The sequence below is a fragment of the Agrobacterium vitis genome (genome assembly GCF_013426735.1).
GTDB lineage: Bacteria > Pseudomonadota > Alphaproteobacteria > Rhizobiales > Rhizobiaceae > Allorhizobium > Allorhizobium vitis_D.
The window spans coordinates 57672-115342 of record NZ_AP023273.1; the positions used below are offsets into that span (position 1 = coordinate 57672).

A 57671-nucleotide genomic window follows, 5' to 3' on the forward strand; every position below is an offset into this window, starting at 1 on the left:
AATGGCGCGGGTGGTGCGAGGCCGCTTCCTGTCCTTGCGCACCGAGGATTTCGTCACCGCCGCAAGGCTGGACGGCGCCAGCGAAATGCGGGTGATCGGACGTCATATGATGCCTTCCTTCACCAGCCACATCATCGCCGCCGTGACACTGGCAATCCCGACGATGATCCTTGCCGAGACATCGCTAAGCTTCCTGGGCCTTGGCCTGCAACCGCCCATCGTCAGCTGGGGCGTGCTGCTTCAGGATGCCCAAAACCTGCGGGCGCTGACCCAGGCACCGTGGCTGCTGGCGCCCGGTGTGGCGGTGGTGGTCGCAGTCCTCAGCCTGAACTTCCTTGGCGACGGCCTGCGCGATGCAGCCGATCCCTATGCATGAGGTAACTCCATGACATCGAACGTAAAGCCCCTCTTGCAGGTCAAGAACCTCAGCGTCGAATTTCCCGTGCATCGCCAGGTGATCCAGGCCGTCCGCAATGTCTCCTTCGATGTCTATGAAGGCGAAACCCTTTGCGTGCTGGGCGAAAGCGGATCGGGCAAAAGCGTTACCGCTCGCGCCATTCTGAAGCTGCTGGCCGATCCGGGCCGGCTGACGTCAGGTGAGATCCTTCTCGCTGGTGAAAACGGCAAGGCTGACCGCGACATCGCCAAGCTCAAATCCTCCAGCCAGGACATGCAATCGATCCGAGGCGGCCAGATCGCCATGATCTTTCAGGAGCCGATGACCTCGCTGTCACCGGTGCACCGGATCGGCGAACAAATCACCGAAGCGATCCTGCTGCATGAGAAGATGGACAAGGCTGAGGCGCGCGTCCGCGCCATCGACCTGTTGCGCCAGGTGCGCATTCCCGATCCGGAAACGGCCATCGACCGCTATCCCTTCGAATATTCCGGCGGCATGCGCCAACGTGCCATGATCGCCATGGCGCTGTCGTGCAATCCACGCCTGCTGATTGCCGATGAGCCGACCACGGCGCTCGACGTCACCACCCAGGCCGAGATTCTCGACCTGATCGTCTCGCTTCAGCGTGAGCGCGGCATGGCCGTGCTGTTCATCACCCATGACATCGGCGTGGTAGCCGAGATCGCCGATCGGGTGATGGTGATGTATCGTGGGGAAAAGGTCGAGGAAGGGCTGGCCGAACAAGTTTTGCGCCGCCCGGCTGCCGCCTATACAGCAGCGCTTCTGGGTGCCGTGCTGAAGCTGGAAACGCCCCTTCCCAGGCGCACGCTGCCTGCCGCCGCCAAGCCGCTGATGGAGGTTTCCGACCTGCACTTGCAATTCGGCTCGCGCCGCCGCTGGGGGGTGAAGCAGACGTTCGGCGTCAAGGCTATCGACGGGGTCAGCCTGACCCTGGCACCCGGCGAAACCCTTGGGATCGTCGGAGAAAGCGGATCGGGCAAGACCACGCTTGGCCGCACCATGCTGCAAATCTACAAGCCCACAGCTGGCCATGTGCATTATGCCGATGCTCGGGGTCAGGACGTTGACATCGCCAAAGCATCGCGCAACACCATGCGTCATCTCTATACGGAAATGCGCATGGTGTTTCAGGACCCACATTCTTCGCTCAATCCGCGCATGACGGTGTTTGAAACCATCGCCGAGCCGATGCGGATGATGGGCCTGACCACCACCCAGATGCGGGAGCGGGTGGAATATCTGCTCGACCGCGTTGGCCTGCCAACCAATGCCATCAACCGCTATCCGCATGCCTTTTCGGGTGGCCAGCGTCAGCGTATTTCCATCGCCCGCGCTATCGCGCCCAATCCACGGCTGATTATCGCCGATGAGCCAACCTCGGCGCTGGACGTGTCGCTGCGCCATCAGGTGCTGGATCTGCTGGCGGAATTGCGCGCCGAGCTTGGCATCAGCTTCATCTTCATCAGCCATGACATTACCGTTGTGCGCTATTTCTGCGACCGGGTGGCGGTGATGCAAAAGGGCAAAATCGTCGAAATGGGCGATGCCGACGACATCTGCCTGCGGCCGCAGCATCCCTATACCCAAAAGCTGATCGCCTCAGTGCCGCAGCCCGATATGTCGAGACGGCGCAAACCGCTGATCATGCCGCAGGCGATGGGGGTGCAATGAGAGAATTTACCGCGCAACCGCTTGATATTCCAGCCGTCACCGTGGCAGAAAGCCCGCTATGGCATGGTGACGCGCTCTGGTATTGCGACATCGAGGCAGGCGGCCTGCTGCGCTTCGATCCGCAAGTTGCCAGCTTGAAACGCTGGGTGCTGGATGGCGCGCTTGCCTCCATCGCACCATGCGGTGATGGCTTTATTGCGGGAACCTCACGCGGGTTCGAATATCTCTCGCTGGATGGCGATCGACTGAACCGGGAACTGCTGCATTCTCCTTTCACGGCCTCGCCCGACACACGCATGCCCGGAACTCGTATGAATGACGGCATCGCCGATCCGGCTGGGCGCTTCTGGTGCGGCAGTATAGAGCCGCATCGTGCCCATCTCGGGCGGCTTTTCTGCATCGACAAAGGGCAGGTTCGCGTGGTGCGCGACGGCTTTCGCACCTTGAACGGTCTTGCCTTTTCGCCCGATGGCAAGCGTCTTTATGTGTCTGACAGCCATCCCACCCTTGCTAGCGTCTGGACCATTGAGCTTGACAGTGATGGCATGCCACTGGAGCCCCCACAGCTCTTCGCGGACCTGTCCGAGATCGGCGGGCGCCCGGATGGCGCAGCGGTGGACGAGGACGGTTTTTACTGGATCGCCGCCTCCGACAGCGGGCGCGTGCTGCGACTTGATCCCAAAGGCCGCCCCGATATGGTCATCCATGTGCCCACCACCAATCCGACCAATATCACCTTTGGCGGGCCGGATTTCAGAACGGCTTTCATCACCAGCCTGAAACCGGGGGGAGAAGGCAATGCGTTCGCGGGCCTGGTCTTTGCGGTCGATCTGCCGGTAGCTGGGCGCAAACCGGACGGCTATATCGCTTGAGCCCTGCCATTTGACCTAAAGCACTTTCCGCTTAATCGCTCTCATAGAATGTGCTTTAGGTTTTTGTTTATACGCATGTCTTTACCCCAAAACCGGAAACCACTTTTGGGAGACAGACTCTAGGCAAGGAGTGTTTGATGACCCGTCTCCTGATCACCGGTGCCGCCGGCAATATCGGCACCACGCTTGCACCGCGCCTATCCGCGCTTGGCTATGACCTGGTGTTGAGCGACCTGCATGACAATGCGGCCCGGGGCATCAAAGGTGCCGATCTCGGCAATTTCGATGCGATATGCACCGTCATGCAAGGTGTGGACGGCATCATCCATCTCGGCGGCATGGCCAATGAGGCGTCGTTCGAAACCGTGCTCAATGCCAATATTCGCGGCACCTATCACATATTCGAAGCCGCCCGACGCCTTGGCGTCCCGCGTATCGTGCTGGCCAGTTCCTACCATGTGGTCGGCTTACACCCGTTCGGGGCGCCAATCGATGAGACCGCGCCAATGCTGCCCGACAGTTTCTACGGCCTGTCCAAGGCCTATGGCGAGTTGCTGGCCCGCACCTATCACGACAAATGCGGCATTCAATCGGTATCCGTGCGAATCGGCTCCTGCTTCGATACGGTGCGCAGCCCCCGCATGCTCACCACATGGATCAGTGCCGATGACCTGACCCGTCTCGTCGATCGCGCCTTCAAGGTCGAGACGCTCGGCTGCCTGATGGTATACGGCGTCTCCGACAACGATCGCGGCTGCATGGTGAGTAGCGACGCCGATAAGCTCGGCTGGAAAGCGCAGGACCGGTCACAGGACGCGCCGATGGACCGGGGCCGCGAAAGCGAGATCATCGGTCCCCTGCTGGGCGGACCATTTGCCGAAGCCCCCCTGCCACAAAACTAAACGCAGCGCCTCTTTGTCTGACTTTTTTGGTGAAATCCGCTCTCATTAACGGCATAATGTCGTAGATAGACCATGACGAGGCATAGTGGCTTCGTCGTGATTGTCCTCACTATCCTCTTCACCTGAAGGTGAAGGATATCGAGATCATGTCTGCGAGGATCGTAAATGAAGACGATTTGGGCCGGCAACGGGCTGTTCGTATGAATGTCACGGCATTGCTGGTCGATCTCTGTCGCCAGGAATTGAAACGTGCTGTGTCGCCCGACGACAATCTGCTGGAAGACGGTCTGACCATCAACCGGGCCTTGCGCATCATTGACCGTTTCTGGCGGGAAACCTCAATAGAACTGGATGTCAACAGTTTCTATCTCTGGCCAAGTCCGCAGGCGCTTGCCCGTGCCATCGAGAATGGGGCCTATTTGAACCTGCCAAAGATTATCGAAATCAGGAAGGGTTCCACGGACAAGACATTGATCGTTTTTGCCGGAGGCTTGAGCTGTTTTCTGGAAATACAGGACTTCATTCAACGATTGCACTTTCCGGGCCGGATTCTTGGCATGTCCCTGACGCCCTTCGATAACACCAGTCGTGACCCGGCTGTTGTCGAGGATGAAATTCGCACCTGTCTCACAGCCGTTCGAGAGGCGAGCATTCCCGGTCCCTATTGTTTGATGGGCTATTCCTTCGGCGGAGTTTTGGCGCTTGAACTGGCGAGAGCATTGAAAGACAGTGGCCAGGATGTCGCCTTTCTTGGCCTGATCGACACACCCCAAAGCGAGTATATCTGGCCGCTAACCGTCTGGTCGCGGTTCATGCTGAAACGCTTGACGCGGCGGCTGAGGACCGCAAAGCCCCGGCTTGACCCGACCGCCATACCGCCTGACCGGCACACCAGACGTGATGGAGGTCTTCCCATCAGCACCCGATGGACAAAGATGGCCACCCGAGCCGCTGGCATTGCCGCCTATTTCCGCCCATTTCTGTTTCGCTTCCGCGATCCCCGTCACCCCGACTATCCGACGATGGCGCCGCAATGGATCGGTAATTACCCTCCCAGCTATGATCGAATGGCCCGTCAGCTTTTGAGAATGAAGGGGCTCTACCGGCCACGACTTTATACCGGTCGTTTGACATTCTATCGCGCCCTTGGTGGTTCACCGATTGATTGCGATCCGAAGACCATATGGGAGGCTTTCTTGCCGGGCGCCGAGTGGATCGACATGCGCGGCAATCACCAGAGTATCGTGATTGGCCGCAATGCCGAAACACTCGCTCGCGACCTGGATTGGCGGTTGGACGAATGCCTCAGATGTCCTTCAGATCAGTGCGCCAAGTAAGCTTGACCTTACACCGTCCAGCGACCTATAGTTCATCGCGCATTCCCCGTAATGCATTATTTATACATTACAATTTCCCCTTGAAATGGAAGAGGATCAGGCGGAAATTCTGCAATAATCCGGTGGTATCGATAGGAAGACGAGTGGTTCGTGCACCAAAAGCCCAACCCCTTCGTCCCCTTAAAGGCTGCCCGAACCCCAGGAGGAAAACCCAATGTCGTCGTCTCTTGATCATAAAAAGGTGCTGATAACAGCCGCTGGCCAGGGCATAGGCAGGGCCAGCGCCTTGGCCTTTGCCCGCGCCGGCGCCACGGTCGTCGCCACTGACATCAACGAGCAGGCGCTGGCCAGCCTGGAAGCGGAGGCTGGTATCACCACACGCCGGCTCAACGTTTTGAAGGACGACGAGGTCAAGGCGGTGATTGCCGAAACCGGTCCCTTCGACGTGCTGTTCAATTGCGCTGGTTTCGTTCATGCCGGCTCGGTCCTCGACATGAAGGACGACGAACTGGACTTTGCCTTCGACCTCAATGTGCATGCCATGGTGCGCACCATCCGTGCCGTGCTGCCTGCGATGATCGAAAAAGGCGATGGCGCGATCATCAATATGTCTTCGGTCGCCTCCAGCGTCAAAGGCGTTGCCAACCGCTGCGCCTATTCGATCACCAAGGCCGCCGTGATCGGCCTGACCAAATCCGTCTCCGCAGAATATGTCGCCAAGGGCATCCGCTGTAACGCCATTTGCCCCGGCACGGTGGAAAGCCCTTCGCTTCAGGACAGGCTGAAGGCGCAAGGCGATTATGAAGCGGCCCGCGCCGCCTTCATCGCCCGCCAGCCGATTGGGCGGATCGGCACGCCGGAAGAGATCGCCGATCTGGCCGTCTATCTGGCTGGCGCCACCTATACGACGGGACAGGCCTATGCCATCGACGGCGGCTGGTCGATTTAGGGCATTTCCAAGAAAATACTTCGAAACATGAAAGGAAACATCCGATGAAACTGATGCGCGTTGGCCCGATTGGCCAGGAAAAACCAGCCCTTCTCGATAGCGATGGCAAAATCCGCGATCTCTCCGCCCATGTCACCGATATCGGCGGCGCGGCGATTTCGCCGGAGGGGCTGTCGCAACTGGCAGCGCTCAATCCCGCAACGCTGCCGGAACTTGCGCCCGGCAGGATCGGCGCCTGCGTATCCGGCACCGGCAAGTTCATCTGCATCGGCCTCAACTATTCCGACCATGCCGCAGAGACAGGAGCAACCGTTCCGCCCGAACCGGTGATCTTCATGAAGGCGACTTCAGCGATTTGCGGTCCTAATGACGAGGTATTGATCCCCCGCGGTTCGGAAAAAACCGATTGGGAAGTCGAACTTGGCGTCGTCATCGGCAAGACGGCGAAATATGTGTCCGAGGCAGATGCCATGGACTATGTCGCAGGCTACTGCGTTTCCCATGACGTGTCCGAGCGCGCCTTCCAGACCGAACGGGCCGGTCAATGGACCAAGGGTAAATCCTGCGACACATTCGGCCCGATCGGCCCCTGGCTGGTCACCAAGGACGAGATTGCCGATCCACAGAACCTGAAAATGTGGCTGACCGTCAATGGCGAGACCATGCAGGACGGCTCCTCCAAGACCATGGTCTACGGCGTCGCCTTTCTCGTGTCCTATCTCAGCCAGTTCATGAGCCTGCATCCCGGCGATGTTATTTCCACCGGCACGCCGCCCGGCGTCGGCCTGGGCATGAAACCACCACGCTTCCTGAAGGCTGGCGATGTGGTTGAGCTGGGCATCGAAGGTCTCGGCACCCAGAAACAGGCATTCATCGCCGATATCTAGGGTTTTGTGGTCCTTGCAACCTCGTGGTTCGGTGCGAATCACCACAGGCTTGCCGTCAGCAGTATATCGGCCTCGGCAATAAAAATGCCGAGGCTCAAGATATCAGAGGTCGCTGCGGCTTACTGGATAATGACGCAAACCGGAATCGGTTGAAGGAACTATGCAGTATCGCTACTTCTGACCAGCCTGCGCTTCCGGTTGGATGTCCACTGTGGCCGTCAGGCCCGAGATCAGCCTTGTACCATCAGGCACATTTTCGAGATGAATGCGCACAGGCACGCGCTGCGCCAACCGGACCCAGTTGAATGTCGGGGTAATATTGACCAGCAGGCCGGAGCTTGAATCGCGCTCGCGGTCCTGGATGCCGGTCGCCATGCTTTCCACCCGGCCAGTCAGCACGGTTTTTTGTCCCATGATCCGTACGGAGGCCCGGTCGCCTTCACGAATGCGCTGCAATTTGCTTTCCTCGAAATAGGCCTCGACCCGCAAGGTATCGGTGTTAACGACAGCCACCGTAGCCGTGCCTCTATTGACGAAATCGCCGACCTGAAGAGAGAAATTGCTCACCGTGCCGTTAACGGTAGATTTGACTTCGGTGCGATCCAGATCCAGCTTGGCAACATCGCGGCTGGCAAGGGCCTTGTTATAGGAAGCCTGGGCCTGTTCCTGAGCAGAGACAGCCTTGTCGCGCGCCTGTGCCGAAGCGGAATCGCCAAGCCGCTCTTCACGTTGGCGTTCGCGGACAGCCTCATCCAGCGAGGATTTCGCCTGATCGAGATCGGCCTGCGCCTGCTCCAGCGCCAGTTCGAACCGTTTTGCATCGACCTTGAACAGAACATCGCCCTTACGCACGGTCCCGTTGTCCTTCGCCAGCACCTCGCTGACGGGGCCGGTGACATCAGGGGCAATCTCAGCGACATCGGCGCGAACCCGCCCGTCGCGCGTCCACGGCTCTTCCATATAATAGACCCAGAGGTGATAGCCGGCAAAAAGCGCGGCAACAACGACAACCAGGGTTACAACAACCCTACCGAGAGATTTCAACATCGTCATGAGACAAACCAGCGTGTTAGAAAGGAAAGACCTGCCGTCAGCAGGACAAAGAGTGCAACATCGAAAAGCCCACGATGCCAGATGAGCCCATAGGCGCCCATCCAGGCCAGCAGCTTGCGGATCACCATGCTGATCAGCAACGCGATCAGCATCACCACGAAAAGGCGCGGGATATAGACGCCATAAATATCGAATTCGGTCGGCATTGACGTTACTCTGCTGCGAAAGAAAGTTGGTGGGGGCCGGACTGCAAATCACCAGCCTGCGGGGAAAGGCTTGGCGGTGGCGATTGACCAAACAGCACGCGCCTGAGGCCGACCAACGCGTCGGTCACACGGCGCCCGACATCGCCCTCGTTGCGCATGACCGTCTCGAGCGCCCGGTCGATGGTGTCCTGCAATTGCGGCTGCGCCGACCCTGACCCACCAAGCTTCAACCGACGCCGATAATGGTCTGCAATGCCAGCCAGAACCTGTGAGATGAGCGTGCCGCTTTCCTGCCCAAGCGACGACCGCTGTTGTTGCAGCGTCACCACGTTGAACCCAAGCCGGACATCGGCAAAGCCATCGACATCGCCGAGATCGCGCACATTCAATGCCGCCAACCGCGGGACAAGCTGCCCAAGCCGGTCGAGACTGCGGCTGGAAAGGCGGTCAACATCTCCCGACCGTGATCCGGAAGCCGTTTCGGCAAGATCGCGCCATCCCGACTTCATCAGTCGGCGAGCCGCCAGTTCAGCCCCGAAAGGCTGTGCAACGGTGACCCAGAGCTGGGCGAAACCGAGGCCGAGCAAGGTCGCCAGCCCGCCATTGGCAAAGCTGGTCAGATCGGCGGAATACTGGTCCTGAATGGCGATCAGCGTGGCGCTGTTGACCGCCAGCAGCATGAAAAACATCCCCATTTGCGGATTGCTCATCTTCAAGCCTATGAACAGGAACATCGGCGCCAACGTCAGTACCAGCATTTCGAAGGACGTGACGACCGGAAGAATGGCAAAGAGATAGACAAAGGCCACCACAATCGACAGGGCCGTCCAGATCAGCATTTTGCGGATCATCGGCGCAGGCCGGTCCTGGGCTGCGAAAAACGAGCAGGAAACCGCGACCATGGAAACGAAACTCGCGCCCTGGCTCCAACCGCTGGCAATCCAGAATGCGCAGGCCAACAGAATGCCCACCACCACGACGGCCACTTTCATGGCCAGCAGTGCATGGTCGAAATGCCGTGAGCCTGCCAAGATACGTCGCGTGTGCAGGAGCGGCAAAGTCTCCGCCGCATGGCCACCGCTGGCGATGTGATCGCGCAGCGTCAGGCAATCCTGCCAGAGTTCGACGACATCCTTCAGCCGGGTCAGCAGGCTCGACATGACGAGGCCGTCCCAGCCATGCGGCTTATCTTGCGTCTGCAAGGCGTCGATCCGCCCCAGCAGGCTGGCACCCGCCTTTTCCGTTTCGACCCCACCGCCAAGCTTGAACCAATCGGCGACATCATGGAGAAGGGCGATGAGGGTGTCATCCAGACCGGATTGCTGTTTGATCGCGTGCAGGCGGTCTGCCAGCGAGGAAAACACTGGCAGTAGCATCAAAAGCCGGCCGCGAAGCTCCCGCGCCTGACCAACGACATCCTTTGTTCCCGGATCATAACTCAACTGACTGATCATCAGGTCAAGACTGGACACATCAGAGGCCAATTGCTGGCGTTTCAGCGGCGTGGACGGTGTCGCACCTTCGCCGCGTAAGATATCTTCGGCCCAGGCACCAGCATCGGCCAGCCAGACATTGATCCTGTCCCCAAACAAGCGACCGATGCTGGAGGGAAACACTACTTGATTGACAAGCGTGGCGCATAGAATGCCCAGGGTAATTTCCTCGGACCGCGCCAGCGCAACATCGAAAACGCCGCCGGGATCACTGACGCTGGGCAAGGCAATCAGCGGCAGCGTGTAACCGGCCAGCATGAAAACATAGGCACGCGCCGAACGGTCCAACATCGACAAAAACAACAGCGTTCCGGTCCAAAGCGCCACGACCAGAGATAAAAGCTCCGGCGCATTGACGAAAACCGGCACGAACAAAACCGCAGCGCTTGCACCCAGAAGCGTTCCAAGCACGCGGTATAGCGCCTTGGACTTGGTGGCACCCGCAAAAGGATTGGAAACAATATAGACAGCCGAAACAGCCCAATAGGGGCGCGACAGATCAAACATCAGGGCAAGATAAAGGGCCAGCATGGCAGCCGCAAAAGCCTTGCCGGAAAACACCCAGTCTCTCCAGGTTGGTGCGACCATCGACCTAGTCCTTCTTGTCCCGGCTCACCCGCAGATCGACGCAGCGCTGCTGGAACTCCATCAAAACGCGCAGAGTGGTTTCTAGATCCGCTTGGGAAATTCCTTCGAAGACCCCTGCCCTTTCCTCGTCCAGCACCGCTTCTATCCGTGCTGCCATGCGCGTGCCTTCCGGCGTCAGCCAAAGGCCCTTGGCCCGTCTGTCGGTGGGATCGTCCTTGCGCATGACCATTCCCGAGGATTCAAGCTGATCCAGCAGCCGCACCAGCGAAGGCCCTTCAATGCCGACATGTTCGGCAAGGCTGATCTGGCGAATACCGCCCCCCAGGCGTCCGATCCACACCAAAGGCGAAGCGCAAGCCTCGGAAATTCCATGCTCGGCCAGGATCACATCGATCGTCCGGCGCCAGAGGCGCGCGGCCGAAAACAGCTGACTGGTCAAACGTCTGCGGGTGTCGAGATCATTGTTCATGACCTCTAAATAGCACGGATATAATTAGTATTCAAACTATTTTGATAAAAATAATACCCACAACCCTGTGCTTTCCAAAAAGAGCCCGCGCCTCAAGCGTGGTCTTACTGGTTTCGCAACCGGCCCTGCATGAGATTGATGACGGCGCGGGCGGCCTCCAGCACGTTTGTTCCGGGACCGAAGACGGCTGCGACGCCGTGGTCGAGGAGGAATTGATAGTCCTGTCTTGGGATCACACCGCCAACCACGACGATGATGTTTTCCGCGCCTTTGGCCTTGAGTGCGGCAACCAGTTGTGGCGCAAGCGTTTTATGGCCTGCCGCCAGCGAGGACATGCCGACGACCTGCACCTTGTGGCTGACGGCCAAATCGGCGGCTTCTTCCGGCGTTTGGAACAGCGGACCGGCGATGACATCAAAGCCGATATCGCCAAACGCCGAGGAAATGACTTTGGCACCCCGGTCATGGCCATCCTGGCCAAGCTTGGCCACCATGATCTTTGGCTTGCCCCCCAGCACTGTGGCAAAATCCGATAACTGACCGACAAGCGTCTGATATTCGGGGTCGTCCTGATAGCGGTCGCCGTAAACCCTGGATACCACTTTGGGCACGGCGATGTGATCGCCAAACACAGACCGCATGGCATCCGATATTTCGCCCACGGTGGCGCGGGCGCGGGCGGCATCAACGGCGGCAGCCAAAAGATTGCCCTCTCCGGTTTTGGCAATGCGGGTCAGTTCCTGAAGGCTCGCCTCCACCGCTTTTGCATCCCGGCGGCGCTTGGTGTCTTCAAGACGCTTGATCTGGCCAAGACGGACAGTGGCATTGTCGATATCGAGAATGTCGATCTCGTCTTCGGTTTCCAGCCGGTATTTGTTGACGCCAACGATCACTTCCTCGCGGCGGTCCACAGCCGCCTGGCGGCGGGTGGCGGCCTCCTCGATCAGGCGTTTGGGCAGACCGTCAGCCACCGCCCTGGTCATGCCACCCAGACCTTCCACTTCTTCGATCAGCGCCCAGGCCGCATCCGCCAGTTCCTTGGTCAGGCTTTCGACATAGTAAGAGCCAGCCAGCGGATCGACCACCTTGGTCACGCCGGTTTCATGCTGCAAGATCAGTTGGGTATTGCGGGCAATGCGCGCGGAGAACTCGGTGGGAAGCGCAATGGCTTCATCAAAGGAATTGGTATGCAGCGATTGCGTACCACCCAGCACCGCCGACATCGCCTCAAATGCGGTACGGACAATGTTATTATACGGGTCCTGCTCGGCCAGCGACACGCCTGACGTTTGGCAATGGGTACGCAGCATCAGCGAGGCAGGTTTTTGGGGGTTAAACTCCTGCATGATCCGGGTCCACAGCAGCCGGGCGGCCCGCAGTTTTGCCGCTTCCATAAAGAAATTCATACCAATGGCAAAGAAGAACGACAGCCGGCCTGCGAAGGCATCGACATCCAGGCCCTTGGCCAGCGCTGCCCGCACATATTCGCGGCCATCAGCCAGCGTGAAGGCCAATTCCTGCACCAGCGTCGCGCCCGCCTCCTGCATGTGATAGCCGGAGATCGAGATGGAGTTGAACTTCGGCATCTCCCGGGCGGTGTAGTCGATAATGTCAGCAACAATCCGCATCGAAGGTTCCGGCGGATAGATATAGGTGTTGCGGACCATGAACTCCTTCAGGATATCGTTCTGAATGGTGCCCGACAATTTATCCCGCGACACACCCTGTTCTTCGCCCGCCACAATGAAGCTCGCCAATATCGGAATGACCGCGCCATTCATCGTCATCGACACCGACATCTGATCAAGCGGAATGCCGTCGAACAGGATTTTCATATCCTCGACACTATCGATCGCCACGCCCGCCTTGCCGACATCGCCCTCAACACGGGGATGGTCACTGTCATAACCGCGATGCGTGGCTAGATCGAAGGCGACGGAAAGCCCCTTCTGTCCAGCCGCCAGATTGCGCTTGTAAAAGGCATTGGAGGCTTCCGCCGTGGAAAACCCGGCATATTGGCGAATGGTCCAGGGCCGCCCGGCATACATCGTCGCGCGTGGCCCACGGGTGAAGGGTGCAAAGCCCGGCAGGCTATCGAGATGGTCCATGCCGGCAAGATCGTCTGCCGTATAAAGCGGCTTGACGGCAATGCCTTCCGGCGTCTGCCAAGTCAGGCTGTCCGTATTGGCCTTCAACTCCTTTTCGGCAAGCGACTGCCAATCTGCAACCGTCTTCTTCGACATCGATTAATCCCTCCACCCTTGCAGACGAAAGACGACATGAAAGCGCCTCTCCGTTCAGCTTGATTTTAATGCGACTGAGTAGTATTTTTAACAGCTAACTCCTGAGGAGCCTGTCCCCATGTCCGTGAAAGCCTCGGTTTCCATCTCCGACCAGCAAGACAAATTTGCCCGCAAGCTTGTGGAAGACGGGCGGTATTCAAGCCTGAGCGCCGTCGTGCAGCGAGGTCTTGAGCTGCTGCGGGAGGAAACAGAGATGAAAGAGGCGGAAGTTCAGGCATTGCGCGCGCTGATCGACGAGCGCAGCAAAGGTCCGTTCCTGAACGCCGAGGAAAGCAGCCGGACAATCCAGCAGATGATCGCTGCCAAAAAGTCTTTCTATGGCCTTTGATTTGGTGCGGTCTGCCGCCAGCAATCGAGATCTTGACCTGATCTTCGATCACCTTGTCGAAGCCTATTTGTCTTTCGGAGACGCGATACAGGAAGCCTTCGATCGCGCCTCGGCGCGTCTTCAAGCGATCGACGATGATTTGAAGGCGCTGGTCCATGCGCCCTTTCAGGGAACAGTGTTGCCACACATTTCGCTTGACTTGCGCCATGTGACGAAAAACCGTGCGATCATCTATTTCAAAGTGGATGAGGTTAAAAACCAGGTCCAGATCCTGGCCATCTTTTTCGGCGGGCAGGACCATCAGAGACATATGCTGGCGCGACTGGGTGATGACGCCCGATCTTTGGCCAAAAGCACATTCGCCCATCACTCGAATTCCATGATCAGTTCGTCCACGGCGAGGCTTTGGCCAGCCTTGGCAACCAGCCTCTTCACCACGCCGCGTCGCTCGGCCTTCAGGATGTTTTCCATCTTCATCGCCTCCACCGTCGCCAGCGCCTGACCGGCCTCCACAGCGTCCCCTTCGGCAACCGCAATGCCTGTCACCACGCCTGGCATCGGGCACAGCAGCATTTTTGACGTGTCGGGCGGTAATTTCCGGGGCATAAGCCGGGCAAGCTCGGCGGCGCGCGGGCTGCGGACATGCGCCACAACATCCATGCCCCGCCAGCGCAGGCGGATAGCAGGTCCCTTGAGGTCAATTTTAACCGCGATGCTTTGACCATCGACGGCAAAAATCGCCAGCGTCTGCCCAGGCTGCCAAACACCGTCGACCGCGAGCACGCTGCCATCGGCAAACATCAGACTGCCGGGATCAGCCGGAAGCGTCAGCGGATAATGCCGCTCTGCCAGCTCCACCACCCAATCACGGCCAATGGTGCGGGCATGATTGCCCATGGTGCCGGAGACCTGCGCGGCACGGGCCTCGCGCCGCTGGTGGACAAGGGCTGCAATGGCGGCCAGCGTCCGACCCGCCGTTTCATCCGGCTCGACCCCGGCAAAGCCCTCCGGAAACTCCTCGGCGATGAAGGCCGTGGTAATCTTGCCGGAGCGAAAGCGCGGATGCTGCATCACCGCCGACAGAAACGGCAGGTTATGGCCAATGCCCTCGACTTCAAACCGGTCCAGCGCCGCACTCATCGCATCGATGGCAGTGATCCGGTCAGGCCCCCACGTACACAGCTTGGCAACCATCGGATCGTAATACATCGAGATTTCCCCGCCCTCGAACACCCCGGTATCGTTGCGGACCACCGTACCATCGGCTTGCTGGCCTTCACTTGGCGGACGGTAGCGGGAAAGCCTGCCGATCGACGGCAGGAAATTGCGATAGGGGTCTTCGGCATAAAGCCGGCTTTCGACCGCCCAGCCCGTCAGCGTCACATCCGCTTGCGCAAAAGCCAGCGTTTCGCCAGACGCCACACGGATCATCTGCTCGACCAGATCAAGCCCGGTGATCAGTTCTGTTACCGGATGCTCGACCTGCAAGCGCGTGTTCATTTCCAGGAAGTAGAAATTGCGATTGCCATCGACGATAAACTCCACCGTGCCGGCGGAATAATATCCAACCGCCTTGGCCAGCGCTACGGCCTGCTCGCCCATCGCCTTGCGGGTGTCCGCATCCAGAAACGGCGATGGCGCTTCCTCGATCACCTTCTGGTTTCGTCGCTGGATGGAGCATTCGCGCTCGCCGAGATAGAGCACGTTGCCATGCTTATCGCCCAGCACCTGGATTTCGATATGGCGCGGTTGGTCAACGAACTTCTCGATAAAGATCCGGTCGTCGCCAAACGAGTTCATCGCCTCGTTCTTGGAGGACTGGAAACCCTCACGCGCCTCGGCATCGTTCCAGGCGATGCGCATGCCCTTGCCACCGCCACCGGCGGACGCCTTGATCATCACGGGATAGCCGATCTGAGCAGCGATTTTGACCGCTTCCTCTGCGTCGGCAATCAGCCCCATATGGCCGGGTACGGTGGACACCCCCGCCTCTGCCGCCAGCTTCTTGGAGGTGATCTTGTCGCCCATCGCCTTGATGGCGCCAACCGGCGGACCGATAAAGGCAACGCCTGCCTTGTCCAGCGCCTCGGCAAAGGCCGCATTTTCCGACAGAAACCCATAGCCGGGATGCACGGCATCCGCGCCGGTCTGCCTGATCGCCTCGAGGATCTTGTCGATAACGATATAGGATTGGTTGGAGGGCGACGGGCCGATATGCACCGCCTCATCCGCCAGCTTGACATGCAGCGCATTGGCATCGGCATCGGAATACACAGCGATCGTGGCAATGCCCATCCGCTTGGCGGTCTTGATCACCCGGCAGGCGATTTCGCCACGGTTGGCGATCAGGATTTTGGAAATTGCCATATTCATACCCCTGCCGTGTCATCAAAGGCCTGCGGAAAGTTCTTACGGGCCAGCTTTTCGTTGAGTTTCAGCTTGGCCGTATAGGAGGTCGGGTCAAAACCCCGCTCCGCAGCCAGAAGCTCCCGGCCAAACAGACGGCACAGCCGCTCGCCATCCAGATTGCCGCGCTCGAACGGTTCCGCGCCAAAATACTCCCAGAGCGCCCGCACAAAACCGATATCCGCCAAAGCCACGGTCTCGTCCATGGTGCGATGACGCGGCATGGAGGTGAGCTTTGTCACGTTGGAATTGGCGCGCCGCAGCGTGAACTGCCATTGCGTGCCGAGAAGGCCCGCCGGAAAGCCGCGATGCTTCGGCATCTCAGAGGTTTTGACCATCATGCAGCATCCGGTTGAAACAGAAGAGAAACCATCGCCTCACACCTCAAATACATCATCGAAGGATTCCGGAAAGCTGTGCCGCGCCACCCGCTCATCAATGCGCAGCATCGCTTCATAGGACAGCGGATCGAAATCCTTTTCGACCGCCACCACCTCGCGGCCAAACAGCAGGTTGAGCCGGGCCGCATCGAGATTGCCGCGCTCAAAGGGTTCTGCGCCGAAGTGATGCCAGAGCGCGTGCAGGAAAGCCGCATCGATGCGGTGTTCCTTGGTGCCTGGATAGGCCTTGCGCGGCATGGTCTTGATGGGGGTAACGCCCCGGGGATTGGCCCGGCGAATGGTAAACTGTACACCTGTTCCGGGCATGCCGGAGGGAAATCCACGGTGCTTGGTCATATCAGGGGCCTTGGACATCCATGCCGCCCTTTCTTGTCTGCCGGAACAGGTCCGATCTTGTTGTTGAAGTGAACCCGCTATCAAAGTGGGCCCGTTTTTAAAGCGGAATGGTATCGTGTTTTTTCCAATGGGTCGCAACCTGCTTGCCCCGCAGCGAGGCAAAGGCCCGGGCGATGCGCTTGCGTGACGAATGCGGCATGATCACCTCATCAATAAAGCCGCGTTCCGCCGCCACGAACGGATTGGCAAACCGCTCCTCATATTCCCTGGTGCGCGCCGCGATCTTCTCAGGGTCGCCAAGTTCGGACCGATAGAGAATTTCGGTCGCGCCCTTGGCACCCATCACGGCGATTTCCGCTGTCGGCCAGGCATAATTCACGTCAGCGCCAATATGCTTGGAGGCCATCACGTCATAGGCACCGCCATAGGCCTTGCGGGTAATCAATGTCACCATCGGCACGGTGGCCTCAGAATAGGCAAACAGCAGCTTCGCACCGTGTTTGATGACGCCGCCATATTCCTGCGCCACGCCAGGCAGAAAGCCCGGCACATCCACCAGCGTCAGGATCGGAATGGAAAAGGCATCGCAAAACCGCACGAAACGGGCCGCCTTGCGCGATGAGTCGATATCCAGGCAGCCGGCCAGCACCATCGGCTGGTTAGCGACCACACCGACAGTCTGGCCTTCCAGCCGGATGAAGCCGGTAATGATGTTCCTGGCAAAAGCCTCCTGAAGCTCGAAGAAATCGCCCTCGTCAGCCAGCGCATGGATCAGTTCCTTCATGTCGTAAGGCTTGGTGGAACTGTCGGGGATCAGGGTATCCAGCCGCATTTCAAGCCGGGCCGGATCATCGTAGAAAGGCCGTTTCGGCGGCTTTTCGCGGTTGTTCAACGGCAGGAAATCAAACAGCAGCCGCACCTGTTCCAGCGCTTCGACATCGTTTTCAAAAGCGCCGTCCGCTACCGAGGATTTCTTCGTATGGGTGCCCGCCCCGCCCAACTCTTCCGCCGTGACGATTTCGTTGGTCACGGTCTTCACCACGTCAGGGCCGGTGACGAACATGTAGGACGTGTCACGCACCATGAAAATGAAATCGGTCATCGCTGGTGAATAGACCGCGCCGCCCGCGCATGGCCCCATAATCACAGAGATCTGCGGAATGACGCCCGACACCTCGGCATTGCGGCGAAACACTTCGGCATAGCCAGCAAGCGAGGCCACGCCTTCCTGGATGCGCGCCCCGCCCGAATCGTTGATGCCGATCACCGGCGCCCCGACCCGGACCGCCATATCCATGATCTTGCAGATTTTCTGGGCATGGGTTTCCGACAGCGAGCCGCCGAGCACGGTAAAATCCTGGGAAAACACATAGACCTGCCGACCATTGATCGTGCCCCAGCCGGTGACGACACCATCGCCCGCAACTTTCTGACCATCCATGCCGAAATCCGTGCAGCGATGGGTGACATACATATCGTATTCTTCAAACGAGCCTTCATCGAGCAAGATCTCAATCCGCTCGCGCGCCGTCAGCTTGCCCTTGGCATGCTGCGCGTCAATCCGCTTTTCACCACCGCCAAAACGGGCCTCGGCGCGGCGGCTTTCCAGCTGATCCAATATTGTCGGCATGTGATCCTCATCCTCTGTCACGCGGACCTTAAAGCATAAAAGCTTAAACCGGAATCGGCTTAAGGTATCATGCAGAAAAGACGTTTTATGAGGCGGGACCGTGATAGCCAATGGGCTAGGTCGCAATGGCGACCGAGTGCCATTCTCGCTTCAACGCGCAAAATGGCCGGAATATCACGTAAATTGACCGGATCGGAAACTGCGTTGCAATCTCCGATCCGGTCTTTTCAAACAATATGCTTAAACATCAGATTTAAGGGTCGGTATGCGGCGCGTGGTGTCCTGATGGTTTGCCCAAGCCAAGCCAGGACTTCAATTTTTCACGCACGGTCTGGAACGTGACGTAGAGCATCGGGATCACGAACAGACCGAGTGTACTGGCCGTCAGCATACCGATGAAGACCGGCGTACTAACATTGTGCCGTGCCATCATCGAGGCGCCATTTGCCAAGACCAGCGGCACGAGACCGAGGATGAAGGCAATCGATGTCATCATCACGGCGCGAAAACGCAGCTTTGCGCCCAGAACCGCCGCATCGGCAATCGGCATGCCCGCCTCACGCTTTTCCTTGGCGAACTCGACGATCAGAATGCCGTTCTTCGCGGCAAGGGCGATCAGAACCACAAGACCGATCTGTGCGTAGAGATCCATCGTCATGTGGGTGAGCGCCATGCCGGCAAAGGCACCAAACACACCCACGATGACGGAAAGCAGAACCGGAACGGGAATAGTCCAGCTTTCGTAAAGCGCCACCAGGAACAGATAGGCAAACAGCAGGGCGAGTGCCAGGATAATACCCGTCTGACCTGAGGCCTGCTGTTCCTGATAGGCCGTTCCTGTCCATTCCAGCGCAAAGCCGGATGGCAGGGTCTTGGCGACCACCTGCTTGAATGCTTCCATGGCATCCCCGGAAGATGTGCCGGGAGAAGGCGAACCGTTGATGGTCACGGCGCGATAGTTGTTATAGCGGGTAATGACCGGCGGGCCGACAATTGTCTTTACCTCGGCAATCGACTGGAGAGGCACCATGTCGCTGTTGGAGTTGCGGACATAGATGTTCCAAAGCGCCGATGTATCGCGGCGATTGGCGGCATCGCCCTGGACCTTGACCTGCCAGGTGCGTCCGAACTCGTTGAAGTCGTTGACATAAGAGCCACCGAGCGTTGCCTGTAGGGCGTTAAAGATATCACTGATGCTGATACCGAGCGCCTGGGCTTTTTCACGATCAATATCGAGATAGATCGACGGCGCATTGGCACCATAAGTGGTGAAAACACGTGCCAATTGCGGGTTCTGATTGGCCGCGCCGACCACGCCATAGGCCACATTGGCCATGGTTGCCGGATCAGCCCCCTCAAGCGATTCGATCATCGCTTCGAAACCGCCGCTGGTGGAAAGACCCAGAACGGGCGGAAGGTTGAAGGGCAGAACCGTGGCGGCCTTGACCTGCTGGACCATGCCGAACGTCCGGCCGATGACCGCTTGGACCTTGTCCAGGGCTGCGGGACGATCCGCGAAGGGTTTCAGCCGCACGATCATGAAGGCGGAATTGCTGGCCGAATAGCTGTCAAGGAAGGAATAACCGATAACCGAGGAGACGTTATCGATTTGAGGAACAGCCTTCAGCAAATCCTCCACTTGTCCAACCGCACCACTTGTCCGTGCCACCGAAGCGCCATCGGGCAATTGTACCGCGATGAAGAACGTGCCCTGGTCTTCTTCCGGTAGGAAGCCGCTCGGGGTGATCTTCGACATGCCATAGATACCAGCGCCACCGACCCCGATGATCAGCAGGGACAGGACCGCCATGCGGACCATTTTCTGGACTGCCCAGGCATAGCCGTCACGGGTATTGTCGATGCGCCGGCTGATCCAGCCCATGATGCCACGTTTTTCGCCGGTATGGCGCAGGAAGACGGCGCAGAGAGCCGGCGACAGCGTCAAGGCGTTAATGGCCGAAATCAGCATGGCAACACTGATGGTGACCGAGAACTGCCGGAACAATTCCCCTGAGATACCGGAGATGAAGCCGATGGGAACGAAAACCGACAGCAGGACAAGGGTGATCGCAATAATCGGACCGGTGACCTGCCCCATGGCCTTCTTGGTGGCGGCAACCGGGGTCAACTCCGGCTCCTCCTCCATCACGCGCTCAACATTTTCCACGACGACAATCGCGTCGTCAACGACAATACCGATGGCGAGAACAAGGGCGAGAAGCGAGACCGTATTGGCCGAATAGCCAAGCGCCAGCAATACCGCGAATGTGGCGATAACGCTGACTGGCACCGCGATGATCGGAATGATGGTCGCCCGGACATTGCCGAGAAACAGGAAGACGACCACAGCCACCAACACGAAAGCTTCGATCAGCGTATGGATGACGGATTCAATCGTATCCTGAACGAAGGTGGTCGAGTCGTACATGACATTGGCGCGCATGCCTTCCGGCATCCGGCTGTTCAATTGCGCGATCTTGGCGCTGACGGCCGCAGCCGTATTCAGCGCATTCGCACCGGGAGACATGTAAATGCCCATGGCAACACCCGGATCGCCTTCGCGTCGGGATACCGTGTCATCGTTCTGTGCGCCCAGTTCAACACGGGCGACATCCTTCACCTTCAGGACAGAGCCGTCCTTATTGGCACGCAGCACAATATTGCCGAATTCCTCCGGCGTCTCAAGGCGGCCCTGGGTCTGGACGTTATATTGAAATGCCTGGTCGTCCGGTACGGGACGCGCACCGATACGGCCAACGGGTGCCTGAACGTTCTGGGCTGAAATCGCACTTGTGACGTCCGAAGGCACAAGGCCGAGGCTGGACAAGCGATCAACATCGAACCAGATTCGCATCGAATACTTCATGTTGCTGAAGAGCGATGCCGAACCGACGCCTGGAACACGGGAAATCTCGTCCAGGACGTTGATCGTCGCATAATTGGTCATGAACAACGGGTCAAACTTGCCCTTGTCGCTCTGCAACATGATGAATTGCAGGATGGACGAGGATTTCTTGCTGACCGAGACACCCAGACTTTGAACGTCACTGGGCAGCGAGGACAGAGCCGTCTGCACGCGGTTGTTGACGTTAACGGTGTTAATGTCAGCATCACTGCCCAGCGCAAAACTGACAGTCAGCGAATAGCTGCCATCATTACCGCTGGTGCTTTTCATATAGAGAGCTTTGTCGACCCCGATCACCTTGGATTCGATCGGTTGCGCGACGGTCTGTTCCAGCACCTCGGCGGAAGCGCCGGGATAGGAGGCCGTCACCTGGACCTGTGGCGGCACGATATCGGGAAGTTGGGACACCGATATTCTGGTCAGCGCCAGCCCACCGGCAATCGTCAGCACGATGGCAATGACGATTGCCATGCGTGGACGATCAATGAAAATATTGGAAAACATCGCTTAGCCCTGCTTTGGTGCGGCGGGTGAAGGAGCCTGGTCGGCCGGCTGTGCATTGACCGGTGTATTGGGCCGAACACGCTGGATGCCGTCAGTGATCACCTTGTCGCCTTCCTTGAGGCCATTGGTGACAACAGCCATGTCAGGCGTGGATTGCCCAAGCGTCACACGGCGCACCTGCGCAACGCTCTTGTCATCAACCACATAGACGTAGGAGCCCTGCTGGTCGATCATGACCGAGGCACGCGGAATCGTCAGGTAATTGGTCGGCTCGACGGTTTCGAGGATCACGCGGACGAATTCATCATTCACCAGTTCCCGATGTCCCGTTGGCAGCAGCGGATTGGGGATCGTGCCACGCAGGGTGATGGAATCGGTATTCTCGGAAACGCTGATGTCGTAGAAATCAAGCGTGCCTTCCTGGGCGTACATCCTGCCATCGGGCAAGCGGATCTTGAGCTTCACGCTCTTTTCCATACCGCCTTCCTTGTCGAACCGCTGTCTCAATTCAATGAGACGGCGCACTGATATCGGGAATTTCACGTACATCGGGTCCTGACTGACCACCGTGGCCAAGGTTCCCGATGAAGACGACACGACATTGCCGACCGTGACGGAAGCAAGGCCGATACGACCATCGATAGGCGCGATGATATCGGTATAGCCGAGATTGATCTGCGAGGTGCGCACATCCGCTTCCGATTCAGCCACCTTGGCAATCGAGGTCCGTTGCGTGGCGCGTGCGTCGTCCAGATTGCTCTGGCTGCCGCTGCCCCCGGCTCGAAGCTGTTCATTACGGGCAAGGGATATATTCGAATTTTCCAGCGTCGCCTGATTTTCGGCAAGCGTCGCCTTCTTGGAATCCAGATCGGCCTCATAGGACTGCCGCTCGATGCGGAACAGGACCTGGCCCTTCTTGACCTCGGAACCTTCCTTGAAAAGCTGTTCTTCCAGGAATCCGGTCACACGGGCGACGAGATTGACGGAATCCTTCGCCTCGACCCGGCCATTGACCTCGGTCGTGTCATTGATCGGCTTCAGTTTGGCAATCGTGACGCCGACAGCCGGCGGCCCAGCATTTGGCATCTGCGCAAATGATGGGGTGGAAAAAGAAAGGGCTGCAATAGCGCAACCCGCAACAAGAAATCGCTTTGTTTTTTGCATGGCTAGGAACACTCCAACGGTAGCCTCTCCGATATATATACATACATACCGTTTGTAAATAGGATTGATCGCAGCGTACAAATATGTGATGAATTAGAAAACGAAGCGCCGTGCCCAACAAATTCGCCCAGGAGGACCCATTGCGGAGAACCAAGGAAGAAGCAGCGGAAACCCACATGCAGCTCCTGAACGCTGCCGAGCAACTTTTCCTCACCAAGGGCTTTGACCAGACGTCATTGGACGAAATTGCCCAGGCGGTTGGCGTGACGCGCGGTGCCGTCCATTGGCACTTCAAGAACAAGCGCGGCATTCTCGAAGCCCTGCGCAACCAGGCTTTCAAGCCTTTCGAGCACTTGGCGGCTCGGCTTCCGGCGGACAGTTCCGTCGACGTGTTTGCCGCCCTTGAACAGATATTGTTCGACATGCTGGCGCATCTTCAGGCCGACGAGCGGCGGCGCGGTGTGATCCGGGTCAGCCTCCATCTGGACCTTTCGATAAAGGAAACCGACTCGGATGGTATTCTGAGTACGCTCAAGGGCAAGCTGCTGCCCCTCTTCCAGGTTGCCGCCGACAGGGGCCAGTTGACCGCACCCTGGAACCCTGCCTCCGCAGCCATGACCCTGAGCGCGACCATATCGGGCCTGATCGGCGAATGGGCCTTCGGCAGGGATAATTTCCAGCTCGTACCGTATGCACAGCAATTCGTCCGGATTGCTCTGGTGGGTTTCGGCATGCAAAGCCAGGACTGTTCTACAGCGCATAAACAGCCTGGGAAGGCCTGATCCATCTGTCTCAGTGGCGTCGGTATAATCCGCTCCCCTTAGCCTCCGGAACCAAAGATTCCACCAAATATCCCCCTGCTTTCAGCAGTAAAAATACCGCTTGGCTTGTAGATTCCAGATCCGACGCACTCAGCTTTTCAAAGGCATTGAGCTTTGCGTCCTATCAGCAGTGTGCCGCACTGCGAGACCGGATCGATGGAGCGACCCTTGGACATTCTCGAACGCCTCGTGGCCTTCCCTTCCGTTGTCGGCACAGCCAACGGCGAGATCGTCAGCTTCATCAGTGACTATCTGCAAAACCACGACGCGGCGGTGAGCGTGCTTCCCGGGCCGGAGGGCGACCGCAGCAATCTGTTTGCCACCATCGGCCCCAAACATGTGCCCGGCTACATCCTCTCCGGCCATATGGATGTGGTGCCAGCAGGCGAAAGCGGCTGGGTGAGCGATCCATTCCAACTGCGGCGCAACGGTGACAGGCTTTTTGGCCGTGGCTCCAGCGACATGAAGGGGTTTTTGGCCTGCGCTTTGGCCTGCGTGCCCAAACTCGCCGCCATGCCGCTGGCCCGTCCCATCCATCTTGCTTTTTCCTATGATGAAGAGGCCGGGTGCCGTGGCGCGCCGCATATGTTGGCGCAATTGCCATCTCTTTGCGAAAGCCCGCTTGGGGCCATTATTGGCGAACCCAGCGGCATGCGTGCCATCCGCGCCCATAAGGGCAAGGCTGCCGCGCGTGTCACCATCACCGGACGTTCCGGCCATTCATCAAGGCCTGATCTAGGGCTGAATGCCATTCATGCGATGAGTGAGGTTCTGCTTGCTGCCCGCCATGCTGCCGCTGATTTAACGAGCGGCCCGTTTGAAGCGGTGTTTGAGCCGCCCTATTCCTCGCTGCAAGTGGGAACCGTGCGCGGTGGTCAAGCCGTCAATATCATTCCTGATACCTGTGAGGCCGAGTTTGAGGCACGCGCCATCTCAGGTGTTAATCCCGCAGCACTTTTGCAGCCTGTTCGTCGGACAGCGGAAGCGTTGAAAGACAAAGGCTTTGGCGTGGAATGGGCAGAGATGAGTGCATATCCCGCACTCTCACTCCCCCAAAACGCACCCCTCGCCGCGCTGCTGCACAGGCTCACGGGCGCTGAGCCCCTGGCTGCCGTGAGCTACGGCACCGAGGCCGGGCTTTTCCAGCAAGCGGGAATCGATGCCATCATCTGCGGCCCCGGCGACATCAGCCGCGCCCACAAGTCCAACGAATATATCCTGATGGACGAGCTGGCCACCTGCCAGACCATGATCACCGCTCTCGCAGACCACTGCTGCAAACTTTAAACCGAGTACTAATCCATGTCTCTTTTGAAAACCATCGACACCAACCCAACCTTCACGCCGAAAGAATCCAAGGCCCTGCCGGAACGCTTGATCTCTGGTGATCCGGCCTTCAAGACATGGCCGCAGGATGTCTGCCGTGGCGAAATGATCCATACCGGTGTGTGGGAAGCCACTCCCGGCGAGACCAAATCGATCAAGGGCGAGAGTTTTGAATACTGCCATATTCTCTCAGGCGTGGTGGAAATCACCCCTGAAGGCGGCGAGCCGATGATTTACAAGGCAGGCGATCATTTCATCATGAAACCCGGCTTTGTTGGCGTGTGGAAGACCATTGAAACGGTGAAGAAAATCTACGTCACCATCATGGCGTAACCCGAGCTTGCTTAAGGAAACCTCATGACCCTCAGCTTCGATCCAGACACAATCGCCCTGCCCATCGGCCATTTCATTGGCGATGCGCTGGTGGATGCCAATGGCGCACTGGACATGTACCGCCCATCCGATGGCAAGGGCTATGCGGGCTGTCCGATTGCCAATGAGGACATGGTGGATCGGGCAGTCCAAACCGCAAAACAGGCGCTGAAAACCAGCCAATGGGGCAATGTGCGCCCGCGTGAGCGCACGATTGCGCTCCAGCGCTGGGCAGACCTGATTGAGCGCGAGGCAGAAACGCTGGCCAAGCTGGAGGCGCTGTCGTCAACCCGTCCGGTCGGCCATCTGATTGCCGGGGACATTGCTGTGACCGCCGAGCAAATCCGCTTCTTTGCCGAAATGGCAGACAAGGAAGGCGACGCGCTGGTGCCGACGAATAGTGATAGTCTCGGCATGATCATGAGCGAGCCTTATGGCGTGGTCGGGGCCATTACGCCGTGGAATTTTCCGGTGTCCATGGCGGGTTGGAAGCTTGGACCGGCGCTGGCCGCTGGCAATGCCGTTGTGCTAAAACCATCGGAAATGACACCCTTTTCCAGCATCTATCTGGCGCAATTGGCCGTGAGGGCCGGGATTCCGGCGGGGCTGATCAATATCGTGCTGGGCGATGGCGCTGTCACTGGCAATGCCATCACCGGCCACCCGGATATTGCCAAGGTCAGCTTTACTGGCTCCACCGGAGCGGGTCAGGCCATCATGGGCAATATTGCCCGCACGGGCGTCAAACCCATGACACTGGAACTGGGCGGCAAAAGCCCGCAACTGGTGTTTGCCGATGCCGATCTGGACAAGGCAGCCGCCGCCATTGCCCAAAGCATTCTCTCCAACGCGGGCCAAGCCTGCGTGGCTGGCTCACGCCTGATTGTAGAGCGCAGCGTGATGGAGCCTTTGGCAGAAGCGATCATAGCCAAGATGAGGGCCGTGAAAGCTGGCCCAACTTGGGATGCGACAGCACAATATTCGCCGATCATCTCCCAGCGTCAACGCGAGCGGATCGACAGCATCGTCAAGGCCGCCATTGATGCCGGGGCGGAATGTTTGACGGGTGGCGATATCATGGAGGGCGATGGGTATTTTTATACGCCGACCTTGCTCTCCCATGTCGATCAGCATTCCCCGGCGGTCACGCAGGAAATATTCGGCCCCGTGTTGACCATGCAAACGTTTGAGCATGAAGACGAGGCGCTGGCTTTGGCAGACCACCCCACCTATGGACTTTGTGCCGGCCTGTTTACCCGTGATCTCTCCCGCGCCCTTCGCCTGACACGCGCACTTCAGGCAGGCACCGTCTGGGTAAACCGCTATGGTCGGTCGCGTGACCATATTTTGCCCACGGGCGGCTACAAGCAATCCGGCATTGGCAAGGATCTGGGCCGCGAGGCCTACCATGCCAATCGCAAGAGCAAGAGTGTGTTGATTGGGCTTTGAGGCATCCGTACTGTTGAGTTGCCTTCGGCCCCCCTCATCCCCCTGCCGGGGACTTCTCCCCGCCGGGGAGAAGAGACAATACGGTCAACGTTATCCCGGAAAACGCTGGATTCTTTGCTTTCTGTCCATCATTGATGGAGCGGAGAGATATCCACGAATCTCTTTTCCCCGGCGGGGAGAAGGTGCCGGCAGGCGGATGAGGGGGGCGAAGCCACAAAACTCTTTCTACTGAAACTTATCCAGCATCTTATAATACATCCCCACCAGCGGCAAAAACCATGGCTTGCCAAAATGTCCCGGCACGGCAGGCCACTCCAACCCCTTCAGCGGATTGGCATCGGGCTTGCCCATGATGGTATCGGCCATGATCATGCCGAGGTGGGTGGAGAGCTGCGCCCCATGGCCGGAATAGCCCATGGCATACCACAAGCCGTCCTGATATCCTGCGCGGGGGTAACGGTCCTTGGTCATATCCACCAGACCGCCCCAGCAATAGTCGATCTCGACCTTGGCAAGCTGGGGGAAAATCGCGGCAAGGGATTGGCGGAGGATTTCGCCGCTTTTGGCGTCCGATTGCTGATCGGATGTGGCAGAGAAACGGGCACGACCGCCGAAAATCAGCCGATTATCGGGCGACAAGCGCCAGTAATTGCCAATGTTCATGGTGTTGACGCAAGTGCGGTTGCCCGGCATCACGCTCGCCACTTCTGTGTCCGATAAAGGTCGTGTGGCAATCAGAAAGCTGCCAACGGCAATGATGCGGCGGCGGAAGAAGCTGAAATTGGGCGTGGTATAAGCCCCGGTGGCCACCAGCACATCCTTGGCCGTCACGCGGCCCCGCGCGGTGGTCAGGCGGTGGCGGTCTCCCTGCTTTTCAATAGAGATGACAGAGGCCTGCTCGGCAATGTCAGCGCCGTGGCGGTGGGCGGCGGTTGCAAGGCCCACCACATAGCGGCCCATATGCATCATGGCGCTCTTTTTGGACAGCATGGCACCATGAAAAGGTGAGCCGACCTCACGTTTCAAATCCGATGGTGACAACAGGGCCGTGTCGGGATCGACCTCTTCATGCAGGGCTTCGAAATTGCGGGCAAGGCCTTCGAAATGCTGTGGCTTCGAGGCCAGTTTCAGCTTTCCGGCCCGGCGGAAATTGCAATCAATGCCTTCCTCGGCAATCAGCGCCTCGATGGTATCAATGGAACTGTCGAGCGCCTGGTAAAGCGCAATCGCCCGCTCCTTGCCCAATTCAGCCTTGGCCCCCAGATAGCTGTGGGCCAAGCCGTTGTTGAGGTGCCCGCCATTGCGGCCAGAGGCACCCCAGCCAATGCGCTGCCCCTCCAGCACGATCACCTTTGCCCCCGCTTTCGCCAGTTGGCGGGCCGCTGCGAGGCCTGTAAAGCCGCCGCCAATCACCGCGACATCAAAATCGCCTTCAATTGCGCCGGTGATGCCCTCGGCAAATTTCGGGGCGGTGTCGTGCCAGTAGGAGAGATATTTCATCGCTTAAAGACCAAACACGCCGGGGAGATCGTAAACGCCTGCGATTTCCTGATAGCCATAATAGGGATTGGCTGGCTCATGACCGCGGTTGACCCAGACCTTGTTCTTGATGCCCAGATCATGGGCGGTCATCAGATCATAGCGGAAGGAAGACGACACATGGGTAATGTCTTCCGGGCCGCAGCCGAGCATGTCGAACATATATTCAAAGCCCTTCATGCGCGGCTTGTAGGATTGCGCCTGCTCTGCCGTATAGACCGCATGGAAGGGCGCACCAAGCTTTTCCACATTGGACATGATCTGCGAATTCATGGCGTTGGAAAGAATCACCAGCGGAATTTCCTTGGCCACTTTGGCAAGGCCAGCAGGCACATCCGAATGCGGACCCCATGTGGGTACGCGCTCATACACGGTCTTGGCGTCTTCCTCGCGGAAGGTCACGCCGTTTCTCTTGCAGGTGCGCTCGATAGCATTGTGGACCACATCGGCATAGGGCTTCCAATCGCCCAGCACTTCATCGAGACGATAGGCTGAGAAGTCTTTGACAAACTCATCCATATGGGCGGCATCCAGTTGAGGACCGTAAATATCGCGAGCCGCTTCCGCCATCTGGAAATTGATGAGCGTGCCGTAGCAATCGAAGGTGATGAATTTCGGGCGGAAGGGAGCCATGGGTTTCTTGATCCTTGCAAAGCATATCGTTGAGGTTTTCCCATCATAGGCAGAGCCGCGCCAAGCGGTTCACCGCAATTGCCTCTTCTCAAAGCACAATGTTGCGTATGCAGTGGCGGATTTGGCAGAGAGTTTTGCAAACTCCTAAGAGCCGCTATCCAGACACCCCGCAGAAATGCAAGGCCACGGCATAAGATGCGGCGATCAATGGTCGGAACGGCCAAAGATACCAAGGACGCGCTATCGTCGGGATGATCTTCTTTGCGTAGGGGTCTATCACTGAGAAGCACCAGAGTTTGCCTTGGGAAAAGTGGCCACCGGTTTTCCCGAAAAGACAAACTCAAACAAAAAGCCAACAGATTTCAGGATAGTGCCATGCAGGCAAGCCAGATCGACATCATTTCCTTTGGTCCCGAACACATCGACGGCGCATTTATGCTGTCGCAGCAAGCCCAATGGCCACATCGCCGGGAAGATTGGGCCTTTTTGCTGTCCTTGAGCAAGGGCTTTGTGGCGCTTGAAGGCGGGCGCGTAGTGGGAACCGCCATGGCGACGCTTTATGGAGAGACCTGCGCCACCATCAACATGGTCATTGTCGATGCCTCCATGCGCGGGCGTGGGCTTGGCCGTAAATTGATGGACATGGCCTTGAATGCCGCAGATGGGCGCGAATGCCGTCTGGTGGCAACGCAGGATGGCCTGCCCCTCTACGAAAAGCTCGGCTTTGTCGCCGCTGGTGAAATTATCCAGCATCAAGGCATTGTCGAAGATGGCGCTATCGCCAATTCTACAATCTCCTGGGCTGATCAGGAGGTGGAGCAAGAATTGGCCACTCTTGATGCGGCTGCCTTTGGCGCGGATCGGAGTGGTCTGCTGAGCAAGCTCGCGGAAACCGGCAAATTTGCCATTCTCAGAGATGCTGGCCGCATCACCGGCTATATCGCTCTGCGTCCCTTTGGTCGCGGTGAAGTCGCGGGGCCGGTCGTGGCGGCCAATCAGGACGATGCAAAAGCCCTTCTGTCCTTTGTGTTCGCTGCAAGAACAGGATCGTTTCTGCGCGTCGACACAGCAGTTGCAACAGGTCTTGCGCCTTGGTTGACGCAGCAAGGCCTTGTTCACGTAGGCGGCGGCGTGCCGATGCGACGCAATGCGGCACAGATAGATCCGAATGAATCGGCTTCCGTTAAAACCTATGCACTCGCCAGCCAGTCACTCGGCTGAATTTGGAGATCTGATAATGTTGAGCAATTCCCTGATTGAACTGGACCGCGCCCATCTGGTGCATCCGGTTGCCTCCTATCACGGCCATGAAAAGGCCGGCGTGCGGGTTTTGAAATCCGCAAAGGGTGCCACCATCACCGATGTCAGCGGCCACCAATTGCTCGACGGCTTTGCCGGTCTGTGGTGCGTGAATGCCGGTTACGGCCAGGAAAGCATTATCGAGGCCGCCACCAAGCAGCTGCGGGAACTGCCTTACGCCACCGGCTATTTCAGCCTCGGCTCGGAACCCGCCATCCGGCTGGCTGCGGAACTGGCAGACCGCGCACCCGGCGATCTCAACCACGTCTATTTCACCCTTGGCGGCTCAGACGCCATCGACAGCACCATCCGCTTCATCCGCTATTATTACCATTGCAAGGGCACGCCGCAGAAGGACCAGTTTATCTCGGTAGAACAGGGCTATCATGGCTCATCCACGGTCGGCGCTGGCCTGACGGCTCTGCCGCTGTTTCATGCCGGATTCGGCCTGCCATTTGACTGGCAGCATAAAATTCCGTCGCACTACGCCTATCGCAACCCGGTCGGCAATGATCCCACCGCCATTATTGCTTCCTCCGTTGCAGCCTTGCGCAAGAAGGTCGAAGAACTGGGCAGTGAGCGCGTAGCGGCCTTCTATGTCGAACCGATTCAAGGCTCCGGCGGTGTTCTGGTGCCGCCCGATGGCTGGCTGAAAGCCATGCGCGATGTCTGCACCGAGCTGGATATTTTGTTCGTGGCCGATGAAGTCATCACCGGGTTTGGCCGCACCGGGCCGTTGTTTGCCTGTTCGGATGATGGCGTGGTGCCGGATCTGATGACCACTGCCAAGGGCCTCACCTCTGGCTATGTGCCGATGGGTGCGGTGTTCCTGTCCGATAAAATCTACAACACCATTGCCGATGGTGCCGGATCGGCGGCGATTGGCCATGGCTATACCTATTCGGCGCATCCGGTCAGTGCCGCTGTTGGCCTTGCCGTGCTAAAGCTTTATGAGGACGGCCTGCTGGACAACGGTCGCAAAATGGGCGCACGTCTGATAGAGGGCTTGGAAAGCCTGAAAGACCATCCATTGGTGGGCGATGTGCGCGGTCGCGGCATGCTGGCCGCCATTGAAATGGTGGTGGACAAGGACAAGAAAACCCCGCTGCCAGCCGCTGCCGCACCTGCCACGCGGGTGTTTGAACGCGCCTGGGACAATGGCCTTGTCATCCGCGCCTTTGCCAATGGCATTCTGGGCTATGCGCCACCGCTGTGCTGCACGGAAAGCGAAATCGACGCCATTGTCGAGCGCACCAGGAAGACGCTGGATCAAACGCTGGAAGATCCGGACGTTCGCACTGCCATGGCCTGAGACCACACCCAGTCAGGCGAAATACCGCCGAACGATCAGATTCAGAATTTTCTGCCGTCTTAAGATCGGCATTCGGGAAGAAACAGCCCGTAGCTCCTGTAATACTTCGAGTGCGCCTCAGTAGAAAATGCCAGGGCGCATTCAAGATAAAAATAAAAGTTAAGCGAGGAAACCAAGAGATCGTGAGTGACAGGAACGGCATTTGCCGGGCCTGATGCAACAAGATGGACAAGCCAGAGGATGCAATGATGGCAAAGGCCTTTGCGGATTTCAAATATCTCACCTTCGACGTGGTCGGCACGCTCATTGATTTTGAGAGCGGCATTACCCATTGCCTCGCTGAGATTGCCGCAGAGACAGGCGTGACGATGGATGGAGAACACGCCCTTTCGCTCTATCGTGCGGCCCGCTATGACGATGAAGCCTTGCTTTTTCCCGATGATCTCGCGCGGGTCTACTTAAAGATCGCCCCCGCCCTCGGCCTGCCGGCAAATGCTGCGTTTAGCGAGCGCTTGCGTGGCTCCGTCACCGATTGGAAGCCTTTTGCCGATAGCGTTGCCGCGCTGGCACAGTTGAAAACCCGCTACCGGCTGATTGCCATGACCAATGCGCAGCGCTGGGCCTTTGCGTATTTCGATGAAGCCTTGGGCGAGCCCTTCCATGCCGCCTTCACCACCGACGACACAGCGACGGAAAAGCCCGATCCAGCGTTTTTCGACACGGTTTTCGCGTTCGTTGAAAAGGAAGGCAACAGCCGCGCCGATATCCTGCATGTGGCGCAAAGCCAGTATCACGACATCGGCATTTCACGGCAGCTTGGCCTGACCAATTGCTGGATCGAGCGGCGCCATGCCCAAAAAGGCTATGGCGGTACGATCGAACCGGAAACATTTGTGAAACCCGATTTTCACTTCACCTCCATGGCGGGACTTGCCGAGGCCGTAGAGTTGGATCACGCCGTCTGAAGGCAACACTCGATAAAATCAGCATACGATGACGTGCCACCAAAACGCACGCAACACAGTCACAACAATAAGGGGAATGTCATGACAGACAAGCAGACGACAAATTGGACCGGCGCTGACGATGCCATGGTGGAAAATGCCATTCGCCGTGGTGCCACCCGCCGGGAACTGATGCAGATGATGCTAGCTGGTGGCGTTGCCCTCACCGCCGCCGGCTCCATCATGGGGCGCGCCTCAAGCGCGCTCGCCGCGACGCCGGTCAAGGGCGGATCTTTGAAAGCCGCCGGCTATTCTGCGTCCAATGCCGATACGCTGGACCCGGCCAAGGCCTCGCTTTCCACCGACTATGTGCGCTGCTGCGCGCTCTATAACCGTTTGACCATTCTCGATAAAACCGGCGCTCCGCAGATGGAGCTGGCAGAATCGGTTGAAAGCAAAGACGCTCAGGTCTGGACGATCAAGCTGAAAAGCGGCGTGACCTTCCACGACGGCAAGACGCTGACCGCAGACGACGTGGTCTATTCGCTGAAGCGCCATCTCGATCCGGCCACCGGCTCCAAGGTTGCCAAGATTGCCGCCCAGATGACCGGCATCAAGGCCGTAGACAAGCAGACCGTAGAAATCTCGCTCTCGCATGCCAATGCCGACATGCCGTCCATTCTCGCCATCCATCAGTTCATGATCGTTGCCGATGGCACCACGGATTTCTCCAAGGGCAATGGCACCGGTGCCTTCGTTCTCGAAAAATTCGAGCCCGGCGTCCGCTCGATCATGAAGCGCAATGGCAATTACTGGAAAGCTGGCGGCCCAAATGTCGACAGTTTCGAATTCTTCGCGATCAGCGAGGACAATGCCCGTGTCAACGCGCTCCTGTCGGGTGACATCCAGCTGGCTGCCTCCATCAATCCGCGCTCCATGCGTCTGGTCGATACCCAGGACGGCTTCGTGCTGTCGAAGACGACATCGGGCAATTACACCAATCTCAACATGCGCATGGACATGGCGCCGGGCAACAAGAAAGATTTCATCGATGGCATGAAGCTGATCGTTAACAGGGAACAGATCGTCAAATCCGCATTGCGTGGGCTGGGCGAAGTCGGCAACGACCAGCCGCTGTCATCGGCAAGCTTCTATCACAATGCCGATCTGAAGCCGAAGGCCTTCGATCCCGACAAGGCGAAATTCCATTTCCAGAAGGCGGGCGTGCTTGGCCAGTCCATCCCGGTTATCGCATCAGAAGCCGCAAGCTCTTCGATAGACATGGCGATGATTATCCAGGCATCGGCGGCAGAAATCGGCATGAAGCTCGACGTGCAGCGCGTACCCTCCGATGGTTATTGGGACAAATACTGGCTGAAGGCACCGGTCCATTTCGGCAATATCAATCCGCGTCCGACGCCGGACATCCTGTTTTCGCTGCTTTACTCTTCCGACGCGCCGTGGAACGAAAGCCAGTACAAGTCGCCGAAATTCGACAAGATGCTGCTTGAGGCCCGTGGCCTGCTGGACCAGGCCAAGCGCAAGGAAATCTATGGCGAGATGCAGGTGATGATCGCAGAGGAAGCCGGAACAGTGATCCCGGCCTATATTTCCAACGTCGATGCTATCACGGCCAAGCTGAAAGGGCTCGAATCCAGCCCGCTGGGTGGCATGATGGGCTATGCCTTCGCCGAATATGTCTGGCTGGAAGCCTGATACCAGTTCGGCAGACCCTCTACGAGCGGGCCTTGGCAAATGACTTTGGATCGATGCGTGCTTTATCCAACGCATCGCGGCAAAGCCGTTTGCCAGCCTGGCGGCATATGATGGCGGTCAACTGCATTCCGATCACACGAAGTGATTGCCGAAGATTGATCGCCCTAACCAAGCTGGAGCATGTGCGTGAACGCCCGAGCCTTTTCCCTTGTTGTCAACAGGCTGATGATCGCCCTGATCACCTTGATCATCGTGTCGCTGGCCGTTTTCATGGCGACTGCGCTGTTGCCAGGCGATACGGCGACCATGCTGCTTGGTCAGGCCGCGACACCTGAAGCCGTCGAGGGCCTGCGCCAGGCCATGCACCTCAACGATCCCGCAATCCTGCGGTTCCTGCGTTGGGCAACGGGCTTGCTGCAAGGCGATCTCGGCACGTCCTACGCCAATAACATGCCGATTGCCGAGCTGATTTCCGGCCGTCTGGTCAATTCCATGAAGCTTGCCGGCATCACTGCCCTCCTGGCCGTTCCCATCGCACTAACGCTGGGTATTACTTCGGCCATGCTACGCGGCTCCCTCTATGACCGCTGCGTCACCGTGGTGACCATTGGGGTGATTTCCGTGCCCGAATTCATGATTGCCACCTCCGCCGTTCTGCTGTTTGCGGTCTATCTGAAATGGCTACCGGCGCTGTCCTTTGCCAATGAGGTTCATAGTTTTGTTGGCCTGTTGCGCGTTTATGCCATGCCCGTCATCACGCTAACGTTCGGCGTTTCGGCCCAGATGATCCGCATGACCCGGGCAGCGGTGATCGAAACGCTCGATACGCCCTATGTCGAAATGGCATTGCTGAAAGGCGCCTCGCGCCGCCGTATCGTGCTGCGCCATGCGCTGCCCAATGCGCTGGGGCCAATCGTCAATGCCATGGCGCTATCGCTGTCCTATCTGATCGGCGGGGTCATTATCGTCGAGACGATCTTCAACTATCCCGGCATTGCCAAGCTGATGGTCGATGCCGTCGCCACCCGCGACCTGCCGCTGATCCAGAGCTGCGCGATGATCTTCTGCGTCGGCTATCTCGTGTTGATCACCATTGCCGATATCGTTTCCATTCTGTCCAATCCGAGGCTGCGATGACTATGACGCCACTAAACGGGACGCCATCAACAGCACCAATCGCTCACAGACGGCGGTCATTCGGCTATCGCATCAATGCCGTTGGCATTGCCGGCCTCACCGTCATCAGCGCTTGGGCGCTGGTGGCGATATTCGCGCCCATGCTCATCCCGCATCCGGTCGGTGAGATCGTCGATTTCGACTATTTCGGGCCGATGAGTAACACGCTCTGGCTGGGCTCCGATTATCTCGGTAGGGACATGCTGTCGCGCATCATCATGGGTGCGCGCTACACGGTCGGCATTTCACTGGCCGCCGTTACCATTGCCTGCTTTTCCGGCGTCGTGCTCGGCATGATCGCCGCCGTCGCCGGTGGCTGGATCGATACCGTGCTCAGCCGCTTTCTCGATGCGATGAACTCCATTCCCAGCAAGCTCTTCGGTCTGGTGGTGGTCGCTGCCGTCGGATCGTCGATCCCGGTTCTGGTCATGACCCTGTCGGTGATCTACACGCCCGGCGCCTATCGCTTTGCCCGCGCCCTTGCCGTCAACATCAATGCCATGGATTTCATCAGCGTCGCACGCATCCGGGGCGAGACTATTTTCTACATCATCCGCTCTGAAATCCTGCCGAATATTACCGGGCCAGTGCTGGCGGATTTTGGGCTGCGCTTTGTCTTCATCGTGTTGCTGCTCTCAGGGCTTTCCTTCCTGGGCCTCGGTGTCCAGCCGCCCAATGCCGATTGGGGCGCATTGGTGCGTGAAAATATCGGCGGCCTGCCCTTTGCGGCACCAGCGGTGATTTTCCCGTCGCTGGCCATTGCCAGCCTGACGATCAGCGTCAACATGCTGATCGATAATCTTCCCCGCAAGATCCGCGACAGGAGTGCATGATGGCAAACCTCGTGGAAATCCGCGACCTGAAGGTCCAGGCCACCACCGATTCCGGCCGCAAGGTCGAGATTATCAAGGGCGTCAGTCTGGATATCGCCGAAGGCGAAATCGTTGCCTTGATCGGCGAGAGCGGATCTGGAAAAACCACCATCGCCTTGACGCTGATGGGCCATACCCGCCCCGGATGCCGTATAACCGGCGGCACGATCAGTGTCGCGGGCAAGGATATGGCCGCACTTTCCGAGCGCAATCGCGCCGGTATTCGCGGAACCGATGTCGCTTATGTGCCGCAATCGGCGGCGGCGGCTTTCAATCCGGCCATCCGGATCATGGACCAAGTGATTGAGGTCACCCGCATTCACGACCTGATGTCAAAGGAGGAAGCCCGCGCCCGCGCCGTGGCGCTGTTTAAAGCACTGTCCCTCCCCAATCCCGAAACGATCGGCACACGCTATCCACATCAGGTCTCCGGCGGACAGTTGCAGCGTCTGTCAGCGGCCATGGCGCTGATCGGCGACCCGAAGCTGGTGATTTTCGACGAGCCGACCACGGCGCTTGACGTGACGACGCAGATCGAAGTGCTGCGCGCCTTCAAGTCAGTGATGCGCAAGGACGGCATTTCCGGGGTCTATGTCTCCCATGATCTGGCCGTCGTTGCCCAGATTGCCGACAGGATCGTCGTGCTCAAGGGCGGTGAAGTGCAGGAAACCGGCACCACCGCCGAGCTGCTGGCCCATGCGCAACATCCCTATACCCGTGAACTTCTGTCTGCCTTTGAACCCAAGCCCCGCACAACACCGCTTGCCGAAGACAAGAGCCTCAAGCCCCTGCTGGAAATCGAAAACCTGATTGCTGGCTATGGTGATCTGCAAGCGGATGGCCTGCCCCTCGTTCAGGCAGTGCAGTCCGTCAACCTCACGGTGCGTAATGGCCGCAACCTCGGCATTATCGGCGAATCCGGCTGCGGTAAATCCACCCTGGCGCGTAGCATTGCCGGCCTCCTGCCATTGGCGGCAGGCCATGTCATTTTCAATGGCCATGAACTGGGCCGCCATGCCCGCGACCGCACCCGCAATCAGTTGCGTGAAATGCAGATCGTCTTCCAATCCGCCGATACCGCCCTGAACCCGGCGAAATCCATCGAGGACATCCTTGGCCGTCCGCTGACCTTTTACCATGGCATGAAGGGCAAGGCGCGCGATGCGCGCATCAACCAATTGCTTGACATGGTCCATCTGCCGCAATCGCTGCGCCAGCGCCGCCCCTCGGAATTGTCCGGCGGTCAGAAACAGCGGGTCAATTTCGCCCGTGCACTGGCGGCGGAACCAAAGCTGATCCTGTGCGACGAAATCACCTCCGCACTCGACACCGTGGTCGCCGCCGCCGTCATCGAGCTTTTGAAGGAATTGCAGCGCGAGCTGGGCCTGTCCTATATTTTCATCAGCCACGATCTTTCGGTGGTGGAAGCGATCTGCGACGAGATCGTGGTAATGTATGCGGGCAAAAAGGTCGAGCAGATCTCACCGCAACAGCTTGCCGCTCCGCAACATCCCTATTCGAAACTGCTGTTTTCGTCAGTTCCGAAACTCGACCCGACCTGGCTCGATACGCTGCAACAGGACCCGGAACTGGTCAGGACCTACCGCATCAATCCGTAATGCCTGGATTTCCAGGTTTTAGTCCCTGCCAGCCGTGTGTTGCGTCAATGTGCTGCTGGCATCGCCGACAATTTCGACATGGCGATAGGCAGCTTCGGCGGCAGCAGTCTTTTCACCGCGCAGGATGGCATTGACGATGGCCTCATGCTCCTGAAAAGACAGTGACAAGCGGCCCGTCAAGCGAAACTGGGCGCGGCGAAACGGTGCCAACCGCGACCGGGTTTGGGTTACCAGTTCCAGAATATGCTGGTTATGGGCGCCCTGATAGATCCGGTTATGAAACTCGGTATTATAAGCGGAATAATCCTCGGTCAGCCCCGCCTGCACGATGCGGATTGAATCGCGGTGCATCCGTTCCAGCGCCCGACGCTCCTCCAGCGTCATGCGCTCTGCCGCCAGCCTGGCGCAGACAGCTTCAAGCTCCGCCATTGCCTCGAACATCGAGGTCAGAAACCCGCCGGTGACGTTGGTGACAACAGCGCTCTTGTTCGGCTTACGCTCCACCAGCCCCATCGCACACAATTGCCGCAGCGCCTCGCGCACCGGCGTACGCGACACCTCAAACCGCGTGGCAAGCGATCCTTCATCCAGCTTATCATCCGGCTGCAAATCACCGACGATAATCAGATCGGCAATGGCGCGTACCAGCTGTTCGACCGTATTGCCGGCACGAACAAGTTCGCGCACCCTCGGCTGATTCATTGAGATTTCCCAGTTTTATTATGGTTTGTATGCAGTTTTAAAAATCGTTTGTTTTGGCAAATTAACCCACAGCTCGACTGATATCAAAGCACGATTTTCACAAAAATACACAACTTTCCTGCGAGGTCAGGGACTTTTCCCTGAAAGATCTAGCAAATTTAATAGTCTCGCTCAAAAAATATTCATTTGGATTTTAAAAGTGCATACAGATGCACCGGCAGCAACCAGATAGGGCCAAAAAGCTCCTTTCAGGCGTGACTTTCAGATCTGGCATGGTGATTGCATACACTTTCTCAAATCATCCGCACCGGACGAGAGCCCGGAACAAAACAGGGGAACCCACCGATGACCAGATCGCCTTCCTTTACCCGCCGTCATTTCCTGCAAACCTCCGCCCTTGGTGCCGCTGCCGCCATTGCCGCTCCCGGCATGCTGCGTTCAGCGCAGGCTGCCGATCTCACCGTCGGCTTCATCTATGTCGGGCCGAAGGATGATTATGGCTACAACCAGGCCCATGCCGAGGGCGCTGCCGTGGTCAAGGCCTTGTCCGGCGTGACGGTGGTCGAAGAGGAGAATGTGCCTGAGACCGTCGATGTCCAGAAAACCATGGAATCGATGATCAATCTGGATGGTGCCAGCCTACTGTTCCCCACCTCTTTCGGCTATTTCGATCCCCACATGCTGGCAGTGGCGCAGAAATATCCTGACGTGCAGTTTCGCCATTGTGGCGGCCTCTGGCAAAAGGGCAAGAACCCGGACAATACCGGCTCCTATTTCGGCTACATCTTCCAGGGCCAATATCTGAACGGCATTGCCGCCGCCTATGCGACCAAATCGAAGAAGATCGGCTTCGTCGCTGCCAAGCCCATTCCTCAGGTGGTGCAGAATATCAATGCCTTCCTGCTCGGTGCCCGCTCCGTCGATCCGGCCATCACCTGCCAAGTGATTTTCACAGGCGAATGGTCGCTGGCCGTCAAGGAGGCCGAGGCCACCAATGCGCTGGTTGACCAGGGCGTCGATGTCATCACCTGCCATGTCGATAGCCCGAAGGTCGTGGTGCAGACTGCTGCTGGTCGCGGCGCTTTCGTCTGCGGCTATCATGCCAACCAGAGCCCGCTTGCGCCCGAAAAATACCTGACGGGCGCAGAATGGGCCTGGGGCAATGTCTATACCGATTTCGTCAAGAAGGCGCAGGCGGGTGAAAAACTCGGCAATTTCGTGCGCGGCGGGCTGAAGGACGGTTTCGTCAAGATGAGCCCGCTTGGCCCCGGCGTCTCCGTTGAGGCTCGCACCAAGTTTGAAGCCACGCTTGCCACCATGAAGGCGGGCGGCTTCTCGGTCTTCAAGGGTGGCCAGAAGGACAACAAGGGCAATACCGTCATCCCTTCGGGCAAGGACTATGCCGAAGACGCCATCGAACTGGAAAGCATGAACTACCTCGTCGAAGGCGTCATGGGGTCGATGGGCTGAACCAATGGAGGCGCGGGCCATGATCACGACACCTGAGAGCCGGACACACCTGCCGCCTGGCTTGCAGCCCAAGTCTGCGGGGCGTCACGCACTGCGTCCGGTGGTGGAATGGCTAGCCCGCCGCACTGAACCAGTGGCCATCACTCTGCTGGCCGTGCTGATCGGGCTTGGCCTGTTCAGCCTGTTCATCACCGCAATCGGCAAATCGCCGCTGCAACTGTTCCAGCTGATGTTTGCGGGCGGCTTCGGCTCGTGGTTTTCGCTGCAAAATGCCCTTAGCCGGGCCGCCCCGCTGCTGCTGACCGCACTTTGCGTAGCAGTTCCGGCCCGGCTTGGGCTCACAATCATCGGCGCGGAGGGCGCGCTGGTGCTGGGCGGTCTGGCGGCAGCGGCCATCGCCGTTCCGCTGGCTCCGGGCTTCAGTCCCCCCGCTCTTTGGCTGATCATGGGGCTTTGCGCCATGCTGGCGGGCGGTGTGTGGATCGGCTTTGCCGGAGCGCTGAAACATTATCGCGGCGTCAATGAAACCATATCCTCGCTGCTGCTGGCCTATATCGCCATCGCACTGATGAACCACCTGATCGAAGGGCCGCTGCGCGATCCGGCCAGCCTCAACAAGCCCTCGACCCTGCCCCTGCCTGCCGCCGACATGATCGGCAAGATCCCCGGCATGGATGTGCATTGGGGCTTGGCGGTCGGCGTCATCGCCTGCATCCTCTCCTATATCGTTATCGAATGGACCAGCATCGGTTTTGCGGCCCGGATCGCGGGTGGCAATATGCGCGCCGCCCAAATCCAAGGCTTGCCGGTTGGCCGGTTGATCGTCGGCTTCACCGCGCTGGCAGGCGGTTTTGCAGGCCTTGCCGGAATGATCGAAGTTGCCGCCGTGCAGGGCAGCGCCAATGGCGCGCTGGTGGCGGGCTATGGCTATACCGGAATTCTCGTCGCCTTCCTCGCCCGGCAAAATCCGCTGGCGATCATTCCCGTCGCGATCTTTCTCGGCGGCATCACCGCCTCCGGCGGGTTGATCCAGCGCCGCATGGGCCTGCCCGATGCCACCGTGCTGGTGCTTCAAGGTACGCTGTTCGTAGTCATCCTGTTTTGCGAAACGCTGTATGGCCGGTTCAGCGTCTTTAATCCTGAGCTTTGGAAGCAGCCAGACGCCGCGAAAGGAGCCCAATGATGGACGAAAGCGCACTTGGCCTCTGGGGCGTGCCGCTGGCGATATTGGCGGGTGCCATCCGCGTCTCCACCCCCTTCATCTTCGTCAGCCTCGGCGAAACCCTGACGGAGCGGTCGGGCCGCATCAATCTGGGCCTTGAAGGCACATTGGTGTTTGGCGCCATGGCCGCCTATGCCGTGGCTGTCATGACAGGTTCACCCTGGGCTGGCGTCGTTGCGGCCATGGTGGCCGGATCGCTGTTTGGCCTGCTGCATGGCTTTATCTGCAAGTTTCCAAAGGTCAATGACATCGCCATCGGCATTGGCATGATGCAGTTCGGGCTGGGCCTCGCCTTCTTCTTCGGCAAGCCGTTCATCCAGCCGGTCGCCCCGAAACTGCCGGTGATTTCCCTCGGCTTCTGGTCGCATCTGCCGCAGATCCAGGCGGCGCTGACCATCAACATCCTGTTCGTCATCGGCCTTGTGCTGGCGCTTTTCCTATGGTGGGGGCTGAAGAATACCCGTATCGGCCTGATCCTGCGGGTGGTCGGCGACAGTTCGGACGCCGCCCGCGCCATGGGCATCAACCCGGACACCGTGCGCCTGCTGGCAACCATGGCAGGCGGAGCGCTGGCGGCGGTGGGCGGTGCCTATCTGTCGCTGTTTTATCCCGGCTCCTGGAACGAGCGGATTTCGTCCGGCCAAGGCCTGATGGCGGTGGCACTGGTGATTTTCGCCCGCTGGAACCCACTCGGCTGCGTGCTGGCCTCCCTGCTGTTTGGCGGGGCTGGCGCGCTCGGTCCGGCTTTGCAATCGGTGGGCGTCAGCGAGGGCTATTATCTGTTTTACGCCGCACCTTATGTGCTGACCCTGATCATTCTCATCATCACATCGTCACCGACACGGGCGCTGTCCGGCGCACCGGCGGCGCTTTCCTTGACGAAATAAAGCACAGGAGGTTCCCATGAACGGATTGGGCGGATTGAACAAATCGGAACACGGCGTCGGCATTGGACTCGTGCAGCTACAACTTCCCGTCACCGTGACGCCGGAAGATCTGGCCCGCCAGACCCAGGTGATCGTCGATCTGGTCGGCAAAGCCCGGCGCAATCAGCCGGGCATGGATCTGGTGGTGTTTCCCGAATATGCCCTGCACGGCCTGTCGATGGACATCAACCCCGAGATCATGTGCCGGATGGATGGCCCTGAAGTAGCCGCCTTCAAGGCTGCCTGCAAACAGAACCGCATTTGGGGCTGTTTCTCGATCATGGAATACAATCCCGGTGGCATGCCCTATAATTCCGGTATTATCATCGATGATACCGGCGCGCTGAAGCTCTATTACCGCAAGATGCATCCGTGGGTGCCGGTCGAGCCATGGGAGCCGGGCGATCTCGGCATTCCCGTCATCGACGGGCCGAAGGGCGCCAAGCTGGCGCTGATTATCTGCCACGACGGCATGTTCCCGGAAATGGCGCGGGAATGCGCCTATAAGGGCGCCGAAATCATGATCCGCACGGCGGGCTATACCGCACCGATCCGCGAATCCTGGCGCTTCACCAACCAGTCCAACGCTTTCTGCAATCTGATGGTCACAGCCAATGTCTGCATGTGCGGTTCCGATGGCACATTCGATAGCATGGGCGAAGGGATGATCTGCAATTTCGATGGCTCGATCATCGCCCATGGCACATCAGGCCGCGTCAACGAGATCATCACCGCCGAAGTCCGGCCCGATCTGGTGCGTGAGGCGCGGCTGGGCTGGGGTGTGGAAAACAACATCTACCAGCTGGGCCATCGCGGCTATGTCGCGGTTGCCGGTGGGGCGCAGGACGCGCCCTATACCTATATGCACGACCTGGCAGCAGGCCGCTATCGCTTGCCCTGGGAAGACGAGGTGAAGATCACCGACGGCACAGCCTGCGGCTTTGAAAAACCCACTCGCCTTTACGGCAAGCCTGCCAAATCCGCCGCCGAATAGGAGCCATCATCGATATGTCCACAGAGACAAAACTTCACACGCTTGCCGCCGATCCCTATCCCTGGCCCTATAACGGCGATTGGCGGCCGGACAATACCGCGCTAGTTATCATCGACATGCAGACCGATTTCTGCGGCCCCGGCGGCTATGTCGATCATATGGGCTACGACCTGTCGCTGGTGCGTGCGCCGATCGAGCCGATCAAGGCGGTTCTGGCAGCGATGCGCGCCAAGGGCTACCACATCATCCACACCCGCGAAGGCCATCGCCCTGACCTTGCCGACCTGCCCGCCAACAAACGCTGGCGCTCGCAGAGGATCAAATCCGGCATCGGCGATCCCGGTCCCTGCGGCCGTATTCTGGTGCGCGGCGAGCCGGGCTGGAATATTATCGAGGAACTGGCCCCGCTGGACGGCGAAACCATTATCGACAAGCCCGGCAAAGGCTCATTCTGCGCCACCGATCTCGAACTGATCCTCAATCAGAAGCGCATCCAGAATATCATCCTCACCGGCATCACCACCGATGTCTGCGTCCATACCACCATGCGCGAGGCCAATGACCGGGGCTTTGAATGCCTGTTGCTGGAAGATTGCTGCGGCGCCACTGATTACGGCAATCACCTCGCCGCCATCAAGATGGTGAAAATGCAGGGCGGCGTGTTCGGCGCGGTCTCCAATTCGAAAGACCTGATTGAGGCCCTACCGTGACCACACGTTTCCGCGCCTCGGTATACCGCGTTGCCGCCGCTGCCCCGGACGACATATCCGGCGTCGAAGCGCTGATTGCCAGCGGCCTCGATCCGCACAGCATCGTCGCGGTGCTGGGCAAGACCGAGGGCAATGGCTGCGTCAACGATTTCACCCGTGGCTTTGCCACAGCCACATTCGAGCAGCTGTTTGCCCGCTCTGGCGTGACAGGCGTTTCCATCGTCATGTCCGGCGGTACGGAAGGGGCGCTGTCGCCTCACTGGACGATTTTTACCCGCGAACGGGTGGAGGCAGCGCCCAACCGCTCGCTCGCCATCGGCGTTGCCCGCACCGCCTCGCTTCTGCCGGAACATCTGGGCCGCAAGGAACAGGTGGATCTGGTCGCCCAGGGCGTGCGGGCCGCCATGGCTGATGCCGGAATAGACAATCCGGCGGACGTGCATTTCGTTCAGATCAAATGCCCGCTGCTAACCTCGGCGCGCGTAGCGGAAGCCCAGGCGCGTGGCAAACGCACAGTTATTGCCGAGACGTTGAAATCCATGGGTTATTCACGTGGCGCATCGGCGCTAGGTGTGGCTGTGGCGCTGGGCGAGCTTGACATGGACGACATCAAGGACACCGACATCTGCCGCACGCTGGACCTCTATTCCGCCCACGCCTCCACCTCGGCTGGTGTTGAACTGACCGATCACGAAATCATCGTTCTGGGCATGAGCGATCATTGGAGCGGGCCATTTGCCATGACGCATACGGTGATGTTCGACGCCATGGATGCGCCGAGCGTGCGGGCCGCCTGGTCTGACATGCCGGTTGGAAAACTGAGCGCCGTGCTGGCCAAGGCCGAACCCGATCCGCGAGGCACCGTGCGGGGCAAGCGCCACACCATGCTTGAGGATAGCGACATTTCCGGCACCCGCCACGCCCGCGCTTTTGTCGGTGGCGTGTTGGCGGGCGTGTTCGGGGAAACGGACCTGTATGTGTCTGGTGGAGCCGAACATCAGGGACCGCCCGGCGGCGGGCCGGTGGCAATTATTGTCGAGCGGGAGGACGTGATATGAAGCCCAGCGGAAGTGCCATCAGCATCGAGACCGCCGCCATGACCATGCGGTTCGGCAGCTTCACCGCCCTCGATGCCGTCTCCATCAAGGTTCAGGCCGGATCGTTCCACGCCCTGCTTGGGGAAAACGGCGCGGGCAAATCGACGCTGGTCAAGTGCATCATGGGCTTTTACCGTCAGACCTCCGGCCAATTGCTGGTCGAGGACCGGGAGGTGGAAATCACCTCGCCACGCGATGCGGCAGCGCTAGGGCTTGGCATGGTCTACCAGCATTTCACGCTGGTGCCGTCGCTGACCGGAGCGGAAAATCTGGTCATCAGCCGTAATGCTGTGCCTGCGATGATCAACTGGCGGCGAGAGCGGCAGGCGCTCAAAGATTTCATAGCGACCATGCCCTTCCAGATTCCATTGGAGCGCCCGGTGCGGGAATTGTCGGCGGGTGAAAAGCAGAAGCTTGAAATCATCAAGCAACTCTATCTCGGACGCCGGTTCCTGATCCTTGACGAGCCGACATCGGTGCTCACCCCCGCCGAGGCCGACGACATGCTGGGTCTGGTGCGGGGCATGACCGAGCATGGGGCGCTGACCGTGCTGATGATTTCCCACAAATTCCATGAGGTGCAAAAGTTCGCCGATGCGGTCTCGGTGCTACGGCGTGGCAAGCTGGTCGGCTCAGGCCGCACAGCCGACCTGACGACGCAGGACATGGCGGCGATGATGATCGGCGATGTCAAACTGGCCGAGCTGGACAGCCGCTTGCCGGTCGCAGACGCAAGCCCTTCCATCCTGTCGATCCGGGGGATGAAAACCCGTGATCGCAGTGGTTTGAAAAACATCGAAGTCGATGATCTCAAGGTCAGAGCTGGCGAAATCGTCGGGATTGCCGGCATTTCCGGCAATGGTCAGAAGGAATTGGCCGAAGTGCTGGCTGGGCAACGGCCTGCCGAGGCGGGCGACATCACGGTCAAGGACCGGCCCTATACAGCCACCCGTCAGGAAACGCGGGCCGCCAATGTTCGCTTCATCCCGGAAGAACCGCTGCTGAATGCCTGCGCGCCGAGAATGTCGGTGGCTGAGAACCTGAGTTTTCGCGATTTCGATGTGGACGCCGAGGGAAAAACCCGGTTCTGGCTGAATGCCAAGGCCATGCGCGAGGCAGCCGGGCGGTTGATTGCCGATTTCAAGGTCAAGACGGCCTCTACCGCCTCGCCGATTGCCTCGCTGTCGGGTGGCAATGTACAGCGCGCCGTGCTGGCGCGGGAACTGACCGGCGATGTCGATCTGCTTGTTGTCTCCAATCCCTGTTTCGGTCTGGATTTTTCCGCCGTCGCCGAAATCCGCGCCCGGATCATGAAAGCGCGCAACAACGGCAGCGCCGTGCTGCTGTTTTCCGAGGATCTGGACGAGCTGATGGAAATGTCCGACCGCATTGTCGTGATGTCGGACGGCAGGCTGGTGTACGAGACCCCGGCGCGCGGCGCCGACATTGCCGTGATCGGCGCCCATATGGCAGGACATGCATGATGGTGAATATCAAGGCCCAACCCTTCGCCTTCCCGTTGAAGCTGGACCAGGCGGCGCTTGTTGTCATCGACATGCAGCGCGATTTCACTGAGCCGGGCGGCTTTGGCGAAACACTTGGCAATGATGTCAGCCTCGTCAGCGCCATCGTGCCGGATGTCAAACGCCTGCTGGAGGCGGCCCGCGCCCGCGGCCTTACCGTGATCCACACGATGGAATGCCACCGGCCCGATCTCTCCGACCTGCCGGACGCCAAGCGCAATCGCGGCAATCCCACTTTGCGGATCGGTGATCCCGGACCGATGGGCCGCATCCTGATTGCAGGGGAATACGGCACCGGTATTCTACCGGAGCTAGCGCCAATTGACGGTGAATTGGTGATCGAAAAGCCCGGAAAAGGTGCGTTCTATGCCACCAGTCTCGGTGAAGAGCTTACAGCGCGCGGCATTACCCAGTTGATCTTTGCCGGTGTCACCACCGAGGTCTGCGTGCAGACCGCGATGCGCGAGGCCAATGACCGGGGCTATGACTGCCTGCTGATTGAAGAAGCCACCGCCAGCTATTTCCCGGCCTTCAAGCAATCCACCCTGGAGATGATCCGCGCCCAGGGTGGCATTGTTGGCTGGACTGCCCATCTCGATCCCTTTCTGGAGGCGCTTGCCCATGGCTGAAACGACCCGTGACAACATGCTTTCAGGTGGCTGGAAAAGCCTGCCCTATGAGGCCTTCCGTGATGGCGTGACCATTCACTGGATACGCCGCTTTGAGGGCGACCAGCCCGGCGTTGCTCTTCTGGCCTATCAGGCCGGAGCCTCGGTTCCCCGCCACCGCCACGAAGGGTTGGAAACCATTCTGGTGCTGGAAGGCAGCCAGTCGGACGAGACAGGCACCTACGGCACCGGCTCCCTCATCGTCAATGCGGCAGGCACCGAACATTCTGTGTGGAGCATTGATGGCTGCACCGTCCTGATCCAATGGGATCGCCCCGTAACACTGTTGGAAAATTGATCCATGGCATTTTCTCAAGCTTTTGATATTGCATCGCTTCACGCCGCCTATGCCTCTGGCTGGACGCCACAGGCAATGATCGAAGAGGTATTTTCCCGCATCGCCGCCATCAACGATCCCGGCATTTTCCTAGAGCTTGCCGACAAGGCGAGCCTGCTGGATCAGGCCCAGGCGCTCGGCGCTTTTTCACCGGAGACAAAGCCGCTCTGGGGCGTTCCTTTTGCCGTCAAGGACAATATCGATGTTGCGGGCCTGCCGACCACCGCCGCCTGCCCGGACTATGCCTACACGCCCGAAACCGATGCGACTGTGGTGCGCCTGTTGAAAGACGCGGGTGCTTTGGTGATCGGCAAGACCAATCTCGACCAGTTCGCCACCGGCCTGGTCGGCGTGCGCACGCCCCATGCCATTCCCCGCAACGCAATCGATCCCAAACTGGTCCCCGGCGGCTCCAGTTCCGGTTCGGCGGTGGCGACGGCGCAGGGCATTGTCAGCTTCGCGCTCGGCACCGATACGGCAGGCTCTGGCCGCATTCCAGCCGGGTTGAACAATATTGTCGGGTTGAAGCCCTCGGTCGGGGCGCTTTCGGCCACCGGCGTCATCCCCGCCTGCCGCACCCTCGATTGCGTATCGATCTTCGCGCTGACGGTGGAAGATGCCCATAAGGTCTTCACCCTCGCTGCAAAGCATGATGCCGAGGACGCCTATTCCCGCACCATGCCGGTGGACCATGCGTTGGCGTCCGCGCCGGTTCTACGCATTGGTGTTCCCGCCAAGGCCGACCGCGAATTCTTCGGTGATAGTCTTATGGAAGCCGCTTTCGATAAGGCGCTGGCGGAACTGTCGGCCATGGGCCACACGCTCGTGGACCTGCCGTTTTCCGGCTTCTTTGAGGTCGCAAACCTGCTCTATGAAGGCGCCTGGGTGGCAGAGCGCTATGCGGCGGTCAAAGACTTTTTCGATGCGAAGCCCGAAAGCTTCCATCCGGTGACGCACAAGATCTACAGCGCGGCGAAAACCCTGACTGCCGCCGATGCGTTTTCCGGCATGTACCGCCTGCAAGCGCTGAAGCAGCAGTTAACGCCGGTGATCGCCTCCGTCGATGTGATCTGCGTGCCGACAGCCCCAACCCATTACACGCTGGCCGATCTGGAGGCCGAGCCGATCAAGGCCAATTCACGCCTCGGCACCTATACCAATTTCGTCAATCTTTTGGACATGTGCGGCATTGCCGTGCCGACCGGAACGCGCGGCGATGGCCTGCCTTCCAGCGTCACGCTGCTGGCACCCTTCGGTGCCGATGGCCTGACCGCAGCACTGGGTTCAGCCTTGCACAGCCGCCTTGGCACCACCATCGGCGCCACCGGCTGGCCGCTGCCGTCGTCCCCAGAAAAGCCAGTGGAAAAGGCCGAGGGTTTGATCCCTGTGATCGTTGTCGGCGCGCATCTGTCCGGCATGCCGCTCAATCACCAACTGACCAGCCTCAACGCCAGGTTCCTGCGGGCTGGGACGACATCGGCCAGCTACAAACTGTTTGCCTTACCCAACCAGACACCGCCCAGGCCCGGCCTGGTCCGGGTTGAGGACGGTGCCGCGATTGCCGTGGAAATCTGGCAGTTGACGCCCGCTGGCTTCGGCCAGTTCGTCAACATGATTCCCTCGCCGATGTGTATCGGCACGGTTTTCCTGGATGACGGATCAAGCGCCAAGGGCTTCTTGGTAGAGCCTTCGGCGGTCGAAGGCGCTGAAGACATTACGCATTTGGGTGGCTGGCGGGCCTATATTGCCAGCCTTTGAGCTTCAATAAGCTCCTCAAGACCGTGGCGGCTGCGGCCAAGTGCTGATCCGCCCGGTCCAGCTTTCAAACAGTTTCGACAGTTTCAGCACGCTCAGATCACCAAACCTTGGACCGACGATCTGCAAGCCAATCGGCATGCCGCTGCTCGAAAAGCCGCAATTGATCGATGCCGCTGGCTGTTCCGACATGTTCCACGGCACAGTGAAGGCGATATGCTCGAAAGGCTTTTGTGGATCATTGGTTGGCGAGGCCCACTCTGCCGGGTAGGAAACGACAGGATTGACCGGCGACAGAACCGCATCGACGCGGGTAAACAGCGCACCGCAGGTCTTACGCATCTCGATGGTCTGGCCAAAGCCCTTGACCGCATCGACACCGCTGACGCTGGCGCCACCCTCGGCCCATTCATAGATATAGGGCAGGATCATCTGGCGCTTTTCCGTGCTGAGGGCGGCAATATCACCCCAGAATTTTGCCCGCCAGAACACATCCAGCCCATCCAGCATGGCGCGGTTCATCACCGGGCCAACCTCGAAAACCTCGGCCCCTGCCGCCTCGAACCGCTTGGCGGCGGCAATAATTGCCTCGCGTACCTCCGGTTCAGCTGCAAGACCGCAGCCTGCGTCCAGCATGAGGCCGATTTTCATGCCGCTGATATCGATATCCTCATCCAGCCAGTTGATTACTTCTGGCGGCAGGCTGGTCCCGTCACGCCAATCCGGACGCGCCAAGGTCATCATCGAATAGGCGGCATCATCCACGCAGCGGGTCATCGGCCCGGCGCAACGCCCGACATAATAGGGATCGACCGGGATGCGGCCATGGCTAGGCTTGAAGCCGAACAGCCCGGTCCATCCGGCGGGCAGGCGCACCGAGCCGCCAATATCCGTGCCGATATGCAGCGGGCCAAACCCGGCAGCCCCCGCCGCCGCCGCACCGGCGCTGGAGCCTCCGGGGTTTTGGCTCAAATCCCAGGGATTGCGGCTCAAGGGATGAAAACTCGACAGGCCCGAAGACAACATTCCATAATCCGGGCAGGTGGTCTTGGCGAAAATCACCGCGCCATCTTCGCGCATCCGGGCCGCAATCGGCGCGTCTGCCGCAGCAGGCAAGAGATCAACGGCGGCCGTGCCGAGCGGCACCGGCTGGCCTTTGGTGGCGATCAGCTCCTTCAGCGAAACGGGAATGCCATCGAGCGGGCCGAGGGCCGCCGAGCGCTGCCATCGATCCGTCGAGGCGCGGGCCTCTGCGCGCGCGCTTTCGGGGTCATAGAGGTAAAGCGCCTGAACCGACGGCTCGAAAGCATCGATCCGGGCCTCAACGACGTTCCAATAGTCTTCCGGCGACAGGGTCTTGGCGCTGAAACCGGCAATCAGCTCCCGGATGGTCAAATCAACAAGATCGGTCATTCCTGGCTTTCTATATCTTTGGACTTTATCGGATGAAGGTATCGGTCCCGGCCATCACCTTGGCACGGTGGCAGGCCGCCTGGCGTCCGGGCATGATCTCCCGCAGCACTGGCTGTTCCATGGTGCAGCGTGTCTGCGCCAGTGGACAGCGGCCACGGAACGCGCAGCCGATATCGGGATCGCCGCTGATATCAGGCAGAGGGGCAGGTTTTTGCGGCCTGCCGAAACGGTGAACGCTTGGCTCGGCATCGGCCAGAATTTTCGTATAGGGATGCAGCGGCTGCTCGAAGACCGCATGGGCCGGTCCCTGCTCCACCAGCCTACCGCGATACATCACCCCGACCCGATCGGCGATACAATCCACCACCGCCAGATTATGGGTGATGAACAGAAAGCTGACGCCGCGTGTGCGGCGCAGATCCATCAACAGGTTGAGGACCTGCCCCTGGACGGAGAGATCAAGCGCCGAAACCGCCTCATCAGCCACGACAAGCTTCGGTTCGGTGATCAGGGCGCGGGCAATGGCGATCCGCTGGCGCTGGCCGCCGGAAAACTCATGCGGATAACGCTGCGCATGACCCGCCTGCAAGCCGACGCTTTCCAGCATCGCGGCGACTTTCTCGCGGATCGCTGCCTTGCCTGGCTTTGGCGTCAGCACATGCAAGGGTTCAGCGATAATCCGCCCGATGGTCTGGCGTGGATCGAGAGAGCCGAACGGGTCCTGAAACACCATCTGGAAAGCCTGCCGCTTGCGCTTCAGCGCTTCTGGCGACAGTGAGAACAGATCGTCGCCGTCAAACAGGACATGGCCCGACGTTGGACGGTCAAGCGCCATCACCAGCCGGGCAAGGGTGGATTTTCCGCAGCCGCTTTCGCCGACAATGCCATAGATTTCGCCGCGCCCAACCGTCAGCGACACCTCGTCCAGCGCCCGGGTGGTATGCGGCTTTCCGAACAGCGGACGGCTGGTATAGTCGCGGGCAAGCATGCGGATATCGAGAAGGCTGGTGTCGGTCATCAGCGGATCTCCCCTTGCTCAGCGCGCAGACAGCGCACACCGCGATCCTCGCCCTGCCTCGACCAGCCCGGCGCGGTGCGACGGCACTCCGTCACCACCTCAGGACAGCGGTCGGAAAAAAAGCAACCTTCCGGCAGCTGCGCAAACCCGGGAACGGTGCCGGGAATGGTGGCAAGCCTGCCTTCCTCGCCGTCCTTTCCAGGCACCCGCTTAGGCACGGCAGACAACAGGCCGCGCGTATAGGGATTGAGCGGAGAGGTCAGAACAGCGCGGGTTGGGCCTTCCTCCATCTGCCTTCCAGCATAGAGAACCAGCGTGCGATCACACATGCGGGCAATGACGCCGAGATCATGGCTGACGAGGATCAGCGCCATCCGGTATTCGCGCACCAGATCATCGAGAATATCGAGCACTTCGGCCTGGACCGTCACATCAAGCGCCGTCGTCGGCTCGTCGGCGATCATCAGCGCCGGTTTCAAGGCCAGTGCGATGGCGATGCCGACGCGCTGGCGCTGGCCGCCCGACATTTCATGCGGATAGGTCCCGGCCCGGCGTTTTGCGTCGGGAATGCGGACCTGATCGAGAAGCTCCACCGCCTCGCGGCGCGCCTGCCGCCAGCTGAGACCATGATGCCAGACCAAGCCTTCGGCGATCTGGTCGCCAATGGTCATCGCCGGATTGAGTGCCGTCAGCGGCTCTTGAAAAATCATGCCGATCCGGTTGCCACGGATCTTGCACAGCCGGTCTTCGCTGGCGCTCAACAGGTCCTCTCCGTCCAGCAGGATCTGGCCAGTCGGTCGCGCAACGCGGGGCAAGAGGCCGATAATTGCCAGCGATGCCAGTGATTTTCCAGAGCCGCTTTCACCGACAATGCCAAGCGTTTCGCCAGCTCGCAGATCAAAACTCAGATCCTCGATAATGGGCATGGAACGGCCATCAGGGAGATCCACCGAAATGGACAGGTCGCGAATGGAGAGCAACGGTTTCTCGCTCATGAACGCCCCTTTTCACGCGGGTCGAGAAGATCGCGCAGCCCATCGCCCAGCATATTGAAGCCAAGCACAGTAAGCGCAATGGCAAGGCCCGGCAGGATGGCAAGCCAAGGTGCGGCAGCCAGATAGGTCTGGGAGTCGGCCAGCATCCGCCCCCAGGTCGGCGCCGGTGGCGGCATGCCGAGACCAAGAAAGCTCAAGCCCGCCTCGGTCAGAATGGCCAGGCCCAGCTGGATGGCGATCTGCACGATGATCTGGCTGGCAATATTGGGCAGGACATGTTCGATGGTGATCAGCACCTGCCCCTTGCCTGCGGCGCGCGCCGCCAGCACATAATCCCGCGACCAGACCTGGAGGGCCGCACTGGCGGTAACGCGGGCAAAAACCGGCACCATGAACACGGCGATGGCGATAATGGCGGTAAACCGCCCTGTGCCGAGCAGCGCGCCGAGCATCATAGCCGACAGGATCGGCGGAATGGCGAAGATCACATCATTGATCCGCATGGTCAGCGCCTCGACCATGCCGCGCCGCGCCGCAACCGTGACGCCGAACAGCGTGCCGACGCCTGCGCCAAGCACCACAGCCGCCATGGCTGTCGACAGGGAATTCCAGGCCCCGACCATCAGCATCGAGGTCAGGTCGCGGCCCAGTTGGTCGGTTCCCAGCAGGCCATGCACCAGCGGCGGCTTCAGCTTGTAGACGATCTGCATCCGGGTCGGCGGCAACGGTGTCCAGACTAGCGACAGCAGGGCAATCGCCACCAGCAGGGTGATAATCAGCCCGCCGATCAGCAAAGTCGGGCGGAGAAAAAGACGGGTGAGCCGCCTAGTAGACGGCTTTGAGGTTGTCACGGTTGTGGTCATTTGCCCCTGCCTCGCAATCTTGGGTCCAGCACGAGATAAGAGAGATCGACAAGGAAATTCATGATGATGACCAGGCCCGCAAAGAACAGGACAACATCCTGCATGACGATGATGTCGCGCTGGTTCAGCGCCTGATAGGCAAGCCGCCCCAGACCCGGCAGGTTGAAGACATTTTCAATCAGGATGGCCCCGGCGATCAGGAAGGTGAATTGCAGGCCAAGAATGGTCATGACAGGCACCAGCGCATTCGGTACCGCATGACGCCACAAAGCTGCGCGCCGGGTCAGGCCCTTGGCGCGGGCGGTGCGGACGAAATCCTCGTTCATCACGTCAAGCACCGCCGAGCGGGTGACGCGGGTCAATACGCCTGCCTGCGGCAACGCCAGCGCTATGGCCGGCAGGGTCAGCGACAGCAGTGCCGGGCCGATCCCTGCCTGCCACCCGGCAAAGCCACCAGCTGGCATCCAGCCAAGCCCTATGGAGAAGCCGAGCACCAGCAGCAGACCAACCCAGAAACCCGGAACAGCGATGAACAGTTGCGACAGAAAGCCAGCCGCATAATCAAAGCCGCTATTACGTCGGGAGGCCGAGGCCACACCCATCGGGATGGCGATTGCCATGGACAGAAGGATCGCCATCACCGCCAAAGGCAGCGTAACGGTGAGGCGCTCCGCGATCAGGCCAGCCACCGGCACGCCGTAGGTATAGGACTGACCCAAATCCCCCGTCACGGCACCTGCCAGCCAGTGCAGATAGCGGATCGCCAGCGGTTGATCGAGGCCAAGCTCATGGCGCAACGCCGCCAGCGTATCGGGGCTTGCCGAGGTGCCTAACATGACGGCGGCGGGGTCGCCAGGTAACACATCCATCAAAACAAAGATCAGGATGGACACGGCAGCCAGTGTCAGGACAAGGCCGCCAAGCCGCCTGAGAATAAGGGCAAGCATTTCTGGTTTTCCTTCCGCACGGATTTTTGGGGACCGGCTCCGTGCAAGGACGAAACAGTCAATCTCACGTGCTCTTGCATCGGGAGGCGATGGCCGTTTCAGGTCATCGCCGATCAGGATCAATCCTCCCAATACACCTGTGACAAAACATTGGCTGGGATCGGTTCGTTTTCCCACAAGCCCTTGATTTTCTTGTTCCACACACCAAGCTTCGGCATGACGAACAGATAGAGGGCGGGTACGTCCTCCGCCAGGATCTGTTGCGCCTGACCGTAGAGCTTGGCCTGGGCCGCCGGATCGGATGTGGCCTGGATTTTCTTGATCGTCTCGTTGAAAACCGGGTTCTTATAGTTGAAATAATAGGGGTCGCGGGCATAGATATCGATATCCATTGGCTCGGCGTGAGCAACGATGGTCATGTCATAGTCCGTAGCCTTGAACACGTCCGACACCCATTTTCCCGGAAACTCGGTGGGCTCTATCGTCATCGTCACGCCAATTTCAGCCAGCATGGCCTGCATGATTTCGGCGCTGCGCGGCGCATAGGTCATTTGCGGGGTCTTGATGGTGAAGCTGAACCCGTTTGGATAGCCAGCCTCCTCCAGAAGCGCCTTGGCCTTTTCCGGGTTATAGGGCAGGACCTTGGTGGTATCGATATAGCCTGGATCGTTCGGCGTATAATGGCTGCCGATCACAGTGCCATAGCCGGACCAGGCGCCTTCCACCAGCGTCGAGCGATCAATCGCCATCATCAGCGCCTGGCGCACACGCTTGTCGTTGAACGGCTTGCGGGTGTTGTTCATGCCCGCCACGACCTTCAGCTCGGTATTGCCGACCACAGTCGCAAGCTTGGCGTCGTCCTTGAAACTGTCCATCAGTTCCGGCGCGCTGAACTCCGGAAAGGCATCGATGCCGCCGGATTTCAGCGCCGCCGCCTGGGCCTGGGCATCGGGAATGAAGCGGAACACCACCTTGTCGAGGCCAAGCTTCACCTGCTTGTTCCAGTAATCAGGGTTGGCGGCAAGCTCGACCCGGTCGCCCTTGGTCCAGCTGACGAATTTGAACGGGCCTGTGCCGATGGGATTGGTCTTGTCATCAGCGGCACTTTTCGGCGCCACCATCACGGAGGCGGGCCAGCCCAGCCAGTAGAGCAGCGAGCCCGCCGGTTCCTTCAGTTTCAAGACCAGCGTTGCCTTGTCCGGCGTCTCGATACTGTCGATGGCGCTGAAAAACCGTTTCTGGCCATTGACCGAGTCCGGGCCTCTCGCCCTGTCGAGCGTGAATTTCGCCACGGAGGAATCAAACGCCTCACCATCGTGAAAGGTCACGCCCTCCTGGAGCTTGAATGTGTAGGTGAGACCGTCGGGTGAAATTTCCCAGCTTTTCGCCAGCTGCGGCACGATCTTTCCGTCACGGTCGATGGCAACCAGCCCTTCAAAAATATTCTGCCAGGTCACCTGGCCGATGGCCACAGGGGCTGCCACCGTCGGATCAAGCCCGGTCGGCTCGATATTCATGCCGAGTGTCAGCGTCCTCTGGGCCGCCGTCGCCAGGCCGGGGCCGACAAGCGAGACTGTCGCCGCCAGCGTCATCAGCGCGATGCGACGCAAAGTGCCCGGCTTGAAAAAGCGTGCATGAACCATCGTCAAATTCCCCTTCGTGAACGCTCGTTTTTCCGTGTTTACCACGGGTGGCGTCATTGCCGAAAATACTGTCATTTCGCAAGCAACCACACAATGCAGTTTTTTGTGTTCTGCGTGGAGCGCAAAACGCTACACGCATATCTTCATTTCCCCATCTGCTCGCGCATGAACCGCTCAACCGCATCCACCAGCTTTGAAGCGGCAAACGACAATTGCCGGTCACCGGCGACGCACAGATCGATGGGTGTGCGGATGCCCGTCCCACCGGCAATCGGGATAATCACCAGTTCGCCGGACCGGCGTTCTCGCGCCACCGTCTGGGCTGGCAGCAGCGTCAAGGCGGCACCGCGCAAGACCAGTTCCCGCTGCATTTCCAGCGATCCCGTCACAAAGACCGGATCAAGCTCCAGACCGGCCTTGGAAAACCAGGCATCGAAGGCCCGGCGAGCGCCATAAGACCCGTCCGGCACCGCCAGCGGAAAGCGGGCAAGATCCGTTATAGACATCTCCGTCATCCGTGCCGCCGGATGATGGCTGGCGGCGATGACATCATAAATGATTTGCGCCCGTGCTCGCACCCGTATGCCCGGATCAGGCTCGGAAAACAGGGTAACAGCCATGTCCGCCTTGGCACTCGATAAGGCCTCCATCGCCTGTCCGGCGCTGGCAATCGTCACCGAAAACCGGATATTGGGATAGACCAGGCTGAAATCAGCCAGAGCCGGTGCCAGCAGATTGGCAACCGTCGCACCGTTTGCGTGGATATTGACGTGGCCGCGCTTCAAGCCCTGGAGATCGTCGATCAACTGGTGAACATGGTTCAACTCCCGCAATGTCTTGCCCGCTCTTGCCGCAAGCAACTCGCCCGCCGCCGTCAACTGGATGCCCCGGCTCGACCGCTCGATCAGCACCGTGCCGAAATAATGCTCCAATTGATCGATCTGGCGGGCAAAGGCGGTCGGCTGCACATTCAGACGCTCGGCAGCGGCCCGCATCGAGCGGGTTCGCACCAGTTCATCGAAATAGATCAGTGCTTTTATCTGCATGCCCGTTCATCCCCACCCCAGCAGAATTGCCAGATTTCTCCACGCCTTCCAAGTCCCGCCTGGGGTGATGTTTTCCCATATTGGCCCTGTCACTCCGTTAAGCGTGCTCGTTGCAGAAGACACAAGCGCGCAACCATTAAAGCCTATTAAATGGGCGAAAATTTCTGTTGACTATATTTTAATCCGGGCATAGCCTGCAAGTGAGCTTCCGATAGTCCACACGGATTTAGGGGCAAACTGGCGACTGGACACCGTTTATTGTCCTGGCCGCCGAACACATGGCTTTGATGCCGCAGGCAAACACGCCCCGCCACTCGTCTTCACGGACGGGCCGGGGCTTTTTTTATGTGCGATTTTGACTGTCAGAGAAAATCGCATGACCAGAGAGACTGCATGACAAGGATGACCGTTCCGATTTCGATCCTGTTCTCGACCACCG

Annotated in this window: 51 protein-coding genes (2 of these 51 cut by a window edge); 30 read left to right on the forward strand and 21 right to left on the reverse strand. The window is 59.1% G+C overall.

Features of this window, described 5'->3' with window-relative positions; translation table 11 throughout:
- The 7 genes from H1Y61_RS17790 to H1Y61_RS17820 all read left to right on the forward strand — a co-directional run.
- Nucleotides 1–376 carry the 3' portion of an ABC transporter permease gene (locus H1Y61_RS17790; protein ID WP_409068189.1) on the forward strand. It extends 788 nt beyond the left edge of the window, so the window shows 376 of its 1164 coding nt (coding positions 789–1164); its start codon lies beyond the left edge, outside the window; its stop codon occupies nt 374–376.
- A 9-nt stretch (nt 377–385) separates the two neighbouring features.
- Nucleotides 386–2092, forward strand: coding sequence for an ABC transporter ATP-binding protein (locus tag H1Y61_RS17795; protein WP_180574898.1), 1707 nt, complete (start codon nt 386–388; stop codon nt 2090–2092).
- Nucleotides 2089–2964: an SMP-30/gluconolactonase/LRE family protein gene (locus tag H1Y61_RS17800; RefSeq protein ID WP_180574899.1), complete on the forward strand. Its 876-nt coding sequence runs from the start codon at nt 2089–2091 to the stop codon at nt 2962–2964. The genes H1Y61_RS17795 and H1Y61_RS17800 overlap by 4 nt, the downstream gene beginning before the upstream one ends.
- A 137-nt stretch (nt 2965–3101) precedes the next feature.
- Entirely contained in the window at nt 3102–3866 is a 765-nt protein-coding gene (locus tag H1Y61_RS17805) for an NAD-dependent epimerase/dehydratase family protein (RefSeq protein ID WP_180574900.1), read from the forward strand.
- Between the two features lie 146 nt (nt 3867–4012).
- Nucleotides 4013–5203, forward strand: coding sequence for a thioesterase domain-containing protein (locus H1Y61_RS17810; protein ID WP_235680928.1), 1191 nt, complete (start codon nt 4013–4015; stop codon nt 5201–5203).
- Nucleotides 5204–5417: 214 nt separating this feature from the next.
- Entirely contained in the window at nt 5418–6152 is a 735-nt protein-coding gene (locus tag H1Y61_RS17815) for an SDR family oxidoreductase (protein ID WP_087730174.1), read from the forward strand.
- A 44-nt stretch (nt 6153–6196) separates the two neighbouring features.
- Nucleotides 6197–7039 (forward strand): fumarylacetoacetate hydrolase family protein, encoded by an 843-nt coding sequence (locus H1Y61_RS17820; RefSeq protein ID WP_156550400.1) that lies wholly within the window; start codon nt 6197–6199, stop codon nt 7037–7039.
- 171 nt (nt 7040–7210) lie between these two features.
- On the opposite strand, the gene H1Y61_RS17825 is transcribed toward H1Y61_RS17820, so the two are convergent.
- From H1Y61_RS17825 to scpA, 5 genes are all read right to left on the reverse strand, one after another.
- On the reverse strand, nt 7211–8092 hold the full coding sequence (locus H1Y61_RS17825) for an efflux RND transporter periplasmic adaptor subunit (RefSeq protein WP_180574901.1): 882 nt from the start codon (nt 8090–8092) through the stop codon (nt 7211–7213).
- Nucleotides 8089–8298: a DUF1656 domain-containing protein gene (locus H1Y61_RS17830; protein WP_070147578.1), complete on the reverse strand. Its 210-nt coding sequence runs from the start codon at nt 8296–8298 to the stop codon at nt 8089–8091. The genes H1Y61_RS17825 and H1Y61_RS17830 overlap by 4 nt, the downstream gene beginning before the upstream one ends.
- A gap of 5 nt (nt 8299–8303) precedes the next feature.
- Nucleotides 8304–10379 (reverse strand): FUSC family protein, encoded by a 2076-nt coding sequence (locus H1Y61_RS17835; RefSeq protein ID WP_180574902.1) that lies wholly within the window; start codon nt 10377–10379, stop codon nt 8304–8306.
- Between the two features lie 4 nt (nt 10380–10383).
- On the reverse strand, nt 10384–10848 hold the full coding sequence (locus tag H1Y61_RS17840; RefSeq protein ID WP_180574903.1) for a MarR family winged helix-turn-helix transcriptional regulator: 465 nt from the start codon (nt 10846–10848) through the stop codon (nt 10384–10386).
- Between the two features lie 104 nt (nt 10849–10952).
- Nucleotides 10953–13091 (reverse strand): methylmalonyl-CoA mutase, encoded by a 2139-nt coding sequence (scpA, locus tag H1Y61_RS17845; protein ID WP_180574904.1) that lies wholly within the window; start codon nt 13089–13091, stop codon nt 10953–10955.
- A 118-nt stretch (nt 13092–13209) separates the two neighbouring features.
- Here scpA and H1Y61_RS17850 point away from each other — a divergent pair, with 118 nt between their 5' ends.
- Entirely contained in the window at nt 13210–13479 is a 270-nt protein-coding gene (locus tag H1Y61_RS17850; protein ID WP_087730169.1) for a type II toxin-antitoxin system ParD family antitoxin, read from the forward strand.
- A gap of 366 nt (nt 13480–13845) precedes the next feature.
- Here the strand turns inward: H1Y61_RS17850 and H1Y61_RS17860 are convergent, their stop codons facing one another.
- From H1Y61_RS17860 to H1Y61_RS17885, 6 genes are all read right to left on the reverse strand, one after another.
- Nucleotides 13846–15846 (reverse strand): acetyl-CoA carboxylase biotin carboxylase subunit, encoded by a 2001-nt coding sequence (locus H1Y61_RS17860; RefSeq protein WP_180574905.1) that lies wholly within the window; start codon nt 15844–15846, stop codon nt 13846–13848.
- Between the two features lie 2 nt (nt 15847–15848).
- The gene (locus H1Y61_RS17865) at nt 15849–16223 is read right to left on the reverse strand and encodes a hypothetical protein (protein ID WP_174112670.1); all 375 of its coding nucleotides are present in this window, start codon (nt 16221–16223) and stop codon (nt 15849–15851) included.
- Between the two features lie 39 nt (nt 16224–16262).
- Nucleotides 16263–16640 (reverse strand): hypothetical protein, encoded by a 378-nt coding sequence (locus H1Y61_RS17870; RefSeq protein WP_174112667.1) that lies wholly within the window; start codon nt 16638–16640, stop codon nt 16263–16265.
- A 79-nt stretch (nt 16641–16719) separates the two neighbouring features.
- Nucleotides 16720–18252 (reverse strand): acyl-CoA carboxylase subunit beta, encoded by a 1533-nt coding sequence (locus H1Y61_RS17875; protein ID WP_180574906.1) that lies wholly within the window; start codon nt 18250–18252, stop codon nt 16720–16722.
- A 253-nt stretch (nt 18253–18505) separates the two neighbouring features.
- A complete protein-coding gene (locus H1Y61_RS17880) occupies nt 18506–21661 on the reverse strand; it encodes an efflux RND transporter permease subunit (RefSeq protein WP_180574907.1) in 3156 nt (1051 codons plus the stop codon).
- A gap of 3 nt (nt 21662–21664) precedes the next feature.
- Nucleotides 21665–22825, reverse strand: a complete 1161-nt coding sequence (locus H1Y61_RS17885) for an efflux RND transporter periplasmic adaptor subunit (RefSeq protein WP_174112610.1) — start codon at nt 22823–22825, stop codon at nt 21665–21667.
- A gap of 140 nt (nt 22826–22965) precedes the next feature.
- On the opposite strand from H1Y61_RS17885, the gene H1Y61_RS17890 reads away from it, so the two are divergent.
- From H1Y61_RS17890 to H1Y61_RS17905, 4 genes are all read left to right on the forward strand, one after another.
- Nucleotides 22966–23607 carry a TetR family transcriptional regulator gene (locus tag H1Y61_RS17890; protein ID WP_180574908.1) on the forward strand — a complete coding sequence of 214 codons (642 nt, stop codon included), beginning with the start codon at nt 22966–22968 and terminating at the stop codon, nt 23605–23607.
- Between the two features lie 195 nt (nt 23608–23802).
- Entirely contained in the window at nt 23803–24933 is a 1131-nt protein-coding gene (gene argE, locus H1Y61_RS17895) for an acetylornithine deacetylase (protein WP_180574909.1), read from the forward strand.
- 15 nt (nt 24934–24948) lie between these two features.
- On the forward strand, nt 24949–25305 hold the full coding sequence (locus H1Y61_RS17900; RefSeq protein WP_180574910.1) for a cupin domain-containing protein: 357 nt from the start codon (nt 24949–24951) through the stop codon (nt 25303–25305).
- A 24-nt stretch (nt 25306–25329) separates the two neighbouring features.
- A complete protein-coding gene (locus H1Y61_RS17905; RefSeq protein WP_180574911.1) occupies nt 25330–26793 on the forward strand; it encodes an aldehyde dehydrogenase family protein in 1464 nt (487 codons plus the stop codon).
- A gap of 225 nt (nt 26794–27018) precedes the next feature.
- On the opposite strand, the gene H1Y61_RS17910 is transcribed toward H1Y61_RS17905, so the two are convergent.
- Together H1Y61_RS17910 and H1Y61_RS17915 are read right to left on the reverse strand one after the other, a co-directional pair.
- Complete coding sequence (locus H1Y61_RS17910; protein WP_180574912.1) at nt 27019–28293, reverse strand: NAD(P)/FAD-dependent oxidoreductase; 1275 nt, start codon at nt 28291–28293, stop codon at nt 27019–27021.
- Between the two features lie 3 nt (nt 28294–28296).
- Nucleotides 28297–28965 (reverse strand): haloacid dehalogenase type II, encoded by a 669-nt coding sequence (locus tag H1Y61_RS17915; RefSeq protein ID WP_180574913.1) that lies wholly within the window; start codon nt 28963–28965, stop codon nt 28297–28299.
- A 375-nt stretch (nt 28966–29340) separates the two neighbouring features.
- On the opposite strand from H1Y61_RS17915, the gene H1Y61_RS17920 reads away from it, so the two are divergent.
- The 7 genes from H1Y61_RS17920 (at nt 29341) to H1Y61_RS17950 (ending at nt 37903) form a co-directional block, all read left to right on the forward strand.
- Nucleotides 29341–30186: a GNAT family N-acetyltransferase gene (locus H1Y61_RS17920; RefSeq protein ID WP_180574914.1), complete on the forward strand. Its 846-nt coding sequence runs from the start codon at nt 29341–29343 to the stop codon at nt 30184–30186.
- Nucleotides 30187–30202: 16 nt separating this feature from the next.
- Nucleotides 30203–31576, forward strand: a complete 1374-nt coding sequence (locus H1Y61_RS17925; RefSeq protein WP_180574915.1) for an aspartate aminotransferase family protein — start codon at nt 30203–30205, stop codon at nt 31574–31576.
- A gap of 248 nt (nt 31577–31824) precedes the next feature.
- A complete protein-coding gene (locus H1Y61_RS17930; RefSeq protein ID WP_180575193.1) occupies nt 31825–32541 on the forward strand; it encodes an HAD-IA family hydrolase in 717 nt (238 codons plus the stop codon).
- Between the two features lie 81 nt (nt 32542–32622).
- Nucleotides 32623–34236: an ABC transporter substrate-binding protein gene (locus H1Y61_RS17935; RefSeq protein ID WP_180574916.1), complete on the forward strand. Its 1614-nt coding sequence runs from the start codon at nt 32623–32625 to the stop codon at nt 34234–34236.
- Nucleotides 34237–34416: 180 nt separating this feature from the next.
- Entirely contained in the window at nt 34417–35373 is a 957-nt protein-coding gene (locus tag H1Y61_RS17940) for an ABC transporter permease (RefSeq protein WP_180217022.1), read from the forward strand.
- A gap of 2 nt (nt 35374–35375) precedes the next feature.
- Nucleotides 35376–36245, forward strand: a complete 870-nt coding sequence (locus tag H1Y61_RS17945) for an ABC transporter permease (RefSeq protein ID WP_409363999.1) — start codon at nt 35376–35378, stop codon at nt 36243–36245.
- Nucleotides 36245–37903 (forward strand): ABC transporter ATP-binding protein, encoded by a 1659-nt coding sequence (locus H1Y61_RS17950; RefSeq protein WP_180574918.1) that lies wholly within the window; start codon nt 36245–36247, stop codon nt 37901–37903. The genes H1Y61_RS17945 and H1Y61_RS17950 overlap by 1 nt, the downstream gene beginning before the upstream one ends.
- Before the next feature lie 18 nt (nt 37904–37921).
- On the opposite strand, the gene H1Y61_RS17955 is transcribed toward H1Y61_RS17950, so the two are convergent.
- The gene (locus H1Y61_RS17955) at nt 37922–38605 is read right to left on the reverse strand and encodes a GntR family transcriptional regulator (protein WP_180574919.1); all 684 of its coding nucleotides are present in this window, start codon (nt 38603–38605) and stop codon (nt 37922–37924) included.
- Between the two features lie 345 nt (nt 38606–38950).
- Here H1Y61_RS17955 and H1Y61_RS17960 point away from each other — a divergent pair, with 345 nt between their 5' ends.
- The 10 genes from H1Y61_RS17960 to atzF are packed head-to-tail and all read left to right on the forward strand — an operon-like array spanning nt 38951 to nt 49310.
- Nucleotides 38951–40075, forward strand: coding sequence for a BMP family ABC transporter substrate-binding protein (locus tag H1Y61_RS17960; RefSeq protein WP_180574920.1), 1125 nt, complete (start codon nt 38951–38953; stop codon nt 40073–40075).
- A gap of 19 nt (nt 40076–40094) precedes the next feature.
- Complete coding sequence (locus H1Y61_RS17965) at nt 40095–41258, forward strand: ABC transporter permease (protein WP_235680929.1); 1164 nt, start codon at nt 40095–40097, stop codon at nt 41256–41258.
- Complete coding sequence (locus H1Y61_RS17970) at nt 41258–42184, forward strand: ABC transporter permease (protein ID WP_180575195.1); 927 nt, start codon at nt 41258–41260, stop codon at nt 42182–42184. The genes H1Y61_RS17965 and H1Y61_RS17970 overlap by 1 nt, the downstream gene beginning before the upstream one ends.
- Nucleotides 42185–42200: 16 nt before the next feature.
- Nucleotides 42201–43217 (forward strand): formamidase, encoded by a 1017-nt coding sequence (locus H1Y61_RS17975; protein WP_180574921.1) that lies wholly within the window; start codon nt 42201–42203, stop codon nt 43215–43217.
- A 14-nt stretch (nt 43218–43231) separates the two neighbouring features.
- The gene (gene biuH, locus H1Y61_RS17980) at nt 43232–43927 is read left to right on the forward strand and encodes a biuret amidohydrolase (RefSeq protein ID WP_156532213.1); all 696 of its coding nucleotides are present in this window, start codon (nt 43232–43234) and stop codon (nt 43925–43927) included.
- Entirely contained in the window at nt 43924–44985 is a 1062-nt protein-coding gene (gene atzD, locus H1Y61_RS17985) for a cyanuric acid amidohydrolase (protein ID WP_180574922.1), read from the forward strand. Before biuH ends, atzD begins: the two co-directional genes overlap by 4 nt.
- Complete coding sequence (locus tag H1Y61_RS17990; RefSeq protein WP_180574923.1) at nt 44982–46508, forward strand: ABC transporter ATP-binding protein; 1527 nt, start codon at nt 44982–44984, stop codon at nt 46506–46508. Before atzD ends, H1Y61_RS17990 begins: the two co-directional genes overlap by 4 nt.
- Nucleotides 46508–47176 carry a cysteine hydrolase family protein gene (locus tag H1Y61_RS17995; RefSeq protein WP_180574924.1) on the forward strand — a complete coding sequence of 223 codons (669 nt, stop codon included), beginning with the start codon at nt 46508–46510 and terminating at the stop codon, nt 47174–47176. The genes H1Y61_RS17990 and H1Y61_RS17995 overlap by 1 nt, the downstream gene beginning before the upstream one ends.
- The gene (locus tag H1Y61_RS18000; protein WP_180574925.1) at nt 47169–47513 is read left to right on the forward strand and encodes a cupin domain-containing protein; all 345 of its coding nucleotides are present in this window, start codon (nt 47169–47171) and stop codon (nt 47511–47513) included. The genes H1Y61_RS17995 and H1Y61_RS18000 overlap by 8 nt, the downstream gene beginning before the upstream one ends.
- A 3-nt stretch (nt 47514–47516) precedes the next feature.
- Nucleotides 47517–49310: an allophanate hydrolase gene (atzF, locus tag H1Y61_RS18005; protein ID WP_180574926.1), complete on the forward strand. Its 1794-nt coding sequence runs from the start codon at nt 47517–47519 to the stop codon at nt 49308–49310.
- Nucleotides 49311–49325: 15 nt separating this feature from the next.
- Here the strand turns inward: atzF and H1Y61_RS18010 are convergent, their stop codons facing one another.
- The 7 genes from H1Y61_RS18010 to H1Y61_RS18040 all read right to left on the reverse strand — a co-directional run bounded on the left by H1Y61_RS18010 (nt 49326) and on the right by H1Y61_RS18040 (nt 57232).
- Nucleotides 49326–50720 carry an amidase gene (locus tag H1Y61_RS18010; RefSeq protein WP_180574927.1) on the reverse strand — a complete coding sequence of 465 codons (1395 nt, stop codon included), beginning with the start codon at nt 50718–50720 and terminating at the stop codon, nt 49326–49328.
- A gap of 25 nt (nt 50721–50745) precedes the next feature.
- The gene (locus H1Y61_RS18015) at nt 50746–51738 is read right to left on the reverse strand and encodes an ABC transporter ATP-binding protein (RefSeq protein WP_180574928.1); all 993 of its coding nucleotides are present in this window, start codon (nt 51736–51738) and stop codon (nt 50746–50748) included.
- Entirely contained in the window at nt 51738–52733 is a 996-nt protein-coding gene (locus H1Y61_RS18020; RefSeq protein ID WP_180574929.1) for an ABC transporter ATP-binding protein, read from the reverse strand. Before H1Y61_RS18020 ends, H1Y61_RS18015 begins: the two co-directional genes overlap by 1 nt.
- Complete coding sequence (locus H1Y61_RS18025) at nt 52730–53596, reverse strand: ABC transporter permease (RefSeq protein ID WP_180574930.1); 867 nt, start codon at nt 53594–53596, stop codon at nt 52730–52732. Before H1Y61_RS18025 ends, H1Y61_RS18020 begins: the two co-directional genes overlap by 4 nt.
- The gene (locus H1Y61_RS18030) at nt 53593–54543 is read right to left on the reverse strand and encodes an ABC transporter permease (RefSeq protein WP_156553766.1); all 951 of its coding nucleotides are present in this window, start codon (nt 54541–54543) and stop codon (nt 53593–53595) included. Before H1Y61_RS18030 ends, H1Y61_RS18025 begins: the two co-directional genes overlap by 4 nt.
- 119 nt (nt 54544–54662) lie before the next feature.
- Complete coding sequence (locus H1Y61_RS18035) at nt 54663–56135, reverse strand: ABC transporter substrate-binding protein (RefSeq protein WP_409364000.1); 1473 nt, start codon at nt 56133–56135, stop codon at nt 54663–54665.
- A 194-nt stretch (nt 56136–56329) separates the two neighbouring features.
- Entirely contained in the window at nt 56330–57232 is a 903-nt protein-coding gene (locus H1Y61_RS18040) for a LysR family transcriptional regulator (RefSeq protein ID WP_174112588.1), read from the reverse strand.
- Between the two features lie 393 nt (nt 57233–57625).
- Between H1Y61_RS18040 and H1Y61_RS18045 the strand changes: the two genes are divergently transcribed.
- A protein-coding gene (locus tag H1Y61_RS18045) for a transporter substrate-binding protein (RefSeq protein ID WP_180574932.1) crosses the window boundary here: on the forward strand, nt 57626–57671 show its 5' end (the start). It continues 1139 nt past the right edge of the window; 46 of the gene's 1185 nt are visible here — the first part of the coding sequence; its start codon is at nt 57626–57628; its stop codon lies beyond the right edge, outside the window.

Bases quoted from the DNA above. Each gene is read 5' to 3' on its own strand.
- H1Y61_RS17795 (WP_180574898.1), top strand. From the start codon at position 386: ATGACATCGAACGTAAAGCCCCTCTTGCAGGTCAAGAACCTCAGCGTC.
- H1Y61_RS17800 (WP_180574899.1), top strand. From the start codon at position 2,089: ATGAGAGAATTTACCGCGCAACCGCTTGATATTCCAGCCGTCACCGTG.
- H1Y61_RS17805 (WP_180574900.1), top strand. From the start codon at position 3,102: ATGACCCGTCTCCTGATCACCGGTGCCGCCGGCAATATCGGCACCACG.
- H1Y61_RS17810 (WP_235680928.1), top strand. From the start codon at position 4,013: ATGTCTGCGAGGATCGTAAATGAAGACGATTTGGGCCGGCAACGGGCT.
- H1Y61_RS17815 (WP_087730174.1), top strand. From the start codon at position 5,418: ATGTCGTCGTCTCTTGATCATAAAAAGGTGCTGATAACAGCCGCTGGC.
- H1Y61_RS17820 (WP_156550400.1), top strand. From the start codon at position 6,197: ATGAAACTGATGCGCGTTGGCCCGATTGGCCAGGAAAAACCAGCCCTT.
- H1Y61_RS17825 (WP_180574901.1), bottom strand. From the start codon at position 8,092: ATGACGATGTTGAAATCTCTCGGTAGGGTTGTTGTAACCCTGGTTGTC.
- H1Y61_RS17830 (WP_070147578.1), bottom strand. From the start codon at position 8,298: ATGCCGACCGAATTCGATATTTATGGCGTCTATATCCCGCGCCTTTTC.
- H1Y61_RS17835 (WP_180574902.1), bottom strand. From the start codon at position 10,379: ATGGTCGCACCAACCTGGAGAGACTGGGTGTTTTCCGGCAAGGCTTTT.
- H1Y61_RS17840 (WP_180574903.1), bottom strand. From the start codon at position 10,848: ATGAACAATGATCTCGACACCCGCAGACGTTTGACCAGTCAGCTGTTT.
- scpA (WP_180574904.1), bottom strand. From the start codon at position 13,091: ATGTCGAAGAAGACGGTTGCAGATTGGCAGTCGCTTGCCGAAAAGGAG.
- H1Y61_RS17850 (WP_087730169.1), top strand. From the start codon at position 13,210: ATGTCCGTGAAAGCCTCGGTTTCCATCTCCGACCAGCAAGACAAATTT.
- H1Y61_RS17860 (WP_180574905.1), bottom strand. From the start codon at position 15,846: ATGGCAATTTCCAAAATCCTGATCGCCAACCGTGGCGAAATCGCCTGC.
- H1Y61_RS17865 (WP_174112670.1), bottom strand. From the start codon at position 16,223: ATGGTCAAAACCTCTGAGATGCCGAAGCATCGCGGCTTTCCGGCGGGC.
- H1Y61_RS17870 (WP_174112667.1), bottom strand. From the start codon at position 16,640: ATGTCCAAGGCCCCTGATATGACCAAGCACCGTGGATTTCCCTCCGGC.
- H1Y61_RS17875 (WP_180574906.1), bottom strand. From the start codon at position 18,252: ATGCCGACAATATTGGATCAGCTGGAAAGCCGCCGCGCCGAGGCCCGT.
- H1Y61_RS17880 (WP_180574907.1), bottom strand. From the start codon at position 21,661: ATGTTTTCCAATATTTTCATTGATCGTCCACGCATGGCAATCGTCATT.
- H1Y61_RS17885 (WP_174112610.1), bottom strand. From the start codon at position 22,825: ATGCAAAAAACAAAGCGATTTCTTGTTGCGGGTTGCGCTATTGCAGCC.
- argE (WP_180574909.1), top strand. From the start codon at position 23,803: ATGGAGCGACCCTTGGACATTCTCGAACGCCTCGTGGCCTTCCCTTCC.
- H1Y61_RS17900 (WP_180574910.1), top strand. From the start codon at position 24,949: ATGTCTCTTTTGAAAACCATCGACACCAACCCAACCTTCACGCCGAAA.
- H1Y61_RS17905 (WP_180574911.1), top strand. From the start codon at position 25,330: ATGACCCTCAGCTTCGATCCAGACACAATCGCCCTGCCCATCGGCCAT.
- H1Y61_RS17910 (WP_180574912.1), bottom strand. From the start codon at position 28,293: ATGAAATATCTCTCCTACTGGCACGACACCGCCCCGAAATTTGCCGAG.
- H1Y61_RS17915 (WP_180574913.1), bottom strand. From the start codon at position 28,965: ATGGCTCCCTTCCGCCCGAAATTCATCACCTTCGATTGCTACGGCACG.
- H1Y61_RS17920 (WP_180574914.1), top strand. From the start codon at position 29,341: ATGCAGGCAAGCCAGATCGACATCATTTCCTTTGGTCCCGAACACATC.
- H1Y61_RS17925 (WP_180574915.1), top strand. From the start codon at position 30,203: ATGTTGAGCAATTCCCTGATTGAACTGGACCGCGCCCATCTGGTGCAT.
- H1Y61_RS17930 (WP_180575193.1), top strand. From the start codon at position 31,825: ATGGCAAAGGCCTTTGCGGATTTCAAATATCTCACCTTCGACGTGGTC.
- H1Y61_RS17935 (WP_180574916.1), top strand. From the start codon at position 32,623: ATGACAGACAAGCAGACGACAAATTGGACCGGCGCTGACGATGCCATG.
- H1Y61_RS17940 (WP_180217022.1), top strand. From the start codon at position 34,417: ATGTGCGTGAACGCCCGAGCCTTTTCCCTTGTTGTCAACAGGCTGATG.
- H1Y61_RS17945 (WP_409363999.1), top strand. From the start codon at position 35,376: ATGACGCCACTAAACGGGACGCCATCAACAGCACCAATCGCTCACAGA.
- H1Y61_RS17950 (WP_180574918.1), top strand. From the start codon at position 36,245: ATGGCAAACCTCGTGGAAATCCGCGACCTGAAGGTCCAGGCCACCACC.
- H1Y61_RS17955 (WP_180574919.1), bottom strand. From the start codon at position 38,605: ATGAATCAGCCGAGGGTGCGCGAACTTGTTCGTGCCGGCAATACGGTC.
- H1Y61_RS17960 (WP_180574920.1), top strand. From the start codon at position 38,951: ATGACCAGATCGCCTTCCTTTACCCGCCGTCATTTCCTGCAAACCTCC.
- H1Y61_RS17965 (WP_235680929.1), top strand. From the start codon at position 40,095: ATGATCACGACACCTGAGAGCCGGACACACCTGCCGCCTGGCTTGCAG.
- H1Y61_RS17970 (WP_180575195.1), top strand. From the start codon at position 41,258: ATGGACGAAAGCGCACTTGGCCTCTGGGGCGTGCCGCTGGCGATATTG.
- H1Y61_RS17975 (WP_180574921.1), top strand. From the start codon at position 42,201: ATGAACGGATTGGGCGGATTGAACAAATCGGAACACGGCGTCGGCATT.
- biuH (WP_156532213.1), top strand. From the start codon at position 43,232: ATGTCCACAGAGACAAAACTTCACACGCTTGCCGCCGATCCCTATCCC.
- H1Y61_RS17990 (WP_180574923.1), top strand. From the start codon at position 44,982: ATGAAGCCCAGCGGAAGTGCCATCAGCATCGAGACCGCCGCCATGACC.
- H1Y61_RS17995 (WP_180574924.1), top strand. From the start codon at position 46,508: ATGGTGAATATCAAGGCCCAACCCTTCGCCTTCCCGTTGAAGCTGGAC.
- H1Y61_RS18000 (WP_180574925.1), top strand. From the start codon at position 47,169: ATGGCTGAAACGACCCGTGACAACATGCTTTCAGGTGGCTGGAAAAGC.
- atzF (WP_180574926.1), top strand. From the start codon at position 47,517: ATGGCATTTTCTCAAGCTTTTGATATTGCATCGCTTCACGCCGCCTAT.
- H1Y61_RS18010 (WP_180574927.1), bottom strand. From the start codon at position 50,720: ATGACCGATCTTGTTGATTTGACCATCCGGGAGCTGATTGCCGGTTTC.
- H1Y61_RS18015 (WP_180574928.1), bottom strand. From the start codon at position 51,738: ATGACCGACACCAGCCTTCTCGATATCCGCATGCTTGCCCGCGACTAT.
- H1Y61_RS18020 (WP_180574929.1), bottom strand. From the start codon at position 52,733: ATGAGCGAGAAACCGTTGCTCTCCATTCGCGACCTGTCCATTTCGGTG.
- H1Y61_RS18025 (WP_180574930.1), bottom strand. From the start codon at position 53,596: ATGACCACAACCGTGACAACCTCAAAGCCGTCTACTAGGCGGCTCACC.
- H1Y61_RS18030 (WP_156553766.1), bottom strand. From the start codon at position 54,543: ATGCTTGCCCTTATTCTCAGGCGGCTTGGCGGCCTTGTCCTGACACTG.
- H1Y61_RS18035 (WP_409364000.1), bottom strand. From the start codon at position 56,135: ATGACGCTGGCGGCGACAGTCTCGCTTGTCGGCCCCGGCCTGGCGACG.
- H1Y61_RS18040 (WP_174112588.1), bottom strand. From the start codon at position 57,232: ATGCAGATAAAAGCACTGATCTATTTCGATGAACTGGTGCGAACCCGC.